General features: G+C 46.9%; 35 protein-coding genes (1 of these 35 running past the window's edge). 19 read left to right on the top strand and 16 right to left on the bottom strand.

All coding sequences use genetic code 11. The annotated features are described in order from the left end of the window. The 7 genes from FEM33_RS10645 to FEM33_RS10615 all read left to right on the top strand — a co-directional run. Positions 1–2,567: the 3' portion of a T9SS type A sorting domain-containing protein gene (locus tag FEM33_RS10645; protein WP_139012046.1), read on the top strand. It extends 1,978 nt beyond the left edge of the window; 2,567 of the gene's 4,545 nt are visible here — the last part of the coding sequence; its start codon lies beyond the left edge, outside the window; its stop codon occupies positions 2,565–2,567. Positions 2,568–2,948: 381 nt separating this feature from the next. Further along, positions 2,949–4,607, top strand: a complete 1,659-nt coding sequence (locus FEM33_RS10640) for a CBM96 family carbohydrate-binding protein (RefSeq protein ID WP_229214193.1) — start codon at positions 2,949–2,951, stop codon at positions 4,605–4,607. 218 nt (positions 4,608–4,825) lie between these two features. Further along, positions 4,826–5,809 carry a hypothetical protein gene (locus FEM33_RS10635; RefSeq protein ID WP_139012044.1) on the top strand — a complete coding sequence of 328 codons (984 nt, stop codon included), beginning with the start codon at positions 4,826–4,828 and terminating at the stop codon, positions 5,807–5,809. A 160-nt stretch (positions 5,810–5,969) separates the two neighbouring features. Then, positions 5,970–10,124 carry a hybrid sensor histidine kinase/response regulator transcription factor gene (locus FEM33_RS10630; RefSeq protein WP_139012043.1) on the top strand — a complete coding sequence of 1,385 codons (4,155 nt, stop codon included), beginning with the start codon at positions 5,970–5,972 and terminating at the stop codon, positions 10,122–10,124. A gap of 534 nt (positions 10,125–10,658) precedes the next feature. Next, positions 10,659–13,823 (top strand): SusC/RagA family TonB-linked outer membrane protein, encoded by a 3,165-nt coding sequence (locus FEM33_RS10625; protein ID WP_161597097.1) that lies wholly within the window; start codon positions 10,659–10,661, stop codon positions 13,821–13,823. An 83-nt stretch (positions 13,824–13,906) separates the two neighbouring features. Next, entirely contained in the window at positions 13,907–15,532 is a 1,626-nt protein-coding gene (locus tag FEM33_RS10620; RefSeq protein ID WP_139012041.1) for a RagB/SusD family nutrient uptake outer membrane protein, read from the top strand. Positions 15,533–15,549: 17 nt separating this feature from the next. Further along, positions 15,550–16,716: a glycan-binding surface protein gene (locus tag FEM33_RS10615; protein WP_139012040.1), complete on the top strand. Its 1,167-nt coding sequence runs from the start codon at positions 15,550–15,552 to the stop codon at positions 16,714–16,716. A 146-nt stretch (positions 16,717–16,862) separates the two neighbouring features. On the opposite strand, the gene FEM33_RS10610 is transcribed toward FEM33_RS10615, so the two are convergent. Continuing rightward, on the bottom strand, positions 16,863–17,966 hold the full coding sequence (locus FEM33_RS10610; protein ID WP_229214192.1) for an SDR family NAD(P)-dependent oxidoreductase: 1,104 nt from the start codon (positions 17,964–17,966) through the stop codon (positions 16,863–16,865). Positions 17,967–18,089: 123 nt separating this feature from the next. Between FEM33_RS10610 and FEM33_RS10605 the strand changes: the two genes are divergently transcribed. After that, positions 18,090–19,127 carry an alpha/beta fold hydrolase gene (locus FEM33_RS10605; RefSeq protein ID WP_139012039.1) on the top strand — a complete coding sequence of 346 codons (1,038 nt, stop codon included), beginning with the start codon at positions 18,090–18,092 and terminating at the stop codon, positions 19,125–19,127. 1,104 nt (positions 19,128–20,231) lie between these two features. Further along, positions 20,232–20,642, top strand: a complete 411-nt coding sequence (locus tag FEM33_RS10600) for a hypothetical protein (RefSeq protein ID WP_139012038.1) — start codon at positions 20,232–20,234, stop codon at positions 20,640–20,642. Between the two features lie 178 nt (positions 20,643–20,820). Here FEM33_RS10600 and FEM33_RS10595 read toward each other — a convergent pair whose 3' ends face one another. After that, positions 20,821–21,903 carry a GAF domain-containing protein gene (locus FEM33_RS10595; protein WP_139012037.1) on the bottom strand — a complete coding sequence of 361 codons (1,083 nt, stop codon included), beginning with the start codon at positions 21,901–21,903 and terminating at the stop codon, positions 20,821–20,823. 150 nt (positions 21,904–22,053) lie between these two features. On the opposite strand from FEM33_RS10595, the gene FEM33_RS10590 reads away from it, so the two are divergent. Then, positions 22,054–22,455 (top strand): response regulator, encoded by a 402-nt coding sequence (locus tag FEM33_RS10590; protein WP_139012036.1) that lies wholly within the window; start codon positions 22,054–22,056, stop codon positions 22,453–22,455. Positions 22,456–22,502: 47 nt separating this feature from the next. Here FEM33_RS10590 and FEM33_RS10585 read toward each other — a convergent pair whose 3' ends face one another. The 4 genes from FEM33_RS10585 to FEM33_RS10570 form a co-directional block, all read right to left on the bottom strand. Then, entirely contained in the window at positions 22,503–22,832 is a 330-nt protein-coding gene (locus FEM33_RS10585) for a hypothetical protein (protein WP_139012035.1), read from the bottom strand. A gap of 331 nt (positions 22,833–23,163) precedes the next feature. After that, on the bottom strand, positions 23,164–23,745 hold the full coding sequence (locus FEM33_RS10580; protein ID WP_310588822.1) for an HPP family protein: 582 nt from the start codon (positions 23,743–23,745) through the stop codon (positions 23,164–23,166). A gap of 206 nt (positions 23,746–23,951) precedes the next feature. Continuing rightward, complete coding sequence (locus tag FEM33_RS10575) at positions 23,952–24,983, bottom strand: chemotaxis protein CheB (protein WP_139012034.1); 1,032 nt, start codon at positions 24,981–24,983, stop codon at positions 23,952–23,954. A gap of 557 nt (positions 24,984–25,540) precedes the next feature. Then, positions 25,541–26,440: an isoaspartyl peptidase/L-asparaginase family protein gene (locus tag FEM33_RS10570; protein ID WP_139012033.1), complete on the bottom strand. Its 900-nt coding sequence runs from the start codon at positions 26,438–26,440 to the stop codon at positions 25,541–25,543. 411 nt (positions 26,441–26,851) lie between these two features. Between FEM33_RS10570 and cphA the strand changes: the two genes are divergently transcribed. Both cphA and FEM33_RS10560 read left to right on the top strand, forming a co-directional pair. After that, positions 26,852–29,500, top strand: coding sequence for a cyanophycin synthetase (gene cphA, locus FEM33_RS10565; protein WP_139012032.1), 2,649 nt, complete (start codon positions 26,852–26,854; stop codon positions 29,498–29,500). Positions 29,501–29,503: 3 nt separating this feature from the next. Next, positions 29,504–30,361 carry a cyanophycinase gene (locus FEM33_RS10560; protein WP_139012031.1) on the top strand — a complete coding sequence of 286 codons (858 nt, stop codon included), beginning with the start codon at positions 29,504–29,506 and terminating at the stop codon, positions 30,359–30,361. Positions 30,362–30,430: 69 nt separating this feature from the next. On the opposite strand, the gene FEM33_RS10555 is transcribed toward FEM33_RS10560, so the two are convergent. Then, the gene (locus tag FEM33_RS10555) at positions 30,431–30,826 is read right to left on the bottom strand and encodes a response regulator (protein WP_139012030.1); all 396 of its coding nucleotides are present in this window, start codon (positions 30,824–30,826) and stop codon (positions 30,431–30,433) included. 123 nt (positions 30,827–30,949) lie between these two features. Further along, positions 30,950–31,201, bottom strand: a complete 252-nt coding sequence (locus tag FEM33_RS10550; RefSeq protein ID WP_139012029.1) for a hypothetical protein — start codon at positions 31,199–31,201, stop codon at positions 30,950–30,952. Positions 31,202–31,432: 231 nt separating this feature from the next. Between FEM33_RS10550 and FEM33_RS10545 the strand changes: the two genes are divergently transcribed. Further along, positions 31,433–34,300 (top strand): PVC-type heme-binding CxxCH protein, encoded by a 2,868-nt coding sequence (locus FEM33_RS10545; protein ID WP_139012028.1) that lies wholly within the window; start codon positions 31,433–31,435, stop codon positions 34,298–34,300. Between the two features lie 86 nt (positions 34,301–34,386). Here the strand turns inward: FEM33_RS10545 and mobA are convergent, their stop codons facing one another. The 7 genes from mobA to cobA all read right to left on the bottom strand — a co-directional run bounded on the left by mobA (position 34,387) and on the right by cobA (position 44,616). Continuing rightward, positions 34,387–35,004 (bottom strand): molybdenum cofactor guanylyltransferase, encoded by a 618-nt coding sequence (mobA, locus tag FEM33_RS10540; RefSeq protein ID WP_139012027.1) that lies wholly within the window; start codon positions 35,002–35,004, stop codon positions 34,387–34,389. 216 nt (positions 35,005–35,220) lie between these two features. Continuing rightward, positions 35,221–35,688, bottom strand: coding sequence for a nitrate reductase associated protein (locus tag FEM33_RS10535; protein WP_139012026.1), 468 nt, complete (start codon positions 35,686–35,688; stop codon positions 35,221–35,223). Between the two features lie 6 nt (positions 35,689–35,694). Continuing rightward, a complete protein-coding gene (locus tag FEM33_RS10530) occupies positions 35,695–37,161 on the bottom strand; it encodes a rubredoxin (RefSeq protein ID WP_139012025.1) in 1,467 nt (488 codons plus the stop codon). A gap of 10 nt (positions 37,162–37,171) precedes the next feature. Beyond that, positions 37,172–40,750, bottom strand: coding sequence for a nitrate reductase (locus FEM33_RS10525; protein WP_139012024.1), 3,579 nt, complete (start codon positions 40,748–40,750; stop codon positions 37,172–37,174). Between the two features lie 20 nt (positions 40,751–40,770). Continuing rightward, positions 40,771–42,084 (bottom strand): NarK family nitrate/nitrite MFS transporter, encoded by a 1,314-nt coding sequence (locus FEM33_RS10520; protein ID WP_139012023.1) that lies wholly within the window; start codon positions 42,082–42,084, stop codon positions 40,771–40,773. A gap of 276 nt (positions 42,085–42,360) precedes the next feature. Beyond that, positions 42,361–43,716, bottom strand: coding sequence for an alginate export family protein (locus FEM33_RS10515; protein ID WP_139012022.1), 1,356 nt, complete (start codon positions 43,714–43,716; stop codon positions 42,361–42,363). A 138-nt stretch (positions 43,717–43,854) separates the two neighbouring features. After that, the gene (gene cobA, locus FEM33_RS10510) at positions 43,855–44,616 is read right to left on the bottom strand and encodes a uroporphyrinogen-III C-methyltransferase (RefSeq protein ID WP_139012021.1); all 762 of its coding nucleotides are present in this window, start codon (positions 44,614–44,616) and stop codon (positions 43,855–43,857) included. Positions 44,617–44,893: 277 nt separating this feature from the next. Between cobA and nirB the strand changes: the two genes are divergently transcribed. The 6 genes from nirB (at position 44,894) to FEM33_RS10480 (ending at position 55,376) form a co-directional block, all read left to right on the top strand. Continuing rightward, entirely contained in the window at positions 44,894–47,410 is a 2,517-nt protein-coding gene (gene nirB, locus FEM33_RS10505) for a nitrite reductase large subunit NirB (RefSeq protein ID WP_139012020.1), read from the top strand. Positions 47,411–47,588: 178 nt separating this feature from the next. Then, complete coding sequence (nirD, locus tag FEM33_RS10500) at positions 47,589–47,942, top strand: nitrite reductase small subunit NirD (RefSeq protein ID WP_138282543.1); 354 nt, start codon at positions 47,589–47,591, stop codon at positions 47,940–47,942. Next, positions 47,939–49,381 carry an ATP-binding protein gene (locus FEM33_RS10495; RefSeq protein WP_310588821.1) on the top strand — a complete coding sequence of 481 codons (1,443 nt, stop codon included), beginning with the start codon at positions 47,939–47,941 and terminating at the stop codon, positions 49,379–49,381. Before nirD ends, FEM33_RS10495 begins: the two co-directional genes overlap by 4 nt. A gap of 11 nt (positions 49,382–49,392) precedes the next feature. After that, positions 49,393–50,055: a response regulator transcription factor gene (locus tag FEM33_RS10490; protein ID WP_139012019.1), complete on the top strand. Its 663-nt coding sequence runs from the start codon at positions 49,393–49,395 to the stop codon at positions 50,053–50,055. A gap of 257 nt (positions 50,056–50,312) precedes the next feature. Continuing rightward, complete coding sequence (locus tag FEM33_RS10485; protein ID WP_139012018.1) at positions 50,313–54,575, top strand: hybrid sensor histidine kinase/response regulator; 4,263 nt, start codon at positions 50,313–50,315, stop codon at positions 54,573–54,575. Positions 54,576–54,620: 45 nt separating this feature from the next. Then, positions 54,621–55,376, top strand: a complete 756-nt coding sequence (locus FEM33_RS10480) for a DUF8692 domain-containing protein (RefSeq protein WP_229214190.1) — start codon at positions 54,621–54,623, stop codon at positions 55,374–55,376. A gap of 121 nt (positions 55,377–55,497) precedes the next feature. Here the strand turns inward: FEM33_RS10480 and FEM33_RS10475 are convergent. Beyond that, positions 55,498–57,671 (bottom strand): malectin domain-containing carbohydrate-binding protein (locus FEM33_RS10475; protein WP_139012016.1); only part of this gene is annotated, 2,174 nt, incomplete at its 5' end.

Raw genomic sequence — 57,671 nt, 5'->3', positions numbered from 1 at the left:
TACGCATCACATCCACGAACCCTGTTGTTTTCAGTCAGTCGCAAACGTTCAGCGTGCAAACAAAGCCGCATGACTTTTCGATTTATCCGGAGGGTACCAAAGATAATCCTGCTGTGATTCGTTCCTATGAGCTCCCGGGTTCCATCAGGCTCCATTCACAAGGCGGCCAAGTAGTGTCCATTGCTTACGTGGAAAACGGTGTAGCAAAAACAGCGGACAACAAGGAATATTATTCTGCCTCCATACCGCTGAATATGGTTGTCGGAAAGGTGAATGCATATGAGATCAAGTCGGTTTCCAACGCATGCGGTACCTTTCCGGTAAACCTTAAAACCTATATTCTGCCCCGGCCATATGAAATGTCCATACAGCATCCAGGGTATTACAACCCGCTTTGTGCAGGCACTCCATTTTCTATTGTGCTTGACGTGGACGATGTAAATGCAACGTTTTCACTTCAGATGGCCAAAACAGGTACCACAGATTATGTTACATTGTTAAGCGGTGAAAAAAGCAGGATTTTACAGACAACCATTCCGGCCAACACAGCGGCAGGAAATTATTTGGTTCGGGTATTGTCCTCGGATGGAGTTGCTACCGATCCGATGCAGATAACCGTTAATGCAGTGCCAACGGCAACGATCAGCAGCGAAAATGAGTCCGGATTGGTTACCGTTGAAGCCGGAGGACAGATATATTTGAAAACCAAACTTACCGGCGGAGCCAATTATACACTGGTGAATGAAGACAATTCAGTTCAAAACGTATATGGTGACGAGAGTACCCGCTGGATCACGCCGGTCAGAAGCGGACAGTACTCGATAAAATCGGTTTCAAATGCCTGCGGTTACGGAACGGCTGCCGGCAGCGTGAAAGTAAAAGTCACACCTTTGCTCAGGTTTAATGTGAACTCCAGCCTGTTATGCGAAGGTGCAACCATACCGGTAACTTACAATCTTGCCGGAGATGTGGATTTGTCAGATGATTATATCCGGTTCGAGCTTTTTGATATAAAGAAAAATACAGGTGTCCTGCTGGATTCCACACGGACTCTGAAAGGTACAAGGACATTACAGCTGCCTGCTTCGCTGCCTGAATCCGGTTACCAGCTCCGGTGCGTAGTCCGTAAGTATAGCCTTTCTGAAACAATGTATATGGGCGTTACCAAAAAAGCGGAGGTAATCATCAGTGGAAATACGGTGATCAACGCAGGAGAAAAAGCGAAAATACAACTGCTTACAGTAAATGGCAGTTACTCTTTTATCAATTACATACTGTCTGACGGAACAAAAGGCAATGCAGGCGGATATCCGGGTGCCGTTGACTTCATAACGGTTATGCCGACCGTCACCACCAATTATACCATTACTTCGCTTAACAATTTATGCGGAGCCGGCATTGCAACCGGCATGGCAAGAGTGGAAGTAAATCCGGTCAGTCCGCGAAGTGTAACGGTGAACGAAATATATGATCGGATGCAGAATGCAACCTGTACAGGCGACACCATTCTTGTTGGATACAAGACAAGCGGCACCTTTACGGCAGGAAACAAAATGACTGTGCAGATTTCCGACTTAACGGGCAGGAATTTCCGGAATATCCCGACAACGGGCACATCCAGTCCGCTGAGCGCCATACTTCCTTCCGACCTCCCGGATGGGACCCAGTACCGTATCCGTGTAGTTGCTTCGGATGCTAATACCAGTGCAGGCGCATTCGAGGATTTTGTTAGCATTATGCATAAAGCCCGCGCCCGCTTTGCCTCAGAAAATGTTGTTTTTGATGAAAACAGCAACCCGAAAGTTACGGTTTTACTGGAAGGAAGCATGCCGTGGAGGTTCCGCATCGGCACCGATCTGAGTGTACAGGAATTATATGCGTCCGAGCCAAAACAGGTCGTTGAGCTGTATCAGGCATCGCCAGATGTATACTACCGCCTTTTCAGCGTGCACAATGCCTGCGGAGCCGGTACGGTAGACAAGCCGTCCATTGTTCATTCCAAAATGGTAATTGGGCCGGAGGCGCCTCCGCTGCCGGTTACGCTAGCAAGTTTTTCAGCCCGGAAGCAGGAAAATAAGACATTGCTTGAATGGACAACTGCATCGGAAACCCGAAGTGATCATTTCGAAATGCAGCATAGCACCAACGGCAAATCCTGGAACACACTCGGAGTAATCGGTGCAGGCGGAGAAAGCAAGGATTCGGTTCATTATCAGTTTGTACATGAAAAGCCGGTTTTGGGCGCTGAAAACCTTTACAGGCTGAAAATGGTGGACACGGACGGAAGCTTTACTTTCAGCAAGATCCGAAATCTGACTTTTGAAACCGATGCATCGCTTGTCATGTTCCCGAATCCGGTTTCCGAAACGCTGACCATTCAATATCACGACTGGAAAAATGTAAGGAACGTACAACTCCTGAACAGCAGCGCAATCCCGGTATTTGATTCCGGCAACAATCCGGCTCCGCATGTAGATGTCCGAAAGCTGCAAACCGGCTTGTATTTCCTGAAACTGACCAAAGCGGATCAAACGGTTTTGATTCAGAAAATCATTATTGCGAGATAGGAATTCTGTTTAACAAAGATTCAGGAGAAATATTTAATCTACACTTTTAAAATCACCTGCAATTAACTTTCACAACGGAAGTTAAATGCAGGTGATTTTTTAGTGAATTATTGCATTGGCCAAATCCTGCATTTACTTCAGGTTCCCACCAAATTGTAAGTTCCATCATTCCTACACGGCTATATAACTGGCTTATAATTATTTAATAGCAAAAGTAGCTGGTAAGTAAATATTCCTTTATTCATACAAATAGAGTGGAAAGATTTACCTTGTACAATAGTACGCAACATTCTAAAGCTACCTGAAATCATGAATATAACTTTACTCAATCGCCCTGATCTGTTCTTAAAGGCTGCAAGTCAGTTTTTACAATGCCTCAAAATGACAAATGATCGTGTCGGACGTAGAAAATGGCTGGCTTCACTGCTTGCGGGACTGCTTTTTTTTACTTTATGCGGTATATGGCCAGGTGCGGCAGCGGCTCCGGTTCTTGCACATATCGGAAAGCGGACGGTCATTGTAGGCCACACGGTTGTCTTCGATGCTGATGCTATTACCAATGTTAGTTTAAGACGTACTTATTCACTGGTTAATGCGCCGGCGGGAACTTATATCGATCCCAGGGGTGGCAGTTTCAGATGGACACCGCAAACTCCGGGTGTTTTTACCTTTGGTGTTAAAGTGACAGAAGATAGTCCGGAAGCATTGTCGGATGAAAAACAGGTAACGATTAATGTGCTGGATATATATGCAAACGATACCATCCGTATCAATGCCGGAGGAAAGGACTATATAACGGCTGACGGCCGGAAGTTTAAGGCGGATGCATATTTTACAGCAACCAATCCAAGAACCAGTGCCATCAAAAACGGCGATATCCTCAACACAACGGACGATGAACTTTACCGTTCGGGCCGCAGTTCTCCTGAATTTGCATACCGGATGCCTGTACCGGACGGAGAATATAATGTGGTGCTGCATTTTGCCGAAATCTGGTTTGGCGCTCCGGGCGGAAGAAAAGGCCAACGGCGGTTTAATGTCTATATCAATAACGTCCGGAAACTTGATGAATTTGATATAACTGCCCATGCGGGCGGAGCTATGACAGCCACGCAGGTAACGATTCCGGTAACAATAACAAGCGGCGTAATCAATATCCGTTTCTACTTGGGTTCTGCGGATATTCCCCGGCTGGCTGCGCTTGAAGTGCTGATGACAAACAGAATAACCAAAGTAAGCTTGCCCGCAATCGCCGATTCATATGTACGCAGCGATCATTATGCCGACACCAATTACGGCTCTGCCGATTCGCTTTTTGTGAAAAGCGGTAAGAATAAAGCGCGTGCATACATTAAATTTTCACTGGCAGGTTTAGGTCAGGTTACTTCCGCCAAACTGCGTATTTATGGTTCTTGTAATTGCCTGTACAGTAGTGGATTGATAGTCAGGGGTATAAACGATGACCGCTGGACAGAAAATGAAATAACCTGGAATAATGCGCCAACGGATGTAACTGGTTATTCCAGCCATACTGTTGTGACCGACAATCCCAAATATCATGATCTGGATGTAACGGAATTTATTCAGCAGCAGATTAACGGAGACGGGATTGCTACGCTGTTACTTGAATGGATTGCACGTGATACCAGAAGCAATTACAACAGCCGTGAAAACAGCTTGAATCCGCCTCAGCTACTTATCTATACGGATAGTCCGGTGAATTCCAATATGCGGATAAATCAGGAATCAGAAAGTGCAGTCTCATTTTTGGAAGCAAAACAGGAAAAATCTGTCATTTACCCAAATCCTGTACAAAGGCAGTTTTCAATCACATTTTCTGAGAAGCATACCGGCAATATTTCCCTGAACATCATCAATCAGCAGGGCAGAAGCATCCACGTCGGAATAGTAGAGAAAAGCATTGCAGCGTCAAAAGCAGAAATTGATATTTCAAATCTGGCCATCAGCAAAGGAGTCCATATGCTGCAAATACAGTCAGAAACCAAAACGGAAGTAGTGAAGTTGCTGATTGCAGAGTAACTTTCAGGATTGTAATTTCCATAAACAGTAACGTAAGCGCGTAGTCAAAAAGCCGGCTGCATGTAATATTGCAGCCGGCTTTTTGAGTTTATTATCATCCATATCCGTGTACTAAAATCTTTGATAACAGACATTTTACAATTACAGTAATGTTTGAACATCAGGATTGTTTTCCAAAAGGGAAATATTAATTGATATTGCATTTTGAAATATAGAAAATGACAAAACTAAAAAACTGGAAAGGTGTTTTTTACGGCATTGCATACGGTCTTGTTTCACGCGCCATCTTTGCTTTGGAAGATTTCAGCAACGGAAGCGTCAATGCATTGCTTCCTACTTTTGGATTAATGACGATTTCCTTTATGTTTTTAGTACCCTTTGCAACGGGGTTGCTAGCTGCATATCATCATGATACCGTAACAAGTTCAAGAAAAGTAGCATCCATTTCAATGCCGGTTTTTGCAGTTGCAGGATTGATCGGAATTTCAGTATTATCCGGAAAAGAAGGAATTATTTGTGCGTTGATGGCATTGCCTGTTTTTTTGTTTATGTCGTTACTTGGCGGTTATATCGGCGTAAGAATATTTAAAAGAAACAAAGGAGATTTATCTGTTTCATTACTGGTTCTACTTCCATTTCTATTTGCTCCGTTAGAAAATCAATTTGTCTTAGCGGACAAAATTTTTACCGAGCATACAACGATTGCCATTGAAGCCAATGAACAGGATGTCTGGAACAACATAACCAGAGTGAAGGAAATAAGTGAACAGGAAAATAACTATTCCTTCTTCCAGCTTATGGGTTTCCCAAGACCGATTAAAGCAGAACTTGATACGGTTGCAGTTGGTGGAATGCGCAAGGCGGTTTTTGCAAGAGGATTGTTTTTTACTGAAACTGTCACACAAGTGGAACTTCTGAAAACATTGGCTTTTAATATCGAAGCAGATCCCGCGTCCATTCCGCCACAGGCATTGGATCAACATGTTATGGTGGGCGGCACCTATTTTGATGTATTGGAAGGCAAATACGAAATTGAGAAAATCAGTAACCATAAAATACGGTTGCACCTTACTTCACAGTTCAGGCTTTCTACGCCTTTCAACTTTTATACCGGCGTCTGGAGCAAAATATTGATGAAAGATATTCAACAGAATATTCTGGAAATCATCAGGCAAAGAAGTGAAGCACAACAAAGCAGTTAATCCCAAAATACCTTCCTCCATACTCCTTAAATCCTTTCCTCCTTTTTCCCTTCTTCCCCAACACATCAGGCACGATTATCTCTAAGTCTGTACATTCGGTTCAATACAATTATTTTGAAACGATTATAGTTATTTTGTAGCTTCTATAAACATTCTTTTAATGCGAAGTTGGCTGTATGGATTGTTGTTGTTGGTTGTCTGCCTTTCTGGAAGGGGTGAACTTGCTCTGGCACAGTCCAATCCATATCAGTTTGTGCGTTACAGTGCTGAAAAAGGTCTTTCCCATAATCAGGTAAATTGTTTTCTGAAGGACCGCAAAGGTTTTGTCTGGATCGGAACAGCCGAAGGACTGAACCGTTTTGACGGCTATTCTTTCAAAATATTCCGGCATAATCCTTCCGATTCCACAACGCTTTCCGATCACCATATTCTGGATCTGTTTGAAGATCCGGACGGCTATATCTGGATCCATACACGAAAAGGCTACAATATTTATGATCCTTCCACTGAACGCATTGATAAAGAAGCAAATAAAGCTGCGCAGCGGCTGGGATTGCCCGATGCGGATTTTAACCGGGTGCTGAAAAACAGCGTCGGAAATTACTGGATCCATCACAACCGCCTCGGTTTGCTGAAATACATTCCTTCCGCAAAGCAGTTGATAAAAATAAACTTCAGTCCGCCAGTGCAAAAACGGAGCAGGCAGAAAGGTGAAGCACGTACGGTCATTTCGGATTTCAACGAAGATAAAAACGGCAATTTATGGATCGTTTACAACGACGGCTTCCTTGCACGGCTGGACTCAAAAAATTACAAACCCACATTTGAAAGCAGTTTGCTCAAAGAAAAGCAGACTGGGATTTCCGGTAACCACCGGGTTTTTGTAGATCAGGACGGCGAGCCCTGGGTTTACATCATCAAAGCGGTGCGCGGGGCTTTTTACTTTGATCTTGAAAAAAATGAACTCGTTCCGGTCAATAAGGCAGCGCCGGATTTCAGGCTGAACAATAACATCGTAAGCGCCATCATTTCAGGTCCGGACGGGAAAATCTGGATTGGGACGGATCATGGCGGGATCAACATGGTCGACAAGCAAAAAAAGGCTGTATCCGTATTGCAGCACAATCCGAACGATCCGAAAACGATCAGCCAGAACAGTATTCTGGCCTTGTACAAGGACCATACGGGCATGATCTGGGCGGGTACTTTCAAAACCGGTTTCTGCAATTACCATCAAAACATCTTCAAATTTTCCCTCATCCGGAATCTGCCTTCCAGTCCCGGCAGCCTTCCGTTCAATGATGTAAACGTTTTTGCAGAAGACAAAAAAGGGAACATCTGGATCGGTGCAAATGGCGGCGGACTTATTTATTATGACCGGAAAAACAACCGTTTCAGGCAATACAGGAATATTCCGGGCAATCCGAACAGCCTGAGCAATGACGTGGTCGTCAGCTTGTTGCTGGATAAAAGTGACGTGTTATGGATCGGTACGTATTTTGGCGGGCTCAACAGTTTTGACGGAAAAACATTCCGGCGTTATTTACATGATCCGGCTGATTCCACCAGTCTGATTGATGACCGCGTCTGGGAAATTTACGAAGATTCAAAGCGCCGGCTCTGGATCGGGACGCTTGGCGACGGGCTTGACCTTTTTGACCGTCAGAAAAATACATTCAGCCATTTCCGTCCGTTTGCGCCCAATTCGATCAGTTCCGACTACATAGCGGCCCTCATTGAGGATAAGGACGGAGATATCTGGATCGGTACCGCTTACGGAATTGATGTACTGAAACGGAATTCCGGCAAATTTGTGCATTTCGGGCACGATGCGAAAAATCCGGCAAGTTTAAGCAGCGATGCCGTCATTTCACTTGCCGAAGATAACCTGGGAAACATCTGGATCGGGACGGCACAAGGCCTGAATGTGTACGACAAAAAACGCAATGAATTTATTACTTACAACACCGAAAAAGGCTTGCCCGACAATTCCGTTCTGACCATCGCGGTGGACAGAAAGCAGGATTTGTGGCTCGGAACTTCCAATGGCCTTGTTCATTTCCGGATCACTAAAAGAAACGGGACGCTTCCTGAAAAGTTTGATATCCGGGCATATAATGAAGTGGACGGATTGCAGGGCAGAAGCTTCAATGAAAATGCGGCGATCCGGCTTCGTTCGGGCGAACTGATCTTTGGCGGGGCAAATGGCTTTACGATTTTTTCTCCCGAAAAATTGCAGGATGAACCCGTAAATTCCGACGTTGTCCTGACCGATTTACAGATTTTCAACAAAAGTATTAGGCCGGATGAAAAGCTGGACGGAAAAGTTGTGCTGGAAAAATCAATTTCGGTAACGGATGAAATTCAGCTTCAATACAGTCAGAATGTTTTTACTATCGAGTTTGCAGCGCTTAATTTTCTGCATTGGGACAAAAATCATTATCTGTATACGCTGGAAGGGTTTAACGATCAATGGTTTGAGGCCGATAACAATACCCGGAAAGTCACTTACACCAATCTGGATCCGGGAAATTATGTATTCAAAGTCAGGATTAAGGAAGGCAGTACCGTTTCAAAAGAAAGAATCCTGAAAATCCGGATTGATCCGCCTTTCTGGAAAACGCCGCTGGCTTATATCCTTTATGTGCTGGCAATCATCGGTGCGCTTGCCGTTGCCCGCTGGATATTGCTGGAACGGGAACGCCTGAATTTCAAAATAGAACAGGAAAGGAGGGAAGCATTGCAGCTGCATGAACTGGATTTGATGAAAATCAAGTTTTTTACCAATGTAAGCCACGAATTCCGTACGCCGCTTACCCTGATGCTCACCCCGTTGGAAAGTCTGCTGAACAGCCTTCAGGCAGATTCAGGCGTCCGCAGCCAGTTGTCCATGATTCACCGGAATGCGCGCAGGCTGCTGAATCTGGTCACGCAATTGCTGGACTTTAAGAAACTGGAAGTAGAGGAAACCGAGTTCAGGCCGGAAAGAGGCGATATCATTCATTTTATCAGGGAAATTGCGCATACTTTTTCCTATTTGTCGGAACGGAAGCATATTGATTTCACTTTCATAACGAATGAAGATTCACGTTTTGCCCTTTTTGATCAGGAGAAACTTTCCCGGATCATGTACAATCTGTTATCCAATGCCTTCAAGTTTACGCCGGAGCACGGAAAAGTTTCGGTTAAGGTGCAGATTGTGAATCTGGAAAATGCGGAGCAGCTTGAAGTTATTGTGGAGGATTCCGGAATCGGCATTCCGGAAGAAGCGCAGCAAAAGGTCTTTGACCGGTTTTTTCAGCATACTTTACCGGATCATATGGTAAATCAGGGCAGCGGGATCGGACTGGCTATTACAAAAGAATTCGTGAAGCTGCACGGAGGAAATATATATGTGGAAAGCAAAGAGGGAAAAGGCAGTACTTTCACCATGCATATGCCGCTGCATTCCGCTCCTTCCGGCCATGCCGAAGCGGAGTCTGTGCAGAAAATACATATAAAGGAAGAGCCTGCCGAAGCAGAAAAGCCTGAGGCTGAAAACAACAGGAACAAACCGGTATTGCTTTTGGCAGAAGATAATGACGAGTTCCGCGAATACCTCAGAGAAGTGCTTCAAAAAGATTATCAGATTTATGAGGCGCCCAACGGCAAAATCGGTCTCGAGATCATACTGGACATCATTCCGGACCTGATCGTAAGCGACGTCATGATGCCCGAAATGGACGGTATGCAGCTTTGCCGGACTGTAAAAACAGACAACCGGATTTCGCATATTCCTGTGGTTTTACTCACCGCACGCGCCGAAGATGAACAGCAGCTGCAGGGCTATGAAACCGGTGCGGATGCATACGTGATCAAACCGTTCCGGCTGGATATTCTGCAGGCGCAGATCCGGAATCTGATCAGGCTGCGGGAACAGTTCCAGAAGCAGTTTCAGAAACATATCCGGATTGAACCAAGTGAAGTAACGGTCCTTTCGCTGGATGAACAGTTTATATCAAAAGCCGTGAAAGTCGTTGAGGAACATATTGCGGATTCGGAGTTTACGGTGGAACAGCTGAGTTCGGAAATGGCCATGAGCCGCATGTACCTTTACAAAAAGCTGCTGTCGCTTACCGGAAAAACACCGGTGGAATTTATCCGGATCATCCGTCTCCGGCGAGCTGCCTCGCTGCTGGAAAAAAGCAGTCTTACCGTTTCTGAAATCGCGTATCAGGTGGGCTTCAACAATCCAAAATATTTTGCCAGACAGTTCAAAGAAGAATACAAGGTACTGCCGACGGAATTCCGGAAAAAGGAAACAGTCGGTGAGTAAAAGCTGGAAAGCTGCGGTCGGCATTTAGCTTAAAGCGGTTGGAACAACACATATTTGGTAAGAGAAGCGGATAAAAATGGCGGCCTGAATTCTGACCAACTTCTGATGAGCAAGTATTTTGATCCGATTTTACAAAGTAAATATTGCATCCTGAGAAGAATGCTTTGTCGGAATAGTACAATTTTTAGCACTAATGTTCTTAGTTGGCTGCGGATTTGTTTTAAATACCCGAATTCTGTTTTTTACCCTTCATACGCCGGATAAAACCCTTTTTATCCGGAAATAATCCCCTTTTTTCAGGTCAGTTTACATTTGAATCCCTATCTGTTTACATTTAGTCCCCCTCGGATAGCATTTTATCAATCACATTTGTTCAATAATAAATTCGAATTATACCAAAATGCAGCGGTCGGGACGCTGTTATTGGAAATGTATAAACCGGAATTATTTGAAAGTGCATTTCTCAAAACTCAGATCAACATGCAAGAAAACGTGTACACAGCAAGAGGGGCGGAACAAGGCCCTGTTTTATTAATGAAATTTCTTTGGCTTCCGCTTTTGTTCCTCGGAATGATGCTGGCCTCGGCAAATCTTTTTGCCCAGCAGGACGCCCGGAAAACGGTAACCGGTTCGGTATTGTCCGAAAATGGAAACGACGGGATCCCGGGCGTGAGCGTGGTCGTAAAAGGGACTTCCAACGGAACCACAACCAATACGGAAGGGCAGTTTTCCATTGAAGCATCGTCGGGCAGCACGCTTGTTTTTTCCTTTATCGGATATGAATCGAAAGAAGCCGTTGTCGGAAACAAAACGAACATAGAGATCAGACTGACAGAAAGCATCGCCAACCTGAACGAGGTTGTGGTTGTAGGATATGGTGAAATGAAAAAAACGGACGTGTCCAGTTCGCAGGTAACGGTTTCCGGAAAGGATCTTGGCAAAACGATCAATACTTCGCTGGAACAAGGCTTGCAGGGCCGTGCTGCCAACGTAATGGTTCAGCAGAACTCGGGCCAGCCGGGTGCAGCGCCGTCGGTTCTGATCCGCGGGCTCAGTTCGCTGACCGGCACCACGCAGCCATTGTACGTCATTGACGGCGTACAGATCAAGCCGGACAATATGAGGGATGATCCCAATAACCGCCCGACCGGTTTTTCCAACATTCTTTCTAGCATTAACCCGGACGATATCGAAACAATCAACGTATTGCAGGGACCTTCAGCAACGGCCATTTACGGAGCTGTGGGCGCCAACGGAGTAGTGATGATCACGACAAAAAGAGGAAAGGCAGGCGAAGCCAAAATTTCGTTCAACTCGCTGCTGACGCTGCAGTCGGAGCCGAAGCACATTGATGTGATGAACCTGAGCCAGTATGCGCAGTTCCGGAACGAGCTGGCGGCCATTGGCGGAACGGCAACAGATCCGGAATTTGCAGATCCTTCCGTGCTCGGAAACGGAACCGACTGGCAGAGTGCTTTATTCCGTCCGACAACTTTACAGAAATATTCACTCGGGCTGAGCGGCGGTACGGAAAAGTCAACTTATTATTTGTCCGGCGAGTACTTCAACCAGAAAGGAATTGTGGAAGGCTCCGGTTTCAAACGTTACAATTCCCGTCTGAACCTGGAAAATCAGACACGCAGCTGGCTTAAAATCGGCGCAAACCTGAGCGTGGGTATTACGGAAGAAAAGGTGAATACTTCCAATGGCGGCATCATTCAGCTGGCACTCGACCAGAACCCGAGTGTGCCTGTAACAAACCCGGACGGAAGCTGGGGCGGGCCGGCTACGACGCAATTTCAGTTTTCAAACCCGGTGATGATCTCGAAAATCAACAACGATTACAACCGTCGTACTTCTATACTTGGAAGCTTGTATGCAGATGTAAAGCTGGCCAAAAACCTGACTTGGCATACAGAAGCCAACGGAAGCTCGGAGTTTCTGAAGTATTATTCTTATCACCCGTCTTACACGATCGGCGGTTATGTGGTTTCACAGGATGCAGCCACTTCAACTCGTTCTGTAAACACGAATACATGGTGGAGCTTGCACAGCCGGATGCAGTATGATCTCAAACTAGACCAGCATGCGGTCAATCTGATGGTCGGGCATGAAGCGCAGTCGTATACCTACGAATCTCTGACGGGAACACGCAGAAAGTTCATTACCAACACGATTGAAGAACTTTCGGGCGGAGACGGTTCTGTAATTTCCAATGTAAGCAACAACAGCGGCAAAGGCTCAGGTTCGCGCGAGTCGTATTTCGCCCGTCTTAATTACAGCTTCAAAGACCGTTACATTGTGCAGGGAACATACAGAATGGACGGCTCTTCTGCTTTCCGCGAAGGCCGCCGCTGGGGAAATTTTCCGGCCGTATCCGTTGCCTGGAGAGTATCCGAAGAAGAGTTCCTGAAAGGTGTCAGCAAGATCAATGATTTGAAATTCCGTTTCGAAGTGGGCCGTTCCGGGAATCAGGGAAGTGGCGGAAATGCGATTTACTCTACGCTGCAAACCGTGCCTACGGGCTGGGGAACCGGATTTCTTGCTTCCAATTTTGCCAATGAATTCCTGACCTGGGAAAAAGACGATGTGATCAACGGCGGTATGGACCTGCATATGTTCAGCAACCGGGTCGAGTTGATCGTGGATGCTTACATCAAGAGTATCAAAAGTCTGATCACGATCAATTCCTATCCGTTCAGCTACGGCGGCGACATCGCTTACTCGCCGGGATATCTGAGCTGGCCGTCTGTCAATGCGGGCTCCATGCGAAACAAGGGAATCGGTTTTACTTTGAATACGGTCAACATCGACAAAGGCGGTTTTTACTGGAAAACAGGTCTTAACTTATCCATTGACCGCAACAAGGTAACATCCCTTCTGAACCCGATCACACCGATCTGGAATGCCACTTCTGTCGGATTCAAAACCGAAGTCGGGCAGCCGGCGAGTATGATCACAGGTTATATTGCAGAAGGTATTTTCCAGGATGCGAACGACATTAAAAATCATGCTATACAGACTTCAAACGGTGAACTGACGATCAATCCGGCAACGGGAACCTGGGTAGGCGATACCAAATTCAAGGACCTGAACGGGGATGGCGTTATTGATGCGGAAGACCGTACCGTGATCGGTAATCCATGGCCGAAATTCACGCTGGGCTTCAATAACAACATGATGTACAAAAACTTCGAGCTGAATGCATTTCTGACCGGAAGTTTTAAAAATGATGTACTGAATTACCCGCGTTACCGTGCCGAAATCCCGGGAAATGGCGGAACGTTTGGAAACCAGTGGCTTTCCGTAGCAGATTACGCAAGACCAAGCAGCTACACACTTGGAGATGCCGAAACGGTAACGCTGACCAATCCCGGACACAACATTCCGAGAATTGCGCCCGGCGACCCGAATGGAAACAGCCGTATGAACACCAATTTCATCGAGGACGGTACTTATGTACGTCTGAAAAATATCACGATCAGCTACAATTTCCCTAAATCGATGCTGAAAAGCTTCTTCATCAGAGGGCTGAAAGCTTCTGTCGGTGCACAAAACCTGTTTACGATTACCAAATACAAAGGATATGATCCCGAAATCGGAATGGTGAACTACGGCGGTACCGTCATGGCCGGCATCGATACTGGCCGCTATCCATCAGTCCGTATGTATTCCTTCGGCCTGCTCGCAGATTTTTAAAACCAATAACAAAAAGCCAAAAGCTTAAAGCCGACAGCTAATCGCCAAAAGCTACTTACAAACACCAATTCCAAAACATTTCCATGCAATTCAAGATAAAACTCATAGCCGCAATAGGAGCGATGATGCTCATGCAGGGATGCAGCGAAGACTTTCTGGACCGCCCGCCGGTGGACGCGCTGACTTCCGGTAATTTTTACAAGACCGACGAGGAAATCATGGCCGGAACAGCGCCGCTTTATAACATCGTCTGGTTTGATTTCAATGACAAGGCCAACATGGCTTTTCAGGAAGCACGCGCCGGAAACCTGAATTCCAATGACCGTACAGCTTACGTCAAGCATGCGATTGCCTCAACAGATGCGGGTACTTTGCTTCCGGGTTACAAATCGTTTTACAAAATCATTGCGCAAAGCAACAATGCTTACAAGGCCATCAAGGAAGCTTCGGGAAGTACGGCTTCTGCGGCTGTGAAAAATCAGGGTCTGGGCGAGTGCCGCTTTATGCGCGGAACTGCCTATTATTACCTTGTGGCCAACTGGGGAGCTGTTCCGATTGTTTACGACAACGTAGCGCAGATCAATGAAGCGCCGGTCAGAAACCGGATTGAGGATGTATGGAAAGTAATCATTCATGATTTCCGGTATGCTGCCGCTACGCTTCCTGCCACAGCCGTACAAGGCCGTCTGACCAAATATTCGGCAGAAGGAATGCTTGCGAGAATGTATCTGATGCGTGCGGGCCTGAATCAGAACGGAACACGCAACCAGTCGGATCTGGACAGTGCGAAATATTATGCAGAGGATGTCATTACAAACAGCGGCCTTTCGCTGGCACCAACTTATGCGGAGCTTTTTATGAGTGCCAACAACAACAGCACAAAAAACAACCCGGAAAGTCTTTTTGCCCTGCAATGGATGCCGCTGAGCAATCCGTGGGGAATCAACAATTCGTTTCAGGCTTATTTTGCCTATGAATCAGCGATTACCACCACCGGCGATGGCTGGGGCGCGGCACAGGGCATATCGGCGGATCTGGTCAAATATTTTACCGAAAACCCGGCTGATTCCCTGAGAAGAAAGGCAATCGGTATGTTTGACGGCGATGTATACCCGGAAATCAACAAGGCCAACGGCGGTCTTAAATATAACAGGCCAGCAGCTTTGTCCGCGATCAAGAAGTACATCATTGGCTCGCCTGCAGATAATGGCGGACTGGGCGGTTTTATGGCTGCAAACATCAATTCTTACATGCTCCGGCTGGCAGAAGTTTACCTGATTTATGCGGATGCCGTTCTGGGCAACAACACCACAACAAGTGATCCGAAAGCGCTGGCTTACGTGAACGCGGTACGCAAAAGGGCAGGGCTTCCCGCACGGACTTCGCTGACTTTTGAACAGATTTTCCAGGAACGCCGAATTGAAACCGTTTTTGAAGGCAATTCATGGAACGAAATCGTGCGCTGGTACTATTTCAATCCGGCAAAAGCCATTGCCTACACGGCAGCGCAGCACAAGGAAAATTATACCATGTCCTATGTTCCGGGTACGACCAATCCCAAAAAGTATACGGTAACGTATTCGCCGGCTGAATTTTACCCGCTTACAGCTGCCACTTTGTACCTGCCGTTCCCGGAAGCGGAAATTGTAAATGCACCATCTTTGAACGGCGAACCCGTCGCATTCGATTTCAGCAAACTTGTTGACTAACCCTAAAAAAGAAAGACATGAATTTAAGAAATGTATATAAAGCCGGAATCGGATTAATCGTTGCGCTGGGCATGCTGCTGGGTTTCCAGAGCTGTGAAAACAAGGACGTGGACGGAACTCCGGTCATTAATAATGTAAGATTGCTGGACCCGGCCGCTGCTGACAGTTCCTTAACTGGGGCACTGCCGGGAAGCCTGATTGTCATTCAGGGACAAAACCTTCAGAGCGTACTGAAAGTGTATTTCAATGACTTTGAAGCTACGTTCAATTCTGCGCTCGGAAGTGATCAAAACATTGTGATCGCAATACCCGCAGAAGCTCCGACCAAGGCAGTGAAAGCAGACGTTTCCAACAAAATCAGGGTGGTGACAAAAGGCGGTGAAGCTACTTACGATTTCAGCCTGACTTCGCCTGAGCCGCGCCTCGACGGACTGTATTCCGAATTTGTAAAACCCGGCGGTGCCATTATTATCAACGGGGATTATTTCTACAACATCAAAAATGTAAAACTTGGGGCCGCAAACCTAGAAATTCTGAGTACTTCGGAAAAGGAAATAAGGGCAAAAATGCCGGCCGCAGGAACCATTGATTACATTACGGTGGAAGGAGAATTCGGAACGGCAAAAACAAATTTCAAGCTGAACGATACAACCGTTTACATGATGAACTTCGATGTGCCGGTGACGACATGGGGCTCGACGGTTTGTTACGGAACTGCCCCGATTATCCCTGCAACTGATCCCGGCGCGATTTCCGGCAAATATTCAAGAATAAAACAAACCAAGCTTCCGGCAACGGGTTATGACGATAAATGGGTGCTGGCAAGCTGTTATTATGAATTCAAACTTCCTGCCGGAGCAGCAGAAGACCGGCTTTTCAAGTTTGAGCATAACGTTGCCGAAGCATGGAAAGCGGGCAGGTACGAAATTACGCTGAACGCCGGCGGAACGGATTATATCTATGCTTTCCAGCCCTGGAATTCAACAGAATACCAATCAACCGGTTACATAACAAATGGCTGGAAAACGGCAGTAATTGAACTGGCCGAATTCAAAAGTTCATCCGGCGCAACCATTGCCGATGTATCCAAAATCACCGACCTGAAAGTTTCTTTCGGAACGCCGGACAAGGTTATCGATTCTTTCAATACAAGCGTGGATAATTTCCGGATTGTAGCGAAGTAGGTTTTTTTTGGGAGGAAGGAGCAAAGGGAGCAAGAAGGAAAGGAGGAAGGAGGGAAATGATGTGGTCATTTTTTGCTTTCTCCTTTTCTTTCATTCCTTTTTCCTTTTAACCCTTCTCCCTTTCTCCCTTTCTCACTTCTCACATTTTACCTTTTCTCCCTTCCTCCTTCTCCTTTACCCCGCTTCCTTTGTTTATTTTCCTCTTTCATTCTTTTGCGAACGTCGTCGTCAACTTCTTTTCCGGCTTCCATCGGAGTGAATACAGAGCCTGATGTTGCCGGTGCGGGCGGTGCATTTTTGATTTGCGAGCGATGTGCAATGTTTGCCGATATTCTTTCCGTAAGATGAGGGAACAAGCGGTGCGAAATGTAGGAACCCCGCGCTTTCCAGCCAACCGGCAATTCTCTTTTGCGGTGCAGGGAAGAAAAAATAATGGCATTCACCACTTTTGAAGGTCCGTCCATGGCAGCCATGCGCGGTGTACGTCCGCTGTAATTGGCCGCATGCCGCCAGAAAGGCGTGTCAACTGCCCACGGCATCACGGTTACTACTTTTATTTTCTTTTTATTGCCGCTCAGCCTGATTTCCTGATGCAGCACATTTCCCAAACCGCGCACCGCGGTTTTGGTGGAACCATACGTGGCATGATATGCAAGAGGAGTGGCACTTTCCACCGAACCGACATTGACCAGCTTTCCATAACCCTGCGCCTTGAACATTTTCATCGCCATCTGGCTGCCGTAAATAACCCCTTTCAGGTTCACATCAACAAGCCGGGAATATTCTTCGGAGGGAATATCTTCAAAGCGCCCGATTGCCCCGACGCCGGCATTATTGATCCAGACATCCACATGCCCGAACGCTTTTGCCGAACTGTCCGCCAGTCGCTGCATGTCTTCGGCCTTTGCTACATCAGTAACAACCACGATTGCTTTTCCGCCTGCTTTGCGCACCTCATCTGCAACTTCTTCCAGCAACTCGCCGCGGCGGGCAGCGAGTACTACATTCGCTTGATATTGTCCTAGCTGCAAGGCCACGCCTTTACCGAAGCCACTCGATGCACCGGTTACTACGAACGTTTTTCCTGACACTTTACGCTGGCCGGATTTACTCAGCTGCTTAGTCGCGCAACTGCTTAACAGCAAAAGCAGCGCAGCTGTGATCATGATATTTTCGGGCCTGGTCACCGCTTGGTTCAGGCTGGAAATGACTTTTGAAAAGAAATGGAAAGGTAGCCGCAGGTTTTGCATATACAAGTAAATCGGTAACGTTGATGAAAGTTTTGAAAGTTTGCAGGACACCGCTCAGTAAAAAAGTGTACCAAAATTTCAGAGTATTTTCCCGGGATAAATCCTGGGTAGAATACCGCTGTTGTGAAAGCGCATGATTTTTGCCTGTATCTGTCCAAACCGGAAATGATCGGATGTATTTCAATGGTATCAGCAATGATTAACAAAGGCAAAAACGTGAAGCTGAAAAGTGAAAGCCTGATGATTGGCGGAGCGGAACAATGGATCCACTACAACGAAGCCCATCTTCACGAACCGCTCATTCTGTTTCTTCACGGAGGTCCCGGCGTGGTGCAGGTTCCCATGCTGACCCGGTATTGTCAGCCGCTTTATGAAAATTTCCTGCTTGTACACTGGGATCAGCGCGGAGCGGGCAGGAGCTATCATTTTTTCGATAAAACTGATCTGACCGTACCGCTTCTGGTGAATGACGGCGTTGAGCTTGCCCGGGTTTTGTGTCAGAAGTTTAAAAAGAACAAGGTGATTTTGCTCGGTCATTCGTGGGGAACTGCTTTGGGCGTGCTCATGTGCAACGCAAGCCCCGGATTATTTCACAAGTACATTGGCATCGGCCAGGTTGGCAACTGGCTGAAAGGAGAACATATTTCCTACCATTATACACGGGACCAGGCTCTTGAAAGAAAGCAGTATGTTGCCGTGAAAATACTGGACAAAATCGGTCCGCCGCCATACAGAAACATTGTTGAACTCCTGATACAAAGAACTTTACTGATCCGGTTTGGCGGCGGAATGTACAGCGGAAAGTCGGCGCTGAATATGATTCCGGAATATGTGCTTTGGGGCAAATCTTCCTTTCTAAGAATTCCGCAGGTTACGGCCGGAAGCTGGTATTCAACAGCTTCATTGTGGGAGCAATGTCTTGCCATTGACCTGAATCTGCTTGCTCCGGAACTGCAGGTTCCGGTTTGTTTCATTACCGGCCGTTACGATTACCAGATTCCGTTTGCGTGCGCAGAGGAATATTTCAATAACCTTGTTGCGCCTGAAAAACAATGGTACTGGTTTGAGAACTCCGCCCATACACCTTTCATTGAAGAAACCGACAAGTTTAACAGGCTCGTAGTCAATGAAATCCTTTCTGACAGAAATCGTTTTTTGTAGCATCGCATTCTGCTGAATTCTCTCTGGATTTCTGCGCTGAAAAACCGCCATAGCAAAAGCAGGGACGGATCTTTTAACGTGCTAAGCAGGAATGCATTCGGATAAATGCTGCTTGCTTTTGCATGTAAACGTGTCGTTTGATCATTGCATTTATTCCTGTGTTTACCACAAAAATCCGCTGCTATACCACGAAGTGGATTCGCTGTGTATTCAACTAAATATATGATTTATTAAATTAGATTATGAATTCGGATTTAAAGCGAAACAAGCAATAAAATACACATACATCAATCCATCTTTTTACTTCAAATCGATATTTAAAATATGATCCAGATCATTATCTCCATCGCATTTTTTATTACGTTTTCTGTTTGGGTATTTAGAGAACAGATTCATCATTGGCTGGATAACAGATGATGTTATTAAATGATTTAATTAGTTTGGATGTTTTGATTAGAGCCGGATTTTATCCGGTTTTTTTATTTTTATACATGCCGGATTGCTGTACCTAAAATAGTTTATGTAAAACTTGTTCTATGCTGATTGATTATTGAATTATAATATTGTTTGTAAAACTTTATTTGTTTTCAAATTTAAATAGTTTTTGATTAATGTAATAAAGTAATATTGATTTGGGATACGGATAAATTGTTTAATGTAAATACAAGCATGGAATTAGCATCCGCATACGTGAAATTATAAATAAAGCTTCTGCCGTGAATTGATTCCAATTTCTTTTATCCTGTTTTGGTGATGAGGGTAAAATGTTGTCTGAAAGCATTTTGTACGTGTTTTTATAGTGCTGAAATCCGGTTTAAAAGCTTGTTTTGCCGCTATAAAAAGAATGTAAGAATAATTTGTCAAACGAATTTAAATGTTGTTTGTAAAATAAATTAAGTTGCTGTTTTGATGTATTTATAACAGACTTATAGTTCACTTTAATGCTTATTTATAAAAGGTTTTTACGCTTGAATAAATAAAATTAAACAGATTTAAATGGCTTAATTCATGTAAAAATTAAGGAATAAATCACGTTTGGTTAATTAAATTGAATTACTAATTTTGTTTTAATTAATTCAGTTTTTCTCCCTCAAATTATAAAAAATGAAAAAGTTAATTTTTGTATTGCTTCCTTATTTTCTATTTACTTCCTGTTCCAAAGATGAAGATTTAAAGTCTGATTTGGCTTCGAAAGTAGCAGGTGTTTATCAGGCCAATTATGCTGACATTAATAATAAATCCTCAGCATTGCCGACTTCTGACATTAACATCAATCTTCGTCTGGATATGGTTGATATCAGAACGGTGAATTGTACACTGATTACCAATATTTCCGGTGCGAAGAGTGAAACATCCGGGAAATTGAATCTGGAAAGTTCGGATGACAAAATTCGGATGCTGAACGGCAGCAGCGAATTCGGTTATATAAAAGGCAACAACCTTACCGTCGAATATGTTAACAAAGACGGTTCAAAAGTATTGATAAAGGCCAAAAAGAGGCCGGCCAATATTTAACAGCTGAAAGTTAACTCTTCCGATACGAATGTGTTGAAAAGGTATTCATGCAAAAAGGATTCTGAAATGTCAGTTCAGAATCCTTTTTTAGCTGGATTTAAAATGTACGGTCACGGAGCGGCAACTGATTTTGCCCCGTCTCCTCGACGCAGGTAAAACATCATGTGGTGCTGGTTTGTCAGGTATAATTAACGATCATGCGGATTTTATCGTCCAGTTCTTCCACTGCTTTTTCAAGAACCTGCAGTTCTTCCCTGTCGGTGACGTAATCCTCACTTTTAATCAGATCCATAATTCCCATAATCGTTGAAACAGGCCTTCTGAGCTCGTGAGACTGCATAAAGGCAATTTTCTTCAAGGAATCATTCTGGGCGATTACCAGTTTTTCCTGACTGATCCTTTTGGTAATATCCGTAGCATTGAATGACACGCCGATGATTTCACCAGCCTGGTTATACGCCGGTTCATACGTCATATACCACCAGATCGAAGTATGCTCATAGCTAAGGTAATTTTCGGATACAGCGGAAATTCCGGTCAGCGCGTTTTTGTAATTTTCAGTAAAGCTTTGAAAATGATCTTCGTGCACAAAAGACCTGATGTCTGTTCCTTCGGAAATGGTTTGGTCAAAGGTGCTGAGAATAAACTTTTCCAGCGATTTGTTGAACGCAAGTATTTCATAATTTTTGCCAAGCAGCAAGTGACAGGATTTGGAGCTTTCAAAAAATGACCTGAGCTTGATTTCTGAATTCCTGGCTTCCGTGTATTGCTTTTTCAGGATCGTTACACTGATTTCAAATTCGAGGATGTGAATAACCTGCCGGGAGAGCACTTCCAGCATTTGCAACTGCAGCGAAGACAACAGCTTCGGAGCTGGATCAATCACGCATAAGCTGCCGAGATTGTGCCCGTCCTGTGTTGTCAGCGGTGCCCCGGCATAAAAGCGGATATTCGGATTGCCGGTTACCAGCGGATTGCTGGCGAAGCGCCCGTCCAGTAATGCGTCCGGAACCATCATCACTTCATCGTTCTCAATGACATGTGCGCAAAACGCATCTTTTTTCCGGGTCGTTTCCTTGTCAAAGCCGACCTTGAATTTGATGTACTGCGTTTTATCATCCAGCAGTGTTATGAGTGCTGTAGAAGTGCCGCATATTTCTGCTGCCATCCGGACAATATCATTGAGTTCTTTTTCCTTGTCGATTTCCAGGGTAAGAAACCGGTTTACAGCCTGTAAGCGTTCTAGTTCTCTTGATGGCATTCCGGTATTAACATTTGTTGATTACTCCAGTCAGGCAATTAACGAAAAAGATTTTAGAAGTAGTTCTATTTAGGATATAAATTTTTCATATGTTTACGGATAGTATAATTCTTCCATGTAACGATTACCTATTTCTTCCAGTACGCTCCAATGGCCAAGCAAATAATCTGTATAGTTGATGATGACCCGTTATTTCAATATGTTACCAAGAGGATGATTGATAAGGTCTTAGATGATTACAGCCTTCTGCAGTTTTCTGATGGTATACAGGCCATTGAATACATCAAAGGTAACCTTGAAAATACCGATCAGCTTCCGCAACTGATATTTCTGGACATCAACATGCCCGAGCTGAACGGATGGCAGTTTCTGGACGAGTTCAGGTTACTACAAAGCGCGCATTATCTTCCGGTTATATACATGGCAAGTTCTTCTACGGACAGTAATGATATAAATATGTCAAAAACGTATGAGGAGCTTGTCGGGTATATCGTGAAACCAATTTCAAGGGAAGAGTTGATCAGCATTCTTACGTCAACTTACATTGAATGAATTCCGAACGTTCGGAATTGAAACCAGGCAAAGCTGGTTATTTCATGCTAGATTTTTTGTTGCTGAAACTGAAATCCGGACCTGCGTAATAATTCGAGGGAATCAGAAAGCTGACGGCTTTGCCTGTCGCTGAGAAATGTTCGTTTTTCCTGATAGCTGATCTTGAATTCCCAGAGTTCTGCCGTTTGCCGCTTCAATATCGCCGCTGTAATGTAACAGTTTTTGTGAACAGAACGGAGATGATCTTTTTCCATCTGATGACGGATGCCCATCCGGTTTCTTTCCCTTATTTCCATCCTGAAAAATGATTTCCATTCCTGACAATGGATCCGCAGCAGCTGCAGGTGCCGCTGTACAATGGGGTTTGATGTAAACATTGTTGTGAAGGTAAGGTTGAATGTTACGGTAAGATAACGCAATATTATATGGAATGCACTATGAAAACTATATAATGTTACACTTTAATTAATTGACATGCATTATCGTCATTTCACCGGGAAGTAATTCGAGTTCTTGTAAAATGCTGAATGTGAGATGTAAAATGTGAGATGTAAAATTTGAATTGTTTTGAGCGGGATTTGTCGGATGTTTATTTCCTGACGGCGTTTTACCGGGCAGTTGCTTTTATACCTGTTGTTTTTTACCGGATGGATTTTATGGATGGATTTTATGGATGGATTCAGCTGAATGGCAACGGATGAAGTTTGGTTACCTGTAACGTCGTTGCCAGAATTTATACCAGTTTTTGTTGGCGGGATAATTCCGGTGTGCTGCCCGGTTATTGACGAGTATGGCTACGAGCAGCAGGATCACCGCGCCGGAAAGTACAGGGCTGAGCACATACATATAGCCCATGCTTGTGATTTTTTCAGAACCGATATTGGCAATCAATGCCGTTGCTCCGCCGGGCGGATGCAATGTTTTGGTAATCTGCATGAATACAATCGAGAGGGAAACCGCAAATGCAGATGACAGCCAGATCTCGTTGGGAATAATATAATGTACCGTAACGCCGATCAATGCGCAGATTACATGTCCTCCGATCAGGTTGCGGGGCTGCGCAAGCGGGCTGTTGACGATACCGTAAATCAGTACGGAAGAAGCTCCGAAGGAACCGATCAGAAAAATGTTATCCGTTGCACTGAAACTGCCTTTATTTATAAACCCGATAAGCGCAATGCCCAGAAATGAGCCGATGAAGGTCCAAAAGTGTTCCCTGAAATCAATAAGGGTTTCCTTGTATACGACATAACGCGCCATGCGCATGTGTTTTCTGAATCGTCTTCGCAAAATTTAAAAACCGGTTAATCTTTCACTAAAACCCTGACGGACTTTGAATAGTTCTGCCGGAATGACTATCCGCCGGTGCCGCTGGAAACCGCAGCAAATTTAGAAAAAGAATTTTTTCGCAGCAGTGAAATGTACAGGACTGGAAGTGAAATGTGAATCATTGACGGTGATGCTGTAACCTGCTGCAATGAATTCCGGTTAGTTCATCAAGCGTCCTCTTTGTTCAGCCGTACATCTTCACTGTATTGTTCCTGCTCAAATACCAGATCATGCATGAGCCTTGCGCGCTTGCCGCTTTCATCGGCTTTGCTTTGGAAGAGTTTGGCAGCCTGAGCATTGCCCAGTTCCTTATACTGGTCCGCGATGCTGGATAGCAGCATATCCATTTCTTCCAGCCCGCGCATGGTTTGCCACAGTTTGCTCTCCACCACTTCCGACAGTTCGGCAAGCAATGAACTGGCCGTGTAGGCATGTCCGGTATGACATCTGAAACGGATCAGTTTGTTTTCAACCAGTCTGACCAGTGCTCCGTGACATTGCGGGCACGTAAAGGGTGTAAATTCTCCCATATCCATGATACCCATTTCAAAAGCATTTCCTTTGGTGGCAATAATCACTTCCAGTTCCAGCTGCTTCAACTGCTGAGGTGTAAATTTGTTCCGGTCCGGTGCGGGTTCTTTAACCAGTGCGGAAAGGATCGGACCCATATCCATGGCCGAAATGGTATAGTCCGCATTGACGTATTCAAGTGTATTTTCAGGCAATTGCGGCTGCTCGGCATCTTCCGGGGCCTGAACAATGGTCATGCCGCCCTGCTGCTGAATGGTCCATAATCCCGAAACGCCGTCATTCAGCACGCCGGAAAGAATGATGCCGATCACGCGGGAGCCGTATACATACGCCGCCGACCTGAACAAAGCATCGATGGAAGGCCGGAACCGGTTTTCTTTCGGCCCTCTTTTAACCCTTACCTTTCCTTCTTCCACGATCAGGTGATGATCATTCACAGCGACATAGATTTTTCCCGGCTCGATAAGATCGCCGTCTTTCGGGTGTACTGCCTGCAGTCTGCCCACTTTTTCAAGGATCCAGGGAAGTCTTGATTCTGAATACGCCGGTATATGCAGAACAATAAAAACAGAACCTTTAAAATCGGGAGGTAAACTGCTTACCAATTCTTTCAAAGCCATTACACCGCCACTGGAAGCACCAATTACTATTATATCCCGTATCTGCATGTTTATAAGTTAACTTACCTGTAAAATGTTACAAGTAAAAAATCATTTCATCATACTTGCAGTTTGTGCTATTTTATCAGCTTTCTAAACAGGCAGACCGGCATTGAGAATTGACTCCACGGCAAAAATAACTAAGTGATGATCGTAAGTAATTAATTTGTAACACAATGGAAGCATACACAGCATAAAAAAGAAACCGGGCGCACTACGCCCGGCATCTATGTATTAACCCTCCTTATACCAAATTAACAATTACATCAGTCAATGGCGCCGCATTTACAATTGTGATGCCAGAAGCGTAATGCCACAAATTGGGGAATTTAAAACGCCGTAAATGAAATGAAGCGCAAACGTATAGTTCAATTGCTTTGTGCACAGGGCGGTTTCAGGTCATCGCATGAGGAACATCCGCTACATAACCGCACCGCACCCGGTTTTTGCCAATGCGCCTGTAAAGGTCAGGACATGGATTTTTATGGATCCGGCGGAGAAAAATTACCTTTTTCCCGTTCGTAAAATGGTTCAAATCCGGAACTCCTGAAAGCCAGTTCCAAGCCTTACTGCCAGATTTTTGTTTCGCCTTCGCCATGATGGTTTTTCCACGCCCTCAGCATGCTTTCGCAGTTAAAAACCAACTGAACATGTCCGTGTTTGTCCATAGCGATCAGGCCGCCTTCACCACCGAGCGCAGTAAGTTTGTCAATAAGCGCCATACATGCTTCCTGCAAGCCGAGTTGCCTGTATTCCATATAACAGGAAATGTCATAGGCTGCCACCAGCCGCATTAAATACTCGCCGTCGCCGGTACAGGAAACGGCGCAGGTTTGATTGTTCGCGTAGGTTCCGCTGCCTATGATCGGGCTGTCGCCTACACGTCCGTATTTTTTATTGGTAAGCCCGCCTGTCGAGGTGGCAACGGCAAGGTTTCCGGACGTATCCAGCGCAACGGCCCCAACAGTGCCTTTGCCGGTATTGAGTTCGCTGGACTGTTCCTTTGCTTGCAGCAGTTCCTGTTTTCTTTTTTCTGTAAAGTAATACGTGTCGTCTTCAAACGGAAGTTGATGTTTTCTGGCAAATTCAATGGCTCCGATTCCTGTCAGAAGCACATTTTCAGATTTGTCCATCACCGTGCGGGCAAGCTGAACGGGATTTTTAATATTTGAAATAGCCGAAACGGCCCCGGCCCGCAGCGTCTTTCCGCACATCACGGCCGCATCCATTTCATGTTTTTCATCTGAAGTAAAAACAGCGCCTCTGCCTGCGTTGAAAAGCGGAATGTCTTCGAGCGCCATCACTGATCTTTCAACCGCGTCCAAGGCTGTTCCGCCTTTTGCCAGAATTTCATATCCTGCATGCAGGGCTTCATCCAGTCCTTTCAGGTAATCTGCTTCCTGCTGCGCTGATGTATTTGCGTGTGTAGCTGATCCGGCTCCGCCGTGTATGGCAATTGTGAACATAGGAATATTAATAAAACGGGTACAGATTTGAAAAGCTACGCACCCTAACAAAAACTTCGCCAGCAAAGCAGCTGGCAGCATTTGGAAGCGTTTATGTGTAAAATTTCCTCAATATAATTATATGCTTGAAATGGCATTCCGGTTTTTTCTGTTCCGGTCTTATGTAAGGAGAAGGAACGGAGTTATGTTTAACCAGCTATTCTCTAAGGGTTTAAGTTCAGGAAATGGAGGTATGACTGTTTGTTGAGCCCTTTTTTTCCATTGTAAAAACGAGATTGTGGCAGGCACTGCGCATTTGCCCCAAAATGGTTGGCGGCCACTGGCATACTTATTAAGAACACGCCGGAAATTTTATTGGCATGCCAGGAAAATACAATCCACAATAGTAAAAAACAATTTAAATTTCAGAGTATGAGAGTGATTGAAATACGTTGCCTGCGTGGACCGAATGTCTGGTCGGTGCGACGAACCAAGCTTGTCGTCATGAAGCTTGATCTGGAGGAGTTTGAGGAGTTGCCTACAAATAAAATAGATGGTTTTTACGATAGATTGAAAAGTGCTTTGCCCGGTCTGTATGATCACTTCTGTTCCGAAGGACATGCGGGCGGCTTTTTTGAAAGGGTAAAAGACGGTACCTGGATGGGGCATGTCATTGAGCACATCGCGCTGGAACTGCAGACGCTCGCAGGTATGGATTGCGGTTATGGTCGTACCAGAGGTACCGGCACGTATGGCGTTTATCATGTCGTGATAGAATACAGGGAGGAAAGGGCAGGCGTTTACGCAGCGGAAAGTGCTGTGGCACTGGCGCTGGCGCTGGCATTCCGGCAGCCTTTCAACATTGAAAATACAGTTGAAAAATTAAAATCGATTTATGAAGAAGACAGGCTCGGGCCCAGTACGCAGTCTATAGTAAGCGCATGCGAGGAGAAAGGCATTCCATACCTCCGTTTGAATGACGACAGCTATGTACAGCTTGGCTACGGTTCCCTGCAAAAGCGGATAGAAGCTACGACCACAAGCTTGACGAGCAATATCGCTGTGGAAATTGCGGGCGATAAAAACAGGACCAAACAAGTTCTTTCCCTGGCCGGCATACGTGTTCCGGCAGGAGAGGTAATTGCCGCCGAACACGAGCTGATGGCTGCCTTAAGTGAACTTAAATTCCCGCTGGTCATCAAGCCGCTGGATGGAAATCAGGGAAAAGGCGTTACAACCAATATCACCAGTACCGAAGCTGCTGTAAACGCATTTGCAAGGGCAAAGGCCTATTCGGATGATGTGATCGTGGAAGAATATATTGAAGGAATGGACTACCGGCTGCTTGTTGTTGACGGAAAACTCGTTGCCGCTGCGCGGCGCACGCCGGCCTGCGTAACCGGCGATGGCGAATCCACGATCCGTGAACTGATCAATATCGTAAATTCGGATCCGAGAAGAGGCGATGGCCACCAGAATATACTGACCAGAATAGTCGTTGACAATGCCGTCCGTTCACATCTGAACAGCCAGGGATTGTCACTGGATTCGGTTCCGCTGCCTGGAAAACAGGTGATGATCTCCACCGCTGCAAACCTGAGCAAAGGAGGGACTTCGGAAGATGTTACCGATGAACTGCATCCGGACCTGGCGCGGATGGCAGAACGTATAGCGAAGATCGTAGGGCTGGATATCTGCGGAATCGATCTGATTGCAAAAGATATCAACCAACCTGTGGCGGCATCCGGCGCGGCAGTCGTGGAAGTGAATGCAAGTCCGGGTTTCAGGATGCATTTATTTCCCTCTTCGGGAAAAGCGCGTAATGTGGGTCAGCACGTTGCAGATATGCTGTTCCCGGAACCGGCCAGCGCACGTATCCCGATTATTGCCGTTACCGGAACGAACGGGAAAACCACAACCAGCCGGATTGTTGCACATCTTTTCCGACAGACCGGCGCTTGTGTGGGTTATACGACTACGGACGGAATTTATGTGGACGGGCAACTGATTGAAACCGGAGACTGCACCGGCCCGGAAAGTGCCAAGATGATTTTAAGAGACCCGACCGTTGACGTGGCCGTACTCGAAACTGCACGGGGCGGATTGCTCCGGTCCGGCCTGGCATTTGACAAATGTAATGTCGGCATTGTCACGAACGTTGCAGCGGATCATCTGGGCCTTAACGACATACATACACTGGAGCAGATGACCAATGTAAAAGCCGTTATTGCAGAAGCAGTAAAAAAAGACGGATATGCCATTCTGAATGCCGACAATGACCCGAGCTATGGAATCAGGGAACGCCTGAAATGCAAAACAGCCTTGTTCAGTATGGATCCCGATAATGAACGAATTTTTGAACATACCCGGAACGGCGGACTGGCGTGTGTTTATGATAATGAAAAAATTAAAATCATTGACGGGAATGAAATTATTGATGTGGAGTCCGTCGAAAGGGTGCCTGCTACATTCGGCGGCAAATGCCATTTTATGATTGAAAACATTCTGGGTGCTGTTCTGGCTGCGTATGTGGAGCATGTGGATGTGAATTCGATAGCAGAGGGTCTGCGTACTTTCCGCATATCGGACGACAGTACGCCCGGACGGCTGAACCATTTCCATTTCCGTGATTTTGATTTTATGATCGATTATGCGCATAACCCGCATGGAATGAGCGCGCTTGGCCAGTATATCGAAACGTTGCCGGCGACAAGCAAACTTGGGATCATAACCGGTGTCGGCGACAGAAGGGATGAGGATATTGAGGAAATGGGAAAAGTGGCAGCAGGCATATTTGATGAAATTATCATCCGGCTGGACGAAGACCTGCGCGGCCGAAGACACCAGGATATGATCAATCTGATTAAAAAGGGAATAAAAAGGGTGAATCCCATTTGTAAGATAAAAATTATCAAAGACGAACTTCAGGCCATCAACTTCGCAATACGCCATTTCAAGCCGGGCCAGTTGATCGTGCTCATGACGGACAAGGTGAGAAATTCCATTTCGCTGGTCCGCGGATTTAAGGAGCTTGAAGATCAGACCGTAAATTATGAACAATTAGCAACAGATTTCATTTAGTATATGATAGTGCCAAAAGGTAAGCTGATCCCGATCGGAGGGAAAGAAGCAAGAAGTACGCCGGACCGGAATGATTCGGAAAGTTCGCGCCAGATAGAATTCAATAGTAATGGCGTGTTACAGCAGGTTTTAATGGAAATGAAAGGCCCGGATTCCAGGATCGTCGTAATTACTACGGCTTCACAAATACCGGATGAAATGGGAGAAATGTACATCAGGGCGTTCAATGAACTGGGGTGCAGTCAGGTGCATGTACTGCATCTCGACGGTCGAAATGTGAACAGCCAGAAAAGCCTGGAAACACTGGCTGCGGCGGACGGTGTGTTTTTTACCGGCGGCGACCAGACAAGGCTGACTGATAAGATCTGCGATTCGAAATTTATGGACCTGCTTCGGGAACGTTATGTGAATGAGGATTTTGTAATTGCAGGAACAAGTGCCGGTGCCATGGCCATGTCGGCAACGACCATCAAAGAAGGCTCGGATGAAGAATCGCTGCTGAAAGGGATCGTTGAGCTGGAAAGAGGTTTTTCACTGCTGCCGGACACCATTATCGATACGCATTTTATGAGCCGCGGACGTTTTTCAAGACTTTCCGAAGCCTTGCTTGCCAATCCGGGTTTCATTGCACTGGGCATCTGTGAGGACACAGGCCTTGTCATTGAACAGGGCGGAATAATGCGCACCATCGGTTCCGGTGTCGTGTTGCTGCTGGAAGCCGATAAAATCAAAGAGACCAACTTCAAAAAAGCAAAGAAACTGCAGCCGGTTTATGTGGAAGGCATGCACATGCATATTCTGGCCAAAGGTGCCGGATATTCGCTGAAAGACAGAAAGTTTTTGCTGATCGAGGATAAATAAAGCTTCCGGCCGGAAGGCTAACAGGATGCCTGTTTTCTTTCCGGCCGGACAAACGCTGACACCGGTTCATCACAGCAAATAACTGCGCCTGACAAACTGCGCCATTTCAATGAAACCTTCAAAAGTGTCGGGTTTGCGGATGTAATGATTCACGCCTGCTGAAATGGCACGTTTGATCAGCTGCGTATCCGAAGACGTTGAAAACATAATGGCGGGAATGTCCGACAAACCCGGTGTTGCCCTGATTTGTGCGATGGTTTCAAGTCCGTTCATACGCGGCATGTTCATATCGAGCAGAAAAAGCGACGTACTTTGCCCGTAATTTTTGATTACATCAAGCAGTTGCTGCCCGTCTTCCGCTTCTACGATACTGATTTCCGGCGCTACTTCCATTAATGCATTGGATATCAGAAACCGGTCATCCGGATCGTCATCGCACAGAAAAACCGTTTTCAGTAAATTCATTTACAGTAAGAAAATTTATCTTTCATGGATTGGCTAAGGTATGTATTTAAATCAGATAAGCAGTGAGCAAATGCATTTGCAGAATGGCCTGATGCCGTTGATAAAAGTCATTTTACAACCATTTTACAGCTCGGACAATAACTGCTCGTATTTGGCTGTTTTGCCTTCAAAATTTCTCAGACTTGTTTCATAAATGAGTTTGAGTGAAAGAAGTTCTTCATAATCTGCACGGTATACAGCATCCTCGTCCGGCTCATGATCGAGTTTAGGCAAGAGTTCCGTCAGCCGGTTCAGCGATTCCTGATTTTGTTCCAGTCTGTACTGGTGCCATTCCAGCATAAGCCGGTATTTTTCCTTAAGTGTATTTTTGTCCATGGTTTTTGTCTGAAAAGCATAAATCTAAACATAAAATGCTTTTCCGGGATTTTCTGAAAAATACTTTAAGGCAAAAACTGGATTGTCCGTTGCATTTGCAGCAGACCGCATAATAAAATCCGACGGGCCGAAGTTGCTTTAAATACCGTTGGTAAATTGGTATAGTAAAATGATTGCCATTTTTTCTTTGCTAGTTTATATGCACATTGTTAACATGAAAATCCGCAAATCATGAGCCTTTTTCGACATTCTGTCTTCATACTTGTTCTACTTTTTATAAATCCCGGAAACTGCATCCGGGCGCAGCAAAGCAATAGTCCCGGCGTTGCGGATACAAGCCGTTTTGACCGCGATTATGCGCTGGAAGCTACCATGCTGGGTTATTTTGCCAAAGACGGTTCCCGTAATCCGGTACTCCGCGCCAACAAAGGCGACCGCGTAAGAATCAAAATCACCAATGGCGAGCTCATGACGCATGATATTTCGCTGGAAAAAATGGGGATCAAAAGCAAGACCATCATGGAAAAAGGTGCGAGCACAAGCATCATTTTCAGGGCGGATCAGAGCGATACGTACTTTTGTTCCGTGCCGGGCCACCGTGCTGCCGGAATGGTGGGAAATTTTGAGGTTGTGGAAGGCGCGATTTCCAATGCAACCATTGCAGGCAAATTACCCGAGAAAAACGGTCAGCCGCTGAACCTGAACTTTGAACAGGGAACACTGAAAGACTGGACGGCAACGGGCGATGCTTTTGTCAATCCCGTTTTTTCGGCCGATCCGTCGCCTGTTCATGAAAAAGAAATGCACATCGGTTTGGAAGGAAAGCATTTCATCAGCAGCGGCGGCACAACCCATTATAAACTGACAGGAACGCTGACTTCCGTACCTTTTAAAGTAACGCAGCCGTTTGCAGCTTTCAGGGTTTCGGGCGGTGCGCTGCAGGACACGCGCGTAGAATTGGTGCTGGCAGGTTCCGACAGCGTGATTTTCCATATTACCGGACAGGGACGCGCGACGCTTCAGCCCGCCGTTGTGGATCTGCAGCCTTATCTGAACAAGGAAATTTTCATTCGTATCATTGACAACGAAACGGGTATTTCACAGATTCCGTACATTCCGAACGACAAATGGGCGCATATCAATTTTGATGATTTTATGTTTTATCCAAGTCGTCCGGATTTTCCCAATGAGCTGAAACAGAAAGATATTATTATACTTCCGCCGCTTGATCCCGTTCTGCATGCCGGGCTTTCGGGCACCGAAGCCGCCAAAGTGATGACCTTGCCGAAAGGTTTTAAAATCATACTTGCCGCCGCCGAACCGGAAATTATCCGTCCGATCAGTTTTACAACCGATGCGCGTGGCAGGCTCTGGGTTGTGGAAGGACATACGTATCCGGTACGTGCGCCGGAAGGCCAGGGAAAAGACCGCATCCTGATTTTTGAGGATACCAACGGAGACGGAACGCTGGATAAAAGGAAAGTTTTTGCCGAAGGGCTTAATCTCGTCAGCGGCATTGAAGTCGGAATGGGCGGCGTATGGCTTGGCGCGGCGCCGTATCTTCTGTTTATCCCGATGGATGCCAAAAACGACAAACCTGCCGGGCCGGTACAAAAGCTGCTCGACGGCTGGGGGCTGGACGATACGCATGAAGTGCTCAATAATTTACGATGGGGCCCGGACGGCTGGCTTTACGGAACACACGGCGTTTTTACCCATTCCAACGTAGGCAAACCTGGCGCAACCGACGCGCAACGGACGAAGATCAATGCGGGTGTATGGCGTTTTCATCCGGTTACACAGCAATTTGAGGTATTTGCAGAAGGTTCGAGCAATCCGTGGGGAATTGATTTCAATGATTACGGACATCCTTTTATAACGGTTTGCGTGATCCCGCATATGTATCATGTCATTCAGGGTGCACGTTACCAGCGGCAGGCCGGCGAGCATTTCAATCCGTATACCTTTGACGATATCAAAACCATTGCAGACCATGTGCACTGGGTAGGGGAGCGCGGCCCGCATGCCGGCAACTTCCGCTCGGCTTCCGCCGGCGGCGGCCACGCACATGCCGGCGCGATGATTTATCTGGGCGGCGATACGTGGCCGAAAGAATACCGCAATGAAATATTCATGAACAACATCAACGGCGCCCGGCTGAATATTGATCATTTTGAACGCGCCGGCTCGGGTTATGCGGCTACGCACAAAAACGATTTCCTGGCGATGAACGATTCCTGGTCGCAATGGCTGAATATGAAGTACGATCCGAGCGGTTCGGTTTACGCCATCGACTGGTATGATAAAAACCAGTGTCACAGCCCGAACCCGGACGTTCACAACAAAACCATGGGCCGGATTTTCAAAATTACCCACGAAAATGACAAATGGGTGCAGGTGGACCTGACGAAAGCCTCCGATATGGAATTAGTTAATTATCAGCTCAACAACAATGACTGGTACGTAAGGCAGGCCAGGACCATTTTGCAGGAACGCGGCCCGAACAAAAAAGTACACAGGGCATTGAAGGAAATGCTGGCAAACAATCCGGACGTTACCCGGAAACTCCGCGCCATGTGGACCCTGCATGTAACCAAAGGGTTTACCGAAAAGGAACTGACAGACTTGCTTGCGCACGAGAATGAGTACGTTCGCAGCTGGGCCATTCAGTTGCTGGCGGAAAGCAAAAAAGTGTCACCCGAAACATTGAAACGCTTTACGGCACTGGCACAAGGCGACAGTTCCGCTCTGGTAAGACTGTATCTGACTTCGGCCATGCTCCGCCTCGAACCCGGCCAGCGTTGGGACGTCATGAATGAACTCGTTCAGAAAGCGCAGGATAAGGACGACCACAATTTGCCGCTGATGGTATGGTATGCGGCCGAACCGCTTGCTGCGCTGGATATGAAAAGGTTTATGCAAATGGCCGAAAAATCAAAGTTCCCCAAATTCCTGCCTTACACCATTCAGCGTGTGGCTGCGCTGGGAACCGAGGATTCCAGAAAAGCATTGAAAGAATTAAACGAACGTCTCGGAAAATCGGATTCGCATGAAAATCATGAGAGCCGGATGCTGATCGGGAAAGTGCTGGAAAAGTAAAAATTTGAATTCAGAATGATATTTGAATTCAGAATGATATGACAGGAATCAAAAAGCAATGCTGAAATCCGGCGTTGCTTTTTGAATTAAAGGCAAACTTTAAAATCATTTTCAGTACTTATAATCCGTTTGGCATTAAACGAATCTTCCGGCGTATCCACACTTTTTAAATGATCCGTATGAATTGGTTTGAACTGCTGTGCATTTGATTCTTTCAGAAAGCGTTGCAATGAAAATTGCTGATTATAAAAACAGTTTTTAATCTTCTGTAACGACTCTTTTGAATACCATGCAATCAAAGGTTCGTAAACCGAATCTTTGTCATTGTAAAAAGCGGCAGTAAAACTTTTCTCGTTTATAGTCTGAAGAAAAAAATCCAGGTCTTCGGCATCGATAAACGGATAATCACAGGCTAAGACCAGAAAATCATTTTCCGGAAAAACGGTGTTTGCAGTCAACAGGGCAGCCATCGGGCCGATATTGCTGAATTCGGGCAAATCAATCAATAAAGAATCGGGATTTGAAATACGGCCTGCCTGATTGCTGTTGCAGGAAACAAAAACCTTTTCACAAAAAATTCGCAGCATATCGGAAACATGTTCACGCTGCGGTTTCTTATAATAAACAATTTCGCTTTTATCCGTTCCCATCCGCGTACTTTGCCCCCCGCAAACCACCATTCCATAAAGCCCTTTTCTCATCATTTTTGATAATATTAACTCCGCAAACAGCTTTCGGCAATTAGCAATAATCTCTCCTCAATTTAATATTTAAATCAACTCCTCAACCCCATTTTCCTCAGCCAATCACCAGAAATAACAAACAGTAACTACAAATGACAATACATGACAACACATGACAAATCATTCCAAAAACTGACAAAAAACAACAACCCACAACCCCAAATTACAATCCTTCCATCACCCCAAAAACTCCTTCACAGCAACCGGAAAATTCTTCCCTTCATGTCCCGAACGGCTTAATTTAACCAGCGCAAAACGTTGAAGCGTATGCATTGCAATCCAGTTTTTCAATGAGATTTCGCCGCAGTGATATTCAAATGCTTTTTGCTGAACTTCGGCAGGAACTTCATGCAGTTCGTTCCACGAATCGGCAACATGCGTCAACAAACTGGCATGGATCCCGAAATATTGCTGGACAAGGCCGCATACAAATATTCCGTACCGCTCGATTTCTTCTTCGGTGTAACAAGGTAAAAAAGCAAGTGTTTCCTTATCGGCAAGCGTGAATTTTACCCATTCATTCAGTTTCAGTTTTACGCCGCAACTGTCGAGCTTGTATCTGACAATCATGGGAATGCATTTCAGCGTGCTGACAAAATCGCTTTCAAATCTGAAAAATTCGGGATTGATCTGAACTGTTTTCATTCGTATTTACAAGGTTTTAAGCTTCGGACTGAATAAAAAAATTTCCTGCATGTCTGTTTTTTCCGCGTCGCAGGTTGGACAAGAGTAGTTTTCCGGAAGATCTTCAAATGAAGTTCCGGCAGGAATGTTTCGTAACAAATCGCCGTAATCCGGATCATAAACCGTAAAGCAATGCAGGCATTGATGTACGCGCATGGCATCGGGCAAATTATCCAACGGTTCCGGTTCTGTTTTAAAAGCAGGCATATTTTCGGATAACTGCCTTTTGTTGAACTTCCTGCAAAGTCTTTCAAGCTGTCCGGGCAAATGTATGCGGAAAAGCCCTTTTTCAAACGGAATCTGTACGCGGCTGTTCGGATTGAAATTTTCGGTATAGAACAGATCGTAAACGCTGAATAAGGCAAGCTGCCCGATGGAAAGCAAAGGCCGTTTGCGGATCAGTACCGAACCGAAAACTTCGGATTTGGGGCGTGTCTGAATGGCAAAACAAAGTCCGAACGTGCGCGTGTCATTCTTTTCAAGATAACGTGTCAGGTCTTTTTTCAGGATCATTCCTTCTTCGGTATGATCTTCGGTTTGCCACGCCAGCTCATTGGCCGCATGCCTGACATTCACGTTGTGTTTTCCCAGAATATGGCTCCATTCTTTCCGGTGCTGATCTTCAATGCCTTTAATGATTATTGATTTCCAAGGCGTTGTACATATTTCCCCGATTCTTGTTTTCAGGCACAGATTGCAGATATCCGTCAGCAGATCGACAGAAAAAAGTTCGTCGCGGCGGTACAAGCCAAGCCAGGTTCTGGACTCGTAGCGGTTAAATCCTTCATAATAAGGCAGCGCAAACGACGGCAGTTCCAGTTCCTGCGAAGCACTCAGGGAAATGTAATGGATCTTGCTCCGCACTTCCTGGTAAAAGGATTCATCTTCCGGATTGCTTCCCGATAAAAGACATTCTTCCACCACTTTGGAAACGGCCCCGATTTCATTGGTATAAATCAGATCACGCCATTTGTACAAAATATTATGCTGCTGCGGACGGATATACAAATACCAGAAATGCGGATCGCCGGAAGAAATAAAATTCAGGTTGCCGGTAAAAAACGGCGTAAAACTCTGGTGCGAGTCGGAAATGTTTACTTTTAAAGTGGGTGTATAGTCAAAGCTGTCGAGCACTGTGTGGTATTCATCGGCATGAAGCCACTGGCCCGTACGGAAAACGTCTTCTCCGCAGTAAGAACTGATGATGTTCGGCAGTCGTTCGGCATTTACTTCATATCGGATTTCCAGTTGCTTCAGTACTTTTTCAAAGGCTTTCATGTCTTCATAATGCACGGTCATCAGCATTTGCTGGCGTGCGCCGAAACGTACTTTTGCAACCTGCGCATGCTGTGCGGCTGACAGAATTTTCTTTAAATAGCCGGGAGAAGCAATGCCGCCCGGCAAGTTGATCTTGATATGATAGTAATCGCGCATGACTGTTTTTTTAAGCCTGGACCAAAGCTGCTTCTTTCATCTTTTCAAGGATTTCCTTGACCTCCGGACGGCACGAACCGCAACCCGTACCGGCGCCTGTTTTCTGGCAAAGTGACTGAAAATCATGGCATCCGTTCCTGACGGCAGCTTCCAGATTTCCTTTTCCCACGCTGTTGCACGAGCAGACCAGTTTTCCTTCCACCGGTTCGGCTTTCTGGCTGGAACGCAGCAGCTGCAGGCGCTTTTCGGAAAGCTCGATGCCATTGGAAATCAAATCTTTAAATTCAGTAAATTCGTTTTTATCGCCGATCAGGATCGCGCCTACGAGCTTGTCCTGATGTACAATACATTTTTTGTAATACTTTTTAGATTTATCGAGAAACACGATTTCCTCGTACGCCGGATCACTGGCCGGTGCATCGGTCAGGCCGATGCTGCACAAATGCAGACCTTCCATTTTCAGGATATTCATCGAAGTGCTGCCTTTATACGGCTGTGAAATATCGCCGGCAAGGTAATGTGCAATAACGGATGCCTGCTGTTCTGCGGCAAGGGTTATGCCCCACATTTGTCCGTGCCATTCCGCAATTTCACCTGCCGTAAAAATGTTGGGATCAGACGTTTGCATGTAATCGTTGACAACAATTCCGCGCTTGCATTCAATCCCCGCGGCTGTTGCCAGCTCAATGGCCGGCACCGTTCCGATGGCCATTACGGCAACCTGACAAGCTATTTTCCGTCCCGATTTCAAGCGGATGCCGTCGATTTTTCCAGTTCCTGTAAAAGTGGAAACCTCGTCGTTGAAGTACACATTTACACCGCGTTCATTCAGGTCCTGATAAAGCAGTTCGCTGGCAACCGGATCAAGCTGGCGTTCCATCAATCGTCCGCTCCGCTGGATAACAGAAACTTTTACATTCATTTCGCGGAAAGAAGCAGCCAGTTCCAGACCGAGAATTCCGCCGCCGACGATCACCGCATGGGCATCCGGTTCTTTCAGAAACGGCAGCAGCGAATCCGCATCCAGCCGCGAGCGCATGTTGAAAATTCCGGCCAGATCAGGAACGCCTTTCGGCATAAAGGCACGGCTTCCCATGCCCAGAATCAGTTTGTCGTAATGATGTTCCTCGCCGTTGTTGTCGGTAAGTACCCGGTTTTTACGGTCAATATGGACAATGCTGATACCTTTGTGAACAAGGATGTGATTGGCTTTAAACTGATCTTCGCGCAGCTTCACAAGCTGTTCCCAGGATTGCGCGCCGCTGATGTAGTCGGGCAGGAGCACGCGGTTATAGAACGGGTAAATTTCTTTCGAGAAAACATGGATTTCATCTTCCTGATTCAGCGTGCGGTACGTATTTATAAAGCCCAGCCCGGCAGAACCCGCACCGATGATGATGATTTTTTCAACGGGTTTTTTATAAGGAGCAACTTCAACGGCCGAAAATTTGAAATCCGGTTCTTTCGATTTCGGATCCGCCAACGTGTTTGTCAGGTTATTGGCACGGTTCAGGCTGCTGCCGAGGATTTTTCCCCAGTGCATCGGCAAGAAACACAGTCCCGGCTTTACATCTTCGGTAACCTGCGCTTTTACACGTACTTCGCCGCGCCGTCCAAGCACGGTAACAAGCTGTCCATCCGCAATATTTCTCAACCGGGCATCTTTCGGGTTAATCTGCAGAAAAGGCTGCGGAATATGCTGGTTAAGCTTGGCTACCCGTCCGGTTTTGGTCATCGTATGCCATTGATCGCGTATCCGGCCCGTTGTCAATACAAGCGGAAAGTCAGAATCAACCGGTTCTGAAGTATTTTCATCCGCCACACCAAAAATCCGCGCCCGCTTATCACCCGTAAAAAACCGCCGATCCGCAAACAATCTCTTAGTCCCAGTAGAATCGTAAAATTCAGCACTTTCCAATTCTTCCTTTCCTCCCTCATCCCTTCCTCCCTCATCCTTCCTCCCCCAAAAAGGCCACTGCACACTCCGCCGCTCCCGCAGCAAATCATAGCTGACACCCGAAACATCGATGTTCGTTCCGGCTGTAACTTTTACATATTCATCGTAAACTTCCGAAGGATTGTTATAGTTAAATTCGTTTCCAAATCCCATTTTCTCCGCGAACCGCCAGATAATCTCAGCGTCGGGCAATGCCTCGCCGGGAGCGTCCAGTACTTTGGGTAAATGCGTGATCCTTCTTTCGGCATTGGTCATGGTGCCTTCCTTTTCCAGCCAGGCCGCGGCGGGAAGGACTACGTCGGCAAAGGCAACCGTGTCTGCACGGTTGGAAACGTCCTGCACGACGACGAACCGCGCATTGTTCAGCGCTTTTTCTGTCAAATTCAAATCAGGCATGCTCACGAGCGGATTGGTATTGATAATCCAGATTGCTTTCAGGCGTCCGTCAGCCAGTGCATCGAACATTTCCGTTGCAGTCAGTCCGGGTTTGTCGGCAATTTTCACCGGACTGTTCCAGAACGCTTCCATTTCTTCCCGGTGCGCAGGATTGGTCACTTCACGGTGCGCCGGAAGAATGTTTGCCAATCCGCCCGTTTCGCGTCCGCCCATGGCATTGGGTTGTCCGGTCAATGAAAATGGCCCGTTTCCCGGCTTCCCGATCCGTCCTGTAATCAGATGCAGGTTAATAAGCGAAAGGTTTTTGTTTACCCCAATTACCGATTGGTTAAGCCCCATGGTCCAGAGTGAAAGAAACCCTTTCGACTTCCCGATCCAGTCAGCCGCCAGTTCAATGTCATTTGCATCAATACCGCACAGGGCAGCAGATTCCTCAACCGTTCTTTCAAATACTTTGACCTGAAATGATTCAAACCCATTCGTGTGGTTATCTATGAATTCAGGATCTATGTAATTCTTTTCGATGAGCAAACGGCCGATCGCATTGTTCAGTACGATGTCCGTTCCCGGATTGATCGCAAGGTGCAGATCGGCTGAACGTGCCGTATCCGTCCGCCGCGGATCAGCACAAATGATTTTTACATCCGGGTTTGCCGCTTTATGTGCTTCAATGCGCCGCCATAAAACCGGATGGCACCATGCCGGATTGGCGCCCGTAACATAAAAAACGTCCGCTTCTTCCATGTCGTCATAACAAACCGGAACGCTGTCTTCGCCCAGCGAAAGCTTGTAGCCCACCACTGCCGAGCTCATGCAAAGACGCGAATTGGTATCGATGTTATTGGAGCCGATAAACCCTTTGATCAGCTTGTTGACAAGATAATATTCTTCCGTAAGACATTGTCCGGAAACGTAAAACGCCACCGAATCCGGACCGAACTTTTTGATCAAAGCCTTGAATACCGCCGCGGTCCTTTCCAGCGCCTCATCCCAGCTTGTACGCTGCATCGGCATGGAACGGCTCAGCCGCATCTGCGGAAAAAGCAGCCTGTCCGATTGGTCCATAACCGTGTAATGCAGGTTCATGCCTTTGGAACACAACATGCCTTTGTTCGACGGATGCGTTACGTCACCTTCCAGCGTCAGCCTGCCGTCGTTTTCCTTGTGCACAACGACGCCGCAACCCACACCGCAGTAACAGCACGTCGATTTGAATGAGTTGACAGAAGTTTTCATGGTTATGAATCGGGTTTAAATCAGGCTTTTACCGTTTCCAGCGCAGTTGTCTCGCTGGCGGCCGTTTCTGTGTTTTTATTGAAATTGACCAATGCCACAACGGCGGCAACACAGGCAATGGCGACGCCGATGTATACAAATGCCTGTGAATAGCTGATGGTACTGGATTTGAACAAAAAGCCCGCAAGCACCGCGCCTACATTTCCGCCGGCACCCACAATCCCGCTCACCGATCCGATGGCTTTCGGGTTGATAAAAGGTACAATGGCATACGTAACGCCGTTCGCCATTTTCAGGAACATGGCAAAAGCAAGCATCGTAACAACGGCCACTGCAAGACTGCCGCTTTGGGCAAACAGGGCAATACCGATCCCTTCCAGCGCCAGCAAAAGCGCCAGCAGACGGCCTTTGCCCGCCATACCGAATTTCCTGCCGACTTTATCCGCCACAATCCCGCCGACTGCCCGGGCAAAAAGGTTCATGAAACCGAATGTCCCTGCAAGGATGCCCGCAACTGCAAGCGTGGTGTCAAAGTTTTCAAAAAAGTACAAGGCAGCGATGTTGTCAAAAGTGATTTCGATTCCGAAACAGGCGCCGTAAGCCAGGAAAAGTGCCCATGTTCTCGGATCTTTGGCCGCCTGCGCCAGTGAACCTTTTGTTTTTACAGCTGACGTATTTGTGATGCTGATTTCGTCAAAATTTCCGGCCGGTGTGTCTTTTGTGAACCTGTAATACAAAAACGAAAATACCAGCAGCATCACGCCCGGAACGATCATCGCCAGCCGCCATGCAGATTCAGGAAGGTATCCGGCCCCGACAAATCCTGCGAAGATAAGCGGCATGACCATGTTGGTAACGCCTCCGCCCAGATTGCCCCAGCCGCCCGCAACGGCATTGGCCGTTCCGACGATCTTTTTGTCGAACATCACAGAAGTATGAAACTGGGTAATCACAAAGGAAGCCCCGATGACGCCGATAGCAAGCCGGAACAGTAAAAATCCTTCATACGAATGCACAAGCCCGACTGTCATCACCGGAACGGAACAGATGCCCATTAACGCTGCGTACGTTTTCCGCGGTCCCCACGAATCGCAAAGCTTACCGATCGCAATGCGGGCAACAACCGTAGCGGCTACCGATGCGATCACAATATTGCCGATCTGCTCTTTGGTGAGGCCAAGGTCCGTTTTGATAACCGTCATCAGCGGCGCCAGCCCGAACCAGCCGAAAAAGCAAAGAAAGAACGCCATCCAGGTCAGATGAAAGGTCCGCATCTGAATGCCTCTGAAACTGAAAATGTTTAACTTTTCAAGTGGTTTGTTGCTACTGAACATGTGGAATGTGGTTTGGTTATTGGTGAGATGTGGTATGTAAGATGTGAGATGGATTAATGGATGAAAGGAGGAAGGGAGTAGGGAGGAAGGGAGTTTTTTGGCTGTTGGCTGTTGGCTGTTAGATTTTAGTTTTTATTAAATTTATCGTTTGTCTGGCTTCTGAAAAAAGAATTAATGCGCTCATTCCGGTAAAAGAATACAAAAAACTTCCTCCCTTTCCTCCTTCCTCCTTCCTCCCTCCAAAAAAGCCAGCCGCTAAAAGCCAACAGCTAACTGCTAATAAAACTCCGGCCGGATATTGATCATGACGTAGGCCCAGTTTGCCATTTTCTGAGGGTTACTTACCGATTTTACCTGTGCCAAAGTGTTTGTCGGCAGGAAAGTGCAGTAGCCGCCCTGAAAACTGACGGATTTGGTCAGGTTATAGGTTCCGATGATATCCAGTTCATTTCCGAAATTGCCCGACATTTTCTCGTCATTTGCATTCAGGATGGCCGCTGCGCCGGAAAACTGGTGCAGGTCAGCCTGAATGGAAAGTTTTGCAGAGGCACGGATGCTGGAATGAATGTAAAAGTCGGTAAGTCCGCTTTTCCCGAAGCCGTTGGCTGCATAGAAATAGTCCATCTGCCCCCAGAACTTGTGCGGCGTTCCGTATAAAGGATCGAAACTGTGGTTGTTTTTTGAGCCTGCCGTTGTGCCGGAAGTATAGTCAAATCCGGGTCCGACGGAGAAAAACCGGTTTGCCGTAAAAAGTCCGCGAACCGAATACATGTAAGCGTTCAGGTTTTTTCCGTCACGGTCTTTTCCCGTCTGAAAATAGGCGCTGGCGTTCACATTCCAGCTTTTTCCGATTTTGGTTTCCAGGTATGGTCCTGCTGTAAGCCGTTTCCAGGTTCCTCTTTCCAGTGTTTTTGTTCCCGTTTCTGAAAGTGAATATTTCTGAAAATCATCTTTAAATAGCAGGAAAGAAGCACTGCCGCGTGCCAGTTTTTTGCCCAGATACGCAAACTGCATGGATTTATACATGGTACCGATCCCGTTTGTGCCCGCCGGATAACCATTTGGAACACCGTCGTACAAAGTGCCTGTTTTCAGCTCACGGTTCTGGTTATACGCTGCACCGAGATGTGCCGTAAAGCCGGCGTTGCTGTATTTGAGCAAAACGGCATCGTGTCTGCGTGCCTGTTGCAGCCAGTCAAGGTTTCCGAGCAGGCGGCTGTCGTCATAAAGGAGTTCCTGCCGGCCGATTTTCAGCGTAAAGTCTTTTCCGTTTTTGGTCTGGCTGGTATCCAGCAAACCGATTTCGCCCCAGGCTTCATGCAGCATCAGTCCGTTCAGGGCCGCATTCGTAATCCGGTTATTCGTGGAAGCATCCTGTCCCCACACGCGCACATCCTGGGCGGAAAGGTAAAAACGCATCCGGTAACCTTTGTAACCCACATTCAGCCGCGTTCTCTGGGAAGAAAAAAAGGCTGGTTTTTCACCTTTGGACAACGGTGTGCCCTGACCGTGCAGCAATTCTGTTCGGGTCCGCAATTGTCCGGAAAGACTAAGCTGCGCTTTTACTGCGGCAGAACTGAAAATTCCTGCCATGCAGCAGCAAACAAGGAAAACTGATTTTTTTACTTTCATGAAAGAGGCCGGAATGTTAAAGTAAAGGAGTAATGCGGCTTATGAGGTAATGGCTAAAAAGTATTCAAGGTTGTTAATAACGGTAAATCTGCTCTGTATAAAATATTGTTTTAAAAGCTAAAAGCCAATAGCTAACAGCTAATAGCCAACATACTGCATGGCGTGCAGGTATTCCGTCGTGTAATCCGGATGCAGCGCAACAACTTCGCCCAGGATGATGATGGCCGGCGTACCTATATTATGCTCCTGCGCAAGCCTCGGCATTTCCCAGACCTGTCCGATTACGCTTTTCTGCTCCGGACGCGTTCCGTTCTGGATGATAGCAACAGGCAAATGCCCTCGGCCAAAACGTTTGTATAAACTGCATATTTCCGCCAGTTTGTTCATGCCCATCAAAACCACGACCGTAGCTTTCGACTGAGCGGCAAGTTGCAGATCTTCCGACAGTTCTCCGTTTTGCGTCGTTCCGGTAATTACCCAGAAACTTTCGCTGACGCCTCTTCTTGTAACGGGTATTTCAAGCGATGCCGGAACGGCAATGCAGCTGGAAACGCCGGGTACTACTTCCACTTTCAGGTCATAATCACGCGCATATTCCATTTCCTCATGTCCGCGTCCGAACACAAAGGAATCTCCGCCTTTGAGCCTGACGACATGTCCGCGCTTGCGTGCAAGCCTGACGATCAGACCATTTATTTCCTGTTGTGAAAAAGAGGCATTTCCGGCTTTTTTGCCCACGTACATTTTAAGTGCATGCGCAGGCGCAAAATCAAGCAATGCTGCATTGGCGAGCTCGTCATACAGCACCACATCGGCAGTTTTCAGCGCATTGATTCCTCTCAGGGTAATCAGGTCACCGTTTCCCGGGCCTGCGCCTACAAGTGTAAGTTTTGCTTCCATCACCTAGCTGATTATATGGCTTCTATTGGAAATATGCTAAAAGTAGTAAAAAGTAACTATTGCTATTTCTTGCATCAAAATTATAGCGATTATTCCTAAAAACAATGCTTTTGCCAAAAAATATGTTTTAAAATTAACTTGTAAGCAAATAAAAAATTAGGAATTGCTAAAAACACGTTTTAATTTTGACAGAAGCAAATGAAGGAGAAATAAAGATATTGTTGAAATATTACAATATAAAATAAGTGTTTTTATAAAATTATAGTCATTAATAACTATGAATGTGCAATCAACTATCAGAATCGTAGTCATTGGGAATGGTATGGTAGGCTACAAGTTTTGTGAGAAACTCATGGCCAGAAACAAAAATCAGGATCCGTTTTCAATTACTGTATTTGGTGAAGAACCGCGTGCTGCATACGACAGGGTACATTTAAGTGAATTTTTTGCCGGCAAATCTGCGGATGAACTTACAATGGCGCCCGCAGAATGGTATGCTGAAAACGGAATCAGGCTCTTTTTGTCTGATCCGGTTGTAGATATTGACCGTGAAGAAAAACTGGTCCGATCGCATCACGGGCACATAGTTTATTATGACTATTTAATAATGGCAACCGGCTCCGGCGCTTTTGTGCCGTCCATCCCCGGCGTTGAAAAGGACGGTGTATTCGTTTACAGAACCATCGAGGATCTGGAACTGATCCAATCCTATGCAAGAAAGGCAAAGAGAGGCGCCGTTCTGGGCGGCGGACTGCTCGGCCTCGAAGCGGCAAAAGCATTGCTGGACCTGGGTCTGGAAGAAGCGCATGTCGTGGAATTTGCGCAGAGACTGATGCCGAGGCAAATCGATGAAGCCGGTTCGCGCATGCTGCAAAGCCAGCTGGAAGCGCTGGGTCTGCAGATTCATCTGAACAAAAGCACGCAGGAAATTGCAGGCGGGGAATGTATAAAAGGCATGCAGTTTGCCGACAGTTCCTTTCTGGATGTGGATATGCTCGTTATTTCTGCCGGCATCAGGCCGCGCGACGAACTGGCCAAAATTGCCGGGCTGGAAACGCATCCGAGAGGCGGGATCGTCGTGGACAATTTTCTGAGAACGTCCGATCCGAACATTTTTGCAATCGGCGAATGCGCCCTTGCGCATCATATGATTTACGGGCTTATTGCGCCCGGTTATGAAATGGCGGAAGTTGTGGTAGCGAACCTGTGCGGCGGCTCACGTGAATTTCTGCCGTTTGATATGTCTACCAAACTGAAACTGATCGGAACGGATGTGGCCAGTTTCGGCGATGCATTCATCGAAGAGCCGGCATGCAAAACCATTCGTTACGAGAACAAGGCCAAAGGCGTCTATAAAAGGATTAACGTTTCTGCCGACGGGAAACAGCTGCTTGGCGGGATTCTGGTTGGCGATGCGGAGCAGTATAACATGCTTCTTCAGACGTGTAAAGGCAAAACAATCCTTCCGCCGGACCCGGAAGATCTGATCCTGGGATCGCGGGGCGGGGAAGAAGCCGGTGCAGGCGTCATGAGCTTTCCCGACGATGCATTGATCTGTTCCTGCGAAGCGGTAACCAAAGGAATGATCTGCCATGAAGTTGGTGAAAACGGACATACAACAATAGATGCCATTAAAAAATGCTGCAAGGCCGGAACAGGCTGCGGAGGTTGCGTGCCGATGGTCAAAGATCTGATCCAGGGCGTATTGAAACAAAAAGGCGTTTACATCCGGAATGTGGTTTGCGAACATTTCGATCATTCGCGTCAGGAATTGCTGGACCTTGTGAAGATAAACGGACTGCGTACTTACAACGCCGTACTGAACGAATTTGGAAAAGGCGACGGCTGCGAAGTGTGCAAGCCGCTTGTGGCTTCGATTCTGGCCAGCTTGTGGAATGAAAACATACTCCAGAAAGACCGCGCCCCGATCCAGGATTCCAATGACCGTTATCTGGCCAACATCCAGAAAGGCGGCACTTATTCCGTGGTACCGCGGATTCCCGGCGGCGAAATCACACCCGAAAAACTGATCGTGATTGGACAGGTTGCGCAGCGTTACGGGCTTTATACCAAAATTACGGGCGGGCAGCGCATTGATATGTTCGGCGCACATCTGGGCGATCTGCCCTCGATCTGGGAAGAACTGATTAATGCCGGATTTGAAAGCGGACATGCGTACGGGAAATCATTGAGAACCGTAAAAAGCTGTGTCGGGTCCACATGGTGCCGGTTTGGCGTGCAGGATTCGGTGAGTTTTGCCATTGAAGTGGAAGATCGCTACAAAGGCCTGCGCTCGCCGCACAAGCTGAAATCGGCGGTTTCGGGATGTGTGCGGGAATGTGCCGAGGCGCAAAGCAAGGATTTCGGGATTATCGCCACGGAAAAAGGCTGGAATTTGTACGTATGCGGCAACGGCGGCTCCAAACCGCAGCATGCGCAGCTTATTGCCACTGATGTGGACAAGGAAACCTGCATCCGTCTGATCGACCGCTTTCTGATGTTTTATATTAAAACTGCCGATCCGCTGACCCGTACGGCAACGTGGCTGAACAAAATGGAAGGCGGTATCAACTATCTGAAAGCCGTAGTTGTGGACGACGTGCTGGGGATAGGAGCGGAGCTTGAACGCGAAATCCAGATGCTTATTGATGTATATCAATGCGAATGGAAGGAAGTTGTGGAAAGTCCGGAGCTGCGCAAAAGATTCTCACATTTTGTTAACGTGCCGATCAAAGATCCGTCCATCCAGTTCGAACCGATGCGGTCGCAGAAAAGGGTAAAAGAATGGAGTTAAGCTGAAAGCGGTTGGAGGTGGCGGTTGGAGATGGCGATTAGCTATTAGCGGTTAGCTGTTAGCGATTGGCTGTTAATGGACGGATCTAATTTTTTACCTTCCTCCAATCCTCCTTTCCTCCTTCCTCCTTTCCTCCCAATAACTATCAACCAACAACTACTTATCAAAAAAATAAAATATGAATACAATGACCGAAACCGAAAGCAAAGTGATCTGGCATATGGCCTGCCATGTTGAGGATATTCCCGAAGACGGCGGCGGATGTGCGTTTATTGAAGGAAAGCAGATTGCCATTTTCAATTTCGCAAGACGCGGCGAATGGTTTGCAACGGATAACGAATGTCCGCACCGGCAGCAGATGGCCGTGGCCAGAGGCATGATCGGCAGTCAGGAAGATGAGCCGAAAGTGGCCTGTCCGTTTCACAAAAAGACTTTTTCGTTGCGCAGCGGGCAATGCCTCAATGACGAATCCTACAAAATCAGTACTTTTCCTGTGATGGTAAAAGAAAATCGGGTGTATATTGGATTGTGAAATACAATCCTATGGAACAGGTGGATAAACGCGTAGCCGAAAGTCTTACGCGTTTTTATATTGTAGCACTGCTGGTGGTCGCTTTTCTCACACTGGGCGGTTTGTACCTGATCCGGAAAACGATCCTGAGCCTGAATTACGACAGCCGCATTGTGAACGTGGCGGGCCGCCAGCGTATGCTGAGCCAGCGGCTTACGAAACTGGCCGTGCTCAAAATGGAAAACGTTGCGCACAGTGATTCAGCAGATTTCGATTCTTTGCTCCGGGTATGGAAGACGAGCCATGAACAGCTCGCAAGCCGCAAACTGCCGGTTGAAAAAAACGTGACAATCTGGAAAAGCAGTGCACTGGACGAAATGTTTGTCAACCTTAAACCTGTTTTTGATGGAATTCATCAGGGTTTTACAGTCATCGGAAAAAAAGACGCGGATAGCGAGGCAAAGCAAAAGGCCCTGAAATTTATTCTGGAAAATGAACCCGTTTTTCTTTCCCGAATGGATGAGATCGTTTTTCAGTTTGACAAGGAAAGTTTTGCAAGACTTCAGAATCTGGAAAAAATAGAATGGATCCTGGATATCATGACCATCATTGTGCTGCTTGCGGAAGGTTTGCTGATTTTCAGGCCGGTTGTTAATACGACAAGAAGGGCGATCAGGATGGTCAGGAATTCGGAACAGGCTTTGCTGAAATCGAACAGCGAACTGGAAAAGATCAATGCGGAACTAATTAAGGCGCAGAAAGAAATTATCCGCATCGAAGAGGAAAAGTACGAACTGCAGCTTGCGGAAGACCGAATCCGGTCGGCTTCGTTGATCGAAGGCCAGGAAGAAGAAAGAAAACGCTTTGCCCGGGAATTGCATGACGGCATCGGGCAGATGCTGACGGGACTGAAACTGCATGCCGAAAAACTCGGCCAGAACCGATTTGCAGATGAAAAGCAGCAGCAGCGCTTTGAACAGCTTGTGAAACTCATTCAGGAAACAATCCAGACTACACGCCGGATTTCCTACAACCTGATGCCTTCCGTTCTGGAAGATTTCGGACTGAAAGCGGCATTGAACCTTTTGTGCGAGCAAACGCGCGAATCTTCGGGAATAAACGTGACATTTGAAGGCAACAAAGAGAAGGCCGAACTGAGCCAGGCCATGACGATCGGCTTGTACCGGATTGCGCAGGAAGCAGTCAACAATGCCGTTAAGCATGCAAGCCCGGATCACATTCTGGTGAAACTTAAGCAGGAAAAATACCATGTCACGCTGGAAATCCAGGATGATGGCAAAGGTTTTTTGATTGATGATCTGAAAACCCGCCGGGCCTCATTTCTGGACAACAACGGAATTGAAAACATCAGGACCCGTACCGAACTGATGAACGGGGAACTCAGAATCGAATCCAGGCCGAACGGCGGAACAAGGCTGGAAATAAACATTGACATTTAAAAGAAATCAGGATGCCGATCAGGATATTAGTTGTGGATGACCATTCCGTTGTGCGCCAGGGCGTTATTTCATTGCTGGAAGATGAAGAAGATATAGTCATTGCCGGCGAAGCCGCCGACGGCGACGAAGTGGCTGCTGCGATCGAAACCTGCGGTCCGGACGTGATTTTGCTGGATCTGACCATGCCGCGCATGTCCGGCCTGGACGTAATCCGGCTCGTAACGGCCGATTATCCGAACGTGCGTATACTGGTTTTCAGCATGCATCACAATCCCGACTACATACTGGCTTCCGTTCAGAATGGCGCTGCGGGATATTTGCTGAAAGACACAAGCCGTGATGAAATCCTGAAAGCAGTGCGCAGCATTGCACAGGGCGAACTGTACTTTCCGCCGGCGGCATCATCCGTTATCATCAAGAATCTGCTCAAACAGATTTTCCGCCAGCCACAGCCGGAACCTGAAACCGGAGAATCGGCGGAGTCTTCGGTCTGGAACATCATCACGCCCCGTGAGCAGCAGGTTCTGAAATGCCTTACCGCAGGCATGAGCAGCAAGGAAATCGCGGAACATCTGCAGATAAGCTCCAATACTGTTGCCAACCAGAGGGCGAGCATCATGAAAAAAGCGAATGTAAAAAATACCGCCGAACTGATTTCCATGGCATTAAAGTAAGCTGCCCTCCGGCATTTTACTGTTTCTGCCTTTCATTTTGTCCGGATAATCGCCAACCGGAGCCGGAAACAGGGTTAAGTATTTTCAGGGCATCACCATTTTAATTAACAAAGCCTTATCCGGCTGGTTGAAAACCTGTCTTGTAAAATAAATTTTCTATCTGTGTGAATTTTAACGAAGTAATACGATTATTAGATTAAAATAAACTTGTAAATTACTTCGATTAAATCCGTAGAGGGAAAATAATATTTTTAAAGATGTTCCGAAAGCAGAACTGTTATTCTGTCCTTTTTACTGCACTGTTGCAGATCATTTCTCTTTTTGCCTATCCGCAAACCAAGCCGATACATTTCAGGCAGATCTCAACCGAAAACGGGCTTTCTGACAACTATACAAATTGTGTTTTCCAGGACAGAAGAGGCTTTATCTGGATTGGTACCCGCGGCGGGCTCAACAGGTATGACGGCAACGAGTTTAAAATCTTCAGAAACAATGAAAAAAATGCGGCAAGCATCAGCCATGATCTGATTACCAGTCTGGCAGAAGACAAAAACGGGAATATATGGATTGCGACAGGCGGTGGCGGACTGAATTTGTTGGATCGGAACAAAAATGTTTTTTACGCCTACAAACATGCAGCAAAGGATGTAAACAGCATTTCTGATAATTACATTGTCAGTATGGCCCTTGACAAAGACGGGCTGTTATGGCTGGCTACGCCCGGCGGGCTGGATGTATTTGATCCGGTACGCCGCATGGCAGTCAAACATTTCAGGCATAATGCTTCGGATCCCAACAGCATCAGCAGCAACAATATCATGACCGTTTACTGTGACCGGCAAAACAATATCTGGGCCGGAACAACTTCCGGTTTGAACCTGCTGGACCGAAGAAACAATCAGTTCAGAAAATTTATTCACAGCCGCAGACAGGCTTCCATTTCCGGAAATGATATAAGGTGCATTTTTCAGGATAGTCATAACAGGATCTGGATCGGAACCTACGGCGAAGGACTGAACCTTTATCAGCCTGCTGACGGAACTTTCCGGAATTTCACAAACGATAACTCCGGAGCCGGTTCTGTTTCCCGTTTTAATGTGACCAGCCTTAATGAAGTAAAAGGAAACCTTTACATAGGTACAGAAAACAGCGGACTCCATGTTCTGGACACAAGGCACTGGACTTTTACTTCTTTTGTCCATGACGATATTGATAAAAGCAGCATTGCAGGCAATTCCGTAGATTTCATATACAAGGACCGGCAGAGCAATTTATGGTTCGGTTTATACAGTGCCGGCATCAGTGTATACAACAGCCGCAACAATTTCGAACATTACCAGCACAGCGCTGCTTCCGGCAGCCTTTCCCACAATTTTGTGCATAGCTTCGCAGCGGATATTTACAATAATATCTGGATCGGGACGGATGGAGGCGGATTGAATCTTTTTGACCGGAAAACGGGGAAATTCACCACATTCAGGTATAAGAAAAACAGACAGGAAATCAGCGGTGACTACATCATGGCTCTGGCAAATGACAGCGAAAACAAGCTGTGGATCGGAACCTGGGGTGACGGCGTAAGCATACTGGATCCGGCTACAAGGAAATTTACAACGATCAGACACATTCCCGGTAAACCGAACAGTTTGAAAAGCGACATCATCTATGCGATTACCCTGACGCCTGACAGGAAAATATGGCTCAGCACCTATGAAGAGGGAATGGACGTGTATGATCCTGCAACCGGCCGTTTCAAACATTATGAGCATATTCCCGGAAACCCGGAAAGCCTCTGCAACAACACGGTCAACTGTTTTCTTGTCGACCGTCACGGCCGGCTGTGGATTGGCACCGAGGATGGCAGCCTGACTTTGTTTGACAAGTCTTCTGACACGTTTGTGACCAAACGGATTTCCGATAATGAACAGCTGAAAGATAATCCGGTTTTCAGTATGATGGAAGATACGGACGGGATATTCTGGATTTGCACGCAAAAAGGCCTGATCCGTTATGATCCGAAAACAGCTGCTTACCGAAAGTACACGACAGAAGATGGATTGATCCATAATGTAACGCAGGCTGTTGTTCAGGACAATTCCGGCATGCTTTGGATCAGTACGCTCGGCGGCATTTCAAAGTTCGATCCGCAGCTTCGGACTTTCCGGAACTTTTCGGCTGAACATGGTCTGCAGGCCAATGAATTCAAACAAAAATCAGGTTTCAGGGATAATGAAGGCAATATTTACTTCGGCGGGGTAAATGGTTTCAACAAATTTGATCCCCGGCAGGTCACGCTGTATGAAGATCATTATCCGGTTGTTCTAACCGGTTTCAGGATTTTTAACAAAAAGGTAAATGCAGACGGCCGGAACGGATCGCCTTTGAAACAGGAAATTTCAGAAACAGACTCAATCCTGCTTGCGTATGATCAGTCTTTTATCTCCTTTGAATATGCTGCGCTGGATTACACTTCGTCAAGAAAAAACTACGCCTATTTTCTGGAAGGATTTGACAAGGACTGGAACTTCGTAGGGCGCAATAACGACGCGGTGTACACCAATCTGCCGCCGGGCAGCTATGTGTTCCGGGTAAAAGCACAGAATATGGCAGGCAGCTGGACTGCCGCAAGCAATCATCTTGTAATCATCATTTCACCCCCGTTCTGGTCCACATGGTGGTTCCGCACGGCAGCCATCCTGCTGGCAGCTGCTTTGGCTTATGCATTGTACAGGTTCAGGGTCAATTCCATTATCAGACAAAAGGCCGAGTTGGAAGAACTTGTCAGACAGCGGACAAGAGTAGTCCGGCAACAGGCAGAAGAACTGCATACGCAGTCGGATCATCTGCAGACGCTGAACAATGAACTGCTTGCACAATCGGAAGAGTTACAGGCTCAGACGGAGGAAATTATGGTTCAGCGCGAACAGGAGCAGGCGGCCAGAGAAGAGGCGGAACGCGCCAATCAGGCAAAAAGCATTTTTCTGGCAACCATGAGCCATGAAATAAGAACGCCGATGAACGGCGTAATCGGTATGACTGCCTTACTGTCGGAAACCGAACTGACCCAGGAACAGAAAGAATACACAAAAACCATTGCGGCCTGCGGAGAAACGCTTGTCAATGTAATCAACGATATTCTCGATTTTTCCAAGATCGAATCGGGTAAAATTGATCTGGAAGAGCATGAGTTTGAACTGCGGCTGGCGGTAGAGGAAATTATGGATCTTTTCGCCCTTCAGGCTTCCAGAAAAAACATTGATCTCGTTTATCAGATTGAAGCCGATCTGCCGGATTTTCTCATTGGTGACAGTTCCAGGCTGAAGCAGGTCCTGACAAACCTGATCAACAATGCCCTTAAGTTTACTGCAAAAGGAGAGGTGTTCGTCCATGTTTTCAAGTCGTCGGAACCGGAAAACGGGACAATAGAAGTGGGTTTCAAGGTGAAAGATACGGGTATTGGTATCCGGGAAGATAAAATTTCGAACCTCTTCAAAGCTTTCTCACAGCTTGATTCTTCCATAAACCGGAATTTCGGCGGCACCGGGCTTGGGCTGGTTATCTGTGAACGCCTGATCAAACTGATGAACGGGAACATCCGGGTGGAAAGTTCGCCCGGAAGCGGCAGTACATTCCATTTTACCATCCGGGCTAAAATATCTGAAAAAACGTCCGAAAAGTGTATGGAAGTCATGGATGAAGAAATGATCAGAGGAAAGAGGATCCTGATTGTTGACGATAACCATACCAACCTGCTGATCCTGAAAAACTATCTGGAACAATGGAACTTCATACCGGTACTGGCTTCATCCGTTCAGCAGGCACTTGCCATCTTGGCGGATGACAAGCAGATTGAACTGGTCATTACAGATATGGAAATGCCCGATGAAGACGGGGTTGTACTGGCGCAGGCTGTCAAGGACGGAAAGAACCCGCTGCCCGTTTTTCTGCTGAGTTCCGCCGGAGACGATTCCCGCATCAGGTTTTCTGATTTGTTTGCAGGGATTTTGACAAAGCCTGTAAAAAAAGCCAGCTTGTTCAAGGGCATTTATGCAATTCTGACAAGCCGGAAAAACACGGCGCCGTTGCCTGCACCGGACACAAAAGTCCTTCATGAAGCCTTTGCTTCCGAGTATCCGTTGAAAATCCTGGTTGCAGAAGATAATGCCATGAACCAGAAACTGATCAGGAATATTCTGAAACGGATGGGTTATGAAATCGTGATTGCAGAAAACGGTGTTGCCGTTCTGGAAAAACTCCTGGCCGGTTCATATGATGTGATACTGATGGACGTTCAAATGCCCGAGATGGACGGTCTGGAAGCCACAACGGTGATCCGGGAAAAGTACGGGCAGGTACCTTACATTATTGCATTGACGGCCAATGCCATGCAGGAAGACAGAAACCATTGCCTGAGCATCGGCATGGACGATTACATCTCCAAACCAATACGGCTGGAAGTAATAAAGACAGCACTGGCAAAGGCTTTCCGGAACATTCGGCATTATACAGCCAGCAATTGAGATAACCGGATTGAAACATACCCTTTACTTACAAAATCCACTTTTATGATCAATGTGCGCACAGTAGTTAACAAGCCGGATCAGCAGGCGTCATTGCTTACGGTATCTCCCCGGAAGTTTTTCAGGGTACTTGTACTGATTTCGGTGGGGTTTACGGTCGTCAGCTATTCATGGCGTATGCTGGGCATTTACGGTCTGGTAAATTCATCGAAACTAGCCCGCGTCATGACAAAGTTTGATGTGAATCTGGAAAATACTTTCCCCAGTTTTTATGCTACGCTTATTTTGCTTTTATCCTCATTTCTGCTGGCTTGTATTGCGTGGGCTGCAAGTGTTCAAAAAGGGGAATACATACTGCACTGGAAATGGTTGTCTGCCATTTTCCTTTTTCTGGCAACGGACGAAATGCTTGCATTGCACGACTCCCTTACCGACTATATGCGGCGGGTTTTCCATGCCGGCGGCTTTCTTTTTTATGCCTGGGTAATACCTTATGCCTTTTTCGTGGTTTTTGTCGGCTTGATGTACATCCGGTTTTTGGCGCATCTTCCGGTCAGAATCCGTCATCTTTTTCTGCTTTCCGGCGCACTGTACGTGGGCGGTGCACTGGGCCTTGAAATGGTTGTGGGCTTTCTGATGACCTCACGTATTTCGATGGATTCGCTTATTTTACTGGCCGCACTGGAAGAGCATACTGAAGAGCTGCTTGAAATGCTGGGCATTGCCCTTTTTATTTACACTTTGCTGTTATACATCAGAATGAAGTTCGGAAATCTGGTGGTACAATTGTCGGATGACTGAAACAGCCTGCAACACCTTCCAGGGTTTTGAGGCCAGGCCTTGATCCGGTTTCAGAATAAACAAAGAAGCCTTCCAAGCAAATGCTCGGAAGGCTTTCCTGTAATACCGATATCCAAAAAAATTAATTTACTACATATACTTTGATCACCTCCGTTGCTGCTGCCGATTGGATTTTCAGCATATAAATACCTTCCGCTAGTGACAGATTCGAGATATCTATTTCTGCTTTTGAACCCGCAGTGCTTTGTTTCGGTGCATCGATTTTGTACGATCTTCCGGTCTGGTTGATCAGCTCAAGCGTAACATCTTTGGTATGCTGTCCCGAGAATTCAACTGTAAACGACTTCTGAACCGGGTTCGGATAGACCGTGGATTTTTTCAGCTCAACTTTCGTTTCCGGATTGAAAATTTCCACCTCCTGACTGATCCTTGCACCAGCCGTTGCCGTCTGCGGCACTACTTCGATAGCCGAGATTTTAGGCAAATTCGCCGATCCGCTGGTGAAGTTGATATTCAGAACACCATCTCTTACAGTCACTGCAAAAGTTTCCAGTACCGGACGTACAGCGCCGCCTGCTTTGGCGTAGATGTCATAGTTGGTCAGCTTGCGGCTGCCTTCGATGTCTACGTTGAACATGCGCTTGCCTGTACCGCCTGCTACTTTTCCGGGAGCTCCGAACCAGGTTTCTGCAAAGTGCAGTACTACGTTCATGGTTCCGTTTGTAACCGGGATGCTGTAATTGAAAGCAGCCGAAGAACGTTCCGAACGGTACAGTTCATCATTTGTCGTATTCAGGATATCCACCGTATTGGCAAGCGTCGTTGTACCATTGGTGCCTCCAAAATATCTGTCAGCGCTAAACTGGCGTCCGTCAGCCGTTGTAAAGGCAGTGGTTGCACCTGCATTGATGCGGATAGCCGCAGCAGTCGTTGCATTGCCTACGGTCACCGTCACGGTTTCCTCGTCAGACAGGGCCGGAGAGCCGTTGTCGGTCACTTTCACCGTCAAGGTAAAGGTGCCTGCGGCAGCCGGGGTCCAGCTGAATACGCCGGTCGAGGCGTTGATCGCAGCCCCTGATGGCGCATTGACCAAAGCGAACGTTTTGCTTTGTCCCTGATCTGGGTCGGTGGCCGAGGCCGTAAAGCTCAATGGCTGTCCTACGGTAGCCGTTTTGCTGCCGATCACTGCCAGCACGGGTGCCGCGTTGGCCTGCGGCGTCTGCGGCAGCACTTCGATGGCCGAGATCTTGGGCATGTTGGCCGAGCCGGAGGTAAAGTTGATGTTCAGTATGCCGTCGGTCACTGTGACTGCAAAGGTTTCCAGCACCGGGCGCACCGCGCCGCCTGCCCTGGCGTAGATGTCATAGTTGGTCAGCTTGCGGCTGCCTTCAATGTCCACATTGAACATGCGCTTGCCGGTACCGCCGGCTACCTTGCCGGGCGCGCCGAAGTAGGTCTCCGCAAAGTGCAGCACCACGCTGATCGTGCCGCTGGTCACCGGGATGCTGTAACTGATCGTGGCCGCAGAGCGCTCGGAGCGGTAAAGCACATCGTCTGTCGTGTTTAAGATATCCACGGTAGAAGCCAGGGTGCCTGTTCCGCCGGTCACATTGCCGTAGTACTGGTCGGCGCTGAACTGGCGTCCGTCCACGGTGGTGTAAGCCGCCGTCGAGCCTGTATTGATGCGGATGGCCGCCGGGCCCACAGGCGCATTGCCTACGGTCACGGTGATGGTTTCCTCGTCAGACAGGGCCGGAGAGCCGTTGTCGGTCACTTTCACCGTCAAGGTAAAGGTGCCTGCGGCAGCCGGTGTCCAGCTGAACACGCCGGTCGAGGCGTTGATCGCAGCCCCTGACGGCGCATTGACCAAAGCGAACGTCCTGCTTTGTCCCTGATCTGGGTCGGTGGCCGAGGCCGTAAAGCTCAATGGCTGCCCCGCAGTTGCCGTTTTGCTGCCGATCACTGCCAGCACGGGAGCCGCGTTAAGCTGCGGCAGCACTTCGATGGCCGAGATCTTGGGCATGTTGGCCGATCCGGAGGTCAGGTTGATGTTCAGTATGCCGTCGGTGACGGTCACCGCAAAGCTTTCCAGCACCGGGCGCACCGCGCCGCCTGCCCTGGCGTAGATGTCATAGTTGGTCAGCTTGCGGCTGCCTTCAATGTCCACATTGAACATGCGCTTGCCGGTACCGCCGGCTACCTTGCCGGGCGCGCCGAAGTAGGTCTCCGCAAAGTGCAGCACCACGTTCATCGTGCCGCTGCTCACCGGGATGCTGTAACTGATCGTGGCCGCAG

Origin of the sequence: Dyadobacter flavalbus (assembly GCF_006149045.1) — a bacterium.
GTDB lineage: Bacteria > Bacteroidota > Bacteroidia > Cytophagales > Spirosomataceae > Dyadobacter > Dyadobacter flavalbus.
This window is presented reverse-complemented; position numbering and strand designations above follow the sequence as displayed.

Excerpts from the sequence above, each read along its gene's own strand:
- FEM33_RS10640 (WP_229214193.1), top strand. The coding sequence starts at position 2,949 with ATGACAAATGATCGTGTCGGACGTAGAAAATGGCTGGCTTCACTGCTT.
- FEM33_RS10635 (WP_139012044.1), top strand. The coding sequence starts at position 4,826 with ATGACAAAACTAAAAAACTGGAAAGGTGTTTTTTACGGCATTGCATAC.
- FEM33_RS10630 (WP_139012043.1), top strand. The coding sequence starts at position 5,970 with ATGCGAAGTTGGCTGTATGGATTGTTGTTGTTGGTTGTCTGCCTTTCT.
- FEM33_RS10625 (WP_161597097.1), top strand. The coding sequence starts at position 10,659 with ATGAAATTTCTTTGGCTTCCGCTTTTGTTCCTCGGAATGATGCTGGCC.
- FEM33_RS10620 (WP_139012041.1), top strand. The coding sequence starts at position 13,907 with ATGCAATTCAAGATAAAACTCATAGCCGCAATAGGAGCGATGATGCTC.
- FEM33_RS10615 (WP_139012040.1), top strand. The coding sequence starts at position 15,550 with ATGAATTTAAGAAATGTATATAAAGCCGGAATCGGATTAATCGTTGCG.
- FEM33_RS10610 (WP_229214192.1), bottom strand. The coding sequence starts at position 17,966 with ATGCAAAACCTGCGGCTACCTTTCCATTTCTTTTCAAAAGTCATTTCC.
- FEM33_RS10600 (WP_139012038.1), top strand. The coding sequence starts at position 20,232 with ATGAAAAAGTTAATTTTTGTATTGCTTCCTTATTTTCTATTTACTTCC.
- FEM33_RS10595 (WP_139012037.1), bottom strand. The coding sequence starts at position 21,903 with ATGCCATCAAGAGAACTAGAACGCTTACAGGCTGTAAACCGGTTTCTT.
- FEM33_RS10590 (WP_139012036.1), top strand. The coding sequence starts at position 22,054 with ATGGCCAAGCAAATAATCTGTATAGTTGATGATGACCCGTTATTTCAA.
- FEM33_RS10585 (WP_139012035.1), bottom strand. The coding sequence starts at position 22,832 with ATGTTTACATCAAACCCCATTGTACAGCGGCACCTGCAGCTGCTGCGG.
- FEM33_RS10575 (WP_139012034.1), bottom strand. The coding sequence starts at position 24,983 with ATGCAGATACGGGATATAATAGTAATTGGTGCTTCCAGTGGCGGTGTA.
- FEM33_RS10570 (WP_139012033.1), bottom strand. The coding sequence starts at position 26,440 with ATGTTCACAATTGCCATACACGGCGGAGCCGGATCAGCTACACACGCA.
- cphA (WP_139012032.1), top strand. The coding sequence starts at position 26,852 with ATGAGAGTGATTGAAATACGTTGCCTGCGTGGACCGAATGTCTGGTCG.
- FEM33_RS10560 (WP_139012031.1), top strand. The coding sequence starts at position 29,504 with ATGATAGTGCCAAAAGGTAAGCTGATCCCGATCGGAGGGAAAGAAGCA.
- FEM33_RS10555 (WP_139012030.1), bottom strand. The coding sequence starts at position 30,826 with ATGAATTTACTGAAAACGGTTTTTCTGTGCGATGACGATCCGGATGAC.
- FEM33_RS10550 (WP_139012029.1), bottom strand. The coding sequence starts at position 31,201 with ATGGACAAAAATACACTTAAGGAAAAATACCGGCTTATGCTGGAATGG.
- FEM33_RS10545 (WP_139012028.1), top strand. The coding sequence starts at position 31,433 with ATGAGCCTTTTTCGACATTCTGTCTTCATACTTGTTCTACTTTTTATA.
- mobA (WP_139012027.1), bottom strand. The coding sequence starts at position 35,004 with ATGATGAGAAAAGGGCTTTATGGAATGGTGGTTTGCGGGGGGCAAAGT.
- FEM33_RS10535 (WP_139012026.1), bottom strand. The coding sequence starts at position 35,688 with ATGAAAACAGTTCAGATCAATCCCGAATTTTTCAGATTTGAAAGCGAT.
- FEM33_RS10530 (WP_139012025.1), bottom strand. The coding sequence starts at position 37,161 with ATGCGCGATTACTATCATATCAAGATCAACTTGCCGGGCGGCATTGCT.
- FEM33_RS10525 (WP_139012024.1), bottom strand. The coding sequence starts at position 40,750 with ATGAAAACTTCTGTCAACTCATTCAAATCGACGTGCTGTTACTGCGGT.
- FEM33_RS10520 (WP_139012023.1), bottom strand. The coding sequence starts at position 42,084 with ATGTTCAGTAGCAACAAACCACTTGAAAAGTTAAACATTTTCAGTTTC.
- FEM33_RS10515 (WP_139012022.1), bottom strand. The coding sequence starts at position 43,716 with ATGAAAGTAAAAAAATCAGTTTTCCTTGTTTGCTGCTGCATGGCAGGA.
- cobA (WP_139012021.1), bottom strand. The coding sequence starts at position 44,616 with ATGGAAGCAAAACTTACACTTGTAGGCGCAGGCCCGGGAAACGGTGAC.
- nirB (WP_139012020.1), top strand. The coding sequence starts at position 44,894 with ATGAATGTGCAATCAACTATCAGAATCGTAGTCATTGGGAATGGTATG.
- nirD (WP_138282543.1), top strand. The coding sequence starts at position 47,589 with ATGAATACAATGACCGAAACCGAAAGCAAAGTGATCTGGCATATGGCC.
- FEM33_RS10490 (WP_139012019.1), top strand. The coding sequence starts at position 49,393 with ATGCCGATCAGGATATTAGTTGTGGATGACCATTCCGTTGTGCGCCAG.
- FEM33_RS10485 (WP_139012018.1), top strand. The coding sequence starts at position 50,313 with ATGTTCCGAAAGCAGAACTGTTATTCTGTCCTTTTTACTGCACTGTTG.
- FEM33_RS10480 (WP_229214190.1), top strand. The coding sequence starts at position 54,621 with ATGATCAATGTGCGCACAGTAGTTAACAAGCCGGATCAGCAGGCGTCA.